At 55.2% G+C, this 57,341-nt stretch carries 56 protein-coding genes and 2 tRNA genes (2 of these 58 cut by a window edge); 24 read left to right on the plus strand and 34 right to left on the minus strand.

Annotated features, from left to right (window positions below; genetic code table 11):
* The 5 genes from ABJD00_RS02335 to ABJD00_RS02355 all read right to left on the minus strand — a co-directional run.
* Positions 1-481, minus strand: partial view of an arylsulfatase gene (locus tag ABJD00_RS02335; RefSeq protein WP_413829200.1) — the start only. The gene continues 1,097 nt to the left of window position 1, outside the view; the window shows 481 of its 1,578 coding nt (coding positions 1-481); the start codon lies at positions 479-481; its stop codon lies beyond the left edge, outside the window.
* 246 nt (positions 482-727) lie between these two features.
* Positions 728-1,378 (minus strand): DUF302 domain-containing protein, encoded by a 651-nt coding sequence (locus ABJD00_RS02340; protein ID WP_413829201.1) that lies wholly within the window; start codon positions 1,376-1,378, stop codon positions 728-730.
* A gap of 141 nt (positions 1,379-1,519) precedes the next feature.
* Entirely contained in the window at positions 1,520-3,544 is a 2,025-nt protein-coding gene (locus ABJD00_RS02345) for a mechanosensitive ion channel family protein (protein ID WP_413829202.1), read from the minus strand.
* Positions 3,545-3,789: 245 nt separating this feature from the next.
* A complete protein-coding gene (locus ABJD00_RS02350; protein WP_413829203.1) occupies positions 3,790-4,227 on the minus strand; it encodes a hypothetical protein in 438 nt (145 codons plus the stop codon).
* Between the two features lie 196 nt (positions 4,228-4,423).
* Entirely contained in the window at positions 4,424-5,968 is a 1,545-nt protein-coding gene (locus ABJD00_RS02355) for a helicase HerA-like domain-containing protein (protein WP_413829204.1), read from the minus strand.
* A 425-nt stretch (positions 5,969-6,393) separates the two neighbouring features.
* On the opposite strand from ABJD00_RS02355, the gene ABJD00_RS02360 reads away from it, so the two are divergent.
* The gene (locus ABJD00_RS02360) at positions 6,394-7,002 is read left to right on the plus strand and encodes an invasion associated locus B family protein (RefSeq protein ID WP_413829205.1); all 609 of its coding nucleotides are present in this window, start codon (positions 6,394-6,396) and stop codon (positions 7,000-7,002) included.
* A 94-nt stretch (positions 7,003-7,096) separates the two neighbouring features.
* Here ABJD00_RS02360 and ABJD00_RS02365 read toward each other — a convergent pair whose 3' ends face one another.
* From ABJD00_RS02365 to ABJD00_RS02380, 4 genes are read right to left on the minus strand one after another with little or no spacing between them, the layout of a single operon-like run.
* Positions 7,097-8,305 (minus strand): beta-ketoacyl-[acyl-carrier-protein] synthase family protein, encoded by a 1,209-nt coding sequence (locus ABJD00_RS02365; protein ID WP_413829206.1) that lies wholly within the window; start codon positions 8,303-8,305, stop codon positions 7,097-7,099.
* Positions 8,305-8,565, minus strand: coding sequence for an acyl carrier protein (locus ABJD00_RS02370; protein ID WP_413829207.1), 261 nt, complete (start codon positions 8,563-8,565; stop codon positions 8,305-8,307). Before ABJD00_RS02370 ends, ABJD00_RS02365 begins: the two co-directional genes overlap by 1 nt.
* A 32-nt stretch (positions 8,566-8,597) precedes the next feature.
* Complete coding sequence (gene lpxD / locus ABJD00_RS02375) at positions 8,598-9,689, minus strand: UDP-3-O-(3-hydroxymyristoyl)glucosamine N-acyltransferase (RefSeq protein WP_413829208.1); 1,092 nt, start codon at positions 9,687-9,689, stop codon at positions 8,598-8,600.
* Positions 9,690-9,725: 36 nt separating this feature from the next.
* The gene (locus ABJD00_RS02380; RefSeq protein ID WP_413829209.1) at positions 9,726-11,333 is read right to left on the minus strand and encodes a L,D-transpeptidase family protein; all 1,608 of its coding nucleotides are present in this window, start codon (positions 11,331-11,333) and stop codon (positions 9,726-9,728) included.
* A 316-nt stretch (positions 11,334-11,649) separates the two neighbouring features.
* Here ABJD00_RS02380 and ABJD00_RS02385 point away from each other — a divergent pair, with 316 nt between their 5' ends.
* From ABJD00_RS02385 to ABJD00_RS02410, 6 genes are all read left to right on the plus strand, one after another.
* Positions 11,650-12,219 carry a YcbK family protein gene (locus ABJD00_RS02385; RefSeq protein ID WP_413829210.1) on the plus strand — a complete coding sequence of 190 codons (570 nt, stop codon included), beginning with the start codon at positions 11,650-11,652 and terminating at the stop codon, positions 12,217-12,219.
* A 272-nt stretch (positions 12,220-12,491) separates the two neighbouring features.
* The gene (locus tag ABJD00_RS02390) at positions 12,492-13,643 is read left to right on the plus strand and encodes a tyrosine-type recombinase/integrase (protein WP_413829211.1); all 1,152 of its coding nucleotides are present in this window, start codon (positions 12,492-12,494) and stop codon (positions 13,641-13,643) included.
* On the plus strand, positions 13,636-14,010 hold the full coding sequence (locus ABJD00_RS02395; protein ID WP_413829212.1) for a hypothetical protein: 375 nt from the start codon (positions 13,636-13,638) through the stop codon (positions 14,008-14,010). The genes ABJD00_RS02390 and ABJD00_RS02395 overlap by 8 nt, the downstream gene beginning before the upstream one ends.
* Before the next feature lie 112 nt (positions 14,011-14,122).
* Positions 14,123-14,398: a hypothetical protein gene (locus ABJD00_RS02400; protein WP_348201560.1), complete on the plus strand. Its 276-nt coding sequence runs from the start codon at positions 14,123-14,125 to the stop codon at positions 14,396-14,398.
* Positions 14,395-14,688, plus strand: coding sequence for a hypothetical protein (locus ABJD00_RS02405; protein ID WP_413829213.1), 294 nt, complete (start codon positions 14,395-14,397; stop codon positions 14,686-14,688). Before ABJD00_RS02400 ends, ABJD00_RS02405 begins: the two co-directional genes overlap by 4 nt.
* A gap of 160 nt (positions 14,689-14,848) precedes the next feature.
* Positions 14,849-17,164, plus strand: a complete 2,316-nt coding sequence (locus ABJD00_RS02410) for a hypothetical protein (protein WP_413829214.1) — start codon at positions 14,849-14,851, stop codon at positions 17,162-17,164.
* A 503-nt stretch (positions 17,165-17,667) separates the two neighbouring features.
* Here the strand turns inward: ABJD00_RS02410 and ABJD00_RS02415 are convergent.
* Both ABJD00_RS02415 and ABJD00_RS02420 read right to left on the minus strand, forming a co-directional pair.
* On the minus strand, positions 17,668-18,498 hold the full coding sequence (locus tag ABJD00_RS02415) for a hypothetical protein (RefSeq protein WP_413829215.1): 831 nt from the start codon (positions 18,496-18,498) through the stop codon (positions 17,668-17,670).
* Positions 18,495-20,222, minus strand: coding sequence for a hypothetical protein (locus tag ABJD00_RS02420; RefSeq protein ID WP_413829216.1), 1,728 nt, complete (start codon positions 20,220-20,222; stop codon positions 18,495-18,497). The genes ABJD00_RS02415 and ABJD00_RS02420 overlap by 4 nt, the downstream gene beginning before the upstream one ends.
* 785 nt (positions 20,223-21,007) lie before the next feature.
* On the opposite strand from ABJD00_RS02420, the gene ABJD00_RS02425 reads away from it, so the two are divergent.
* Complete coding sequence (locus ABJD00_RS02425; protein ID WP_413829217.1) at positions 21,008-21,439, plus strand: hypothetical protein; 432 nt, start codon at positions 21,008-21,010, stop codon at positions 21,437-21,439.
* An 88-nt stretch (positions 21,440-21,527) separates the two neighbouring features.
* Here the strand turns inward: ABJD00_RS02425 and ABJD00_RS02430 are convergent, their stop codons facing one another.
* From ABJD00_RS02430 to ABJD00_RS02440, 3 genes are all read right to left on the minus strand, one after another.
* Positions 21,528-22,907 carry an HNH endonuclease gene (locus tag ABJD00_RS02430; RefSeq protein ID WP_413829218.1) on the minus strand — a complete coding sequence of 460 codons (1,380 nt, stop codon included), beginning with the start codon at positions 22,905-22,907 and terminating at the stop codon, positions 21,528-21,530.
* A gap of 64 nt (positions 22,908-22,971) precedes the next feature.
* On the minus strand, positions 22,972-23,979 hold the full coding sequence (locus tag ABJD00_RS02435; RefSeq protein WP_413829219.1) for an HNH endonuclease signature motif containing protein: 1,008 nt from the start codon (positions 23,977-23,979) through the stop codon (positions 22,972-22,974).
* A 92-nt stretch (positions 23,980-24,071) separates the two neighbouring features.
* Positions 24,072-24,503 (minus strand): hypothetical protein, encoded by a 432-nt coding sequence (locus tag ABJD00_RS02440; RefSeq protein ID WP_413829220.1) that lies wholly within the window; start codon positions 24,501-24,503, stop codon positions 24,072-24,074.
* 265 nt (positions 24,504-24,768) lie between these two features.
* On the opposite strand from ABJD00_RS02440, the gene ABJD00_RS02445 reads away from it, so the two are divergent.
* From ABJD00_RS02445 to ABJD00_RS02455, 3 genes are all read left to right on the plus strand, one after another.
* Entirely contained in the window at positions 24,769-24,972 is a 204-nt protein-coding gene (locus ABJD00_RS02445; protein WP_413829221.1) for a hypothetical protein, read from the plus strand.
* A gap of 132 nt (positions 24,973-25,104) precedes the next feature.
* Positions 25,105-25,494, plus strand: a complete 390-nt coding sequence (locus tag ABJD00_RS02450; protein WP_413829222.1) for a hypothetical protein — start codon at positions 25,105-25,107, stop codon at positions 25,492-25,494.
* A gap of 200 nt (positions 25,495-25,694) precedes the next feature.
* A tRNA-Arg gene (locus ABJD00_RS02455) sits at positions 25,695-25,771 on the plus strand.
* Between the two features lie 98 nt (positions 25,772-25,869).
* Here ABJD00_RS02455 and ABJD00_RS02460 read toward each other — a convergent pair.
* The 13 genes from ABJD00_RS02460 to ABJD00_RS02520 form a co-directional block, all read right to left on the minus strand.
* The gene (locus tag ABJD00_RS02460) at positions 25,870-27,090 is read right to left on the minus strand and encodes a cysteine desulfurase (protein WP_413829223.1); all 1,221 of its coding nucleotides are present in this window, start codon (positions 27,088-27,090) and stop codon (positions 25,870-25,872) included.
* On the minus strand, positions 27,083-27,688 hold the full coding sequence (locus tag ABJD00_RS02465) for a YIP1 family protein (protein ID WP_413829224.1): 606 nt from the start codon (positions 27,686-27,688) through the stop codon (positions 27,083-27,085). The genes ABJD00_RS02460 and ABJD00_RS02465 overlap by 8 nt, the downstream gene beginning before the upstream one ends.
* Positions 27,685-28,182: a YIP1 family protein gene (locus ABJD00_RS02470; protein ID WP_413829225.1), complete on the minus strand. Its 498-nt coding sequence runs from the start codon at positions 28,180-28,182 to the stop codon at positions 27,685-27,687. The genes ABJD00_RS02465 and ABJD00_RS02470 overlap by 4 nt, the downstream gene beginning before the upstream one ends.
* A 6-nt stretch (positions 28,183-28,188) precedes the next feature.
* A complete protein-coding gene (sufD, locus tag ABJD00_RS02475) occupies positions 28,189-29,466 on the minus strand; it encodes a Fe-S cluster assembly protein SufD (RefSeq protein WP_413829226.1) in 1,278 nt (425 codons plus the stop codon).
* A complete protein-coding gene (sufC, locus tag ABJD00_RS02480; protein WP_413829227.1) occupies positions 29,466-30,221 on the minus strand; it encodes a Fe-S cluster assembly ATPase SufC in 756 nt (251 codons plus the stop codon). Before sufC ends, sufD begins: the two co-directional genes overlap by 1 nt.
* Before the next feature lie 67 nt (positions 30,222-30,288).
* Positions 30,289-30,795: a hypothetical protein gene (locus ABJD00_RS02485; RefSeq protein ID WP_413829228.1), complete on the minus strand. Its 507-nt coding sequence runs from the start codon at positions 30,793-30,795 to the stop codon at positions 30,289-30,291.
* Between the two features lie 157 nt (positions 30,796-30,952).
* On the minus strand, positions 30,953-31,267 hold the full coding sequence (locus ABJD00_RS02490) for a heavy metal-binding domain-containing protein (protein WP_413829229.1): 315 nt from the start codon (positions 31,265-31,267) through the stop codon (positions 30,953-30,955).
* On the minus strand, positions 31,264-31,467 hold the full coding sequence (locus ABJD00_RS02495) for a hypothetical protein (RefSeq protein WP_413829230.1): 204 nt from the start codon (positions 31,465-31,467) through the stop codon (positions 31,264-31,266). Before ABJD00_RS02495 ends, ABJD00_RS02490 begins: the two co-directional genes overlap by 4 nt.
* On the minus strand, positions 31,464-31,742 hold the full coding sequence (locus ABJD00_RS02500; protein ID WP_413829231.1) for a hypothetical protein: 279 nt from the start codon (positions 31,740-31,742) through the stop codon (positions 31,464-31,466). The genes ABJD00_RS02495 and ABJD00_RS02500 overlap by 4 nt, the downstream gene beginning before the upstream one ends.
* Complete coding sequence (locus ABJD00_RS02505; protein ID WP_413829232.1) at positions 31,739-32,071, minus strand: hypothetical protein; 333 nt, start codon at positions 32,069-32,071, stop codon at positions 31,739-31,741. Before ABJD00_RS02505 ends, ABJD00_RS02500 begins: the two co-directional genes overlap by 4 nt.
* Positions 32,071-33,597 (minus strand): Fe-S cluster assembly protein SufB, encoded by a 1,527-nt coding sequence (sufB, locus tag ABJD00_RS02510; protein WP_413829233.1) that lies wholly within the window; start codon positions 33,595-33,597, stop codon positions 32,071-32,073. The genes ABJD00_RS02505 and sufB overlap by 1 nt, the downstream gene beginning before the upstream one ends.
* A 29-nt stretch (positions 33,598-33,626) precedes the next feature.
* Positions 33,627-34,799 (minus strand): cysteine desulfurase family protein, encoded by a 1,173-nt coding sequence (locus ABJD00_RS02515; RefSeq protein WP_413829234.1) that lies wholly within the window; start codon positions 34,797-34,799, stop codon positions 33,627-33,629.
* Positions 34,800-34,862: 63 nt separating this feature from the next.
* On the minus strand, positions 34,863-35,324 hold the full coding sequence (locus ABJD00_RS02520; protein WP_413829235.1) for an Rrf2 family transcriptional regulator: 462 nt from the start codon (positions 35,322-35,324) through the stop codon (positions 34,863-34,865).
* Positions 35,325-35,484: 160 nt separating this feature from the next.
* Here ABJD00_RS02520 and ABJD00_RS02525 point away from each other — a divergent pair, with 160 nt between their 5' ends.
* The 4 genes from ABJD00_RS02525 to ABJD00_RS02540 all read left to right on the plus strand — a co-directional run bounded on the left by ABJD00_RS02525 (position 35,485) and on the right by ABJD00_RS02540 (position 38,633).
* On the plus strand, positions 35,485-36,138 hold the full coding sequence (locus ABJD00_RS02525; protein ID WP_108838020.1) for an alpha/beta hydrolase: 654 nt from the start codon (positions 35,485-35,487) through the stop codon (positions 36,136-36,138).
* Entirely contained in the window at positions 36,138-36,377 is a 240-nt protein-coding gene (locus ABJD00_RS02530; RefSeq protein ID WP_413829236.1) for a hypothetical protein, read from the plus strand. The genes ABJD00_RS02525 and ABJD00_RS02530 overlap by 1 nt, the downstream gene beginning before the upstream one ends.
* Before the next feature lie 297 nt (positions 36,378-36,674).
* A complete protein-coding gene (locus ABJD00_RS02535) occupies positions 36,675-37,889 on the plus strand; it encodes an NADP-dependent isocitrate dehydrogenase (protein WP_413829237.1) in 1,215 nt (404 codons plus the stop codon).
* Between the two features lie 129 nt (positions 37,890-38,018).
* Positions 38,019-38,633, plus strand: a complete 615-nt coding sequence (locus ABJD00_RS02540; RefSeq protein ID WP_413829238.1) for a YitT family protein — start codon at positions 38,019-38,021, stop codon at positions 38,631-38,633.
* On the opposite strand, the gene ABJD00_RS02545 is transcribed toward ABJD00_RS02540, so the two are convergent.
* A complete protein-coding gene (locus ABJD00_RS02545) occupies positions 38,630-38,833 on the minus strand; it encodes a DUF6356 family protein (protein ID WP_413829239.1) in 204 nt (67 codons plus the stop codon). The genes ABJD00_RS02540 and ABJD00_RS02545 overlap by 4 nt on opposite strands.
* Positions 38,834-38,971: 138 nt before the next feature.
* On the opposite strand from ABJD00_RS02545, the gene ABJD00_RS02550 reads away from it, so the two are divergent.
* The 3 genes from ABJD00_RS02550 (at position 38,972) to typA (ending at position 41,702) form a co-directional block, all read left to right on the plus strand.
* Entirely contained in the window at positions 38,972-39,430 is a 459-nt protein-coding gene (locus tag ABJD00_RS02550) for an Lrp/AsnC family transcriptional regulator (protein WP_413829240.1), read from the plus strand.
* 12 nt (positions 39,431-39,442) lie between these two features.
* Positions 39,443-39,778 (plus strand): SMR family transporter, encoded by a 336-nt coding sequence (locus tag ABJD00_RS02555; protein ID WP_413829241.1) that lies wholly within the window; start codon positions 39,443-39,445, stop codon positions 39,776-39,778.
* A gap of 106 nt (positions 39,779-39,884) precedes the next feature.
* Positions 39,885-41,702: a translational GTPase TypA gene (gene typA, locus ABJD00_RS02560; RefSeq protein WP_413829242.1), complete on the plus strand. Its 1,818-nt coding sequence runs from the start codon at positions 39,885-39,887 to the stop codon at positions 41,700-41,702.
* 60 nt (positions 41,703-41,762) lie between these two features.
* Here typA and ABJD00_RS02565 read toward each other — a convergent pair whose 3' ends face one another.
* The 3 genes from ABJD00_RS02565 to recA all read right to left on the minus strand — a co-directional run bounded on the left by ABJD00_RS02565 (position 41,763) and on the right by recA (position 45,949).
* Entirely contained in the window at positions 41,763-42,050 is a 288-nt protein-coding gene (locus ABJD00_RS02565) for a DUF1330 domain-containing protein (RefSeq protein WP_413829243.1), read from the minus strand.
* A gap of 1 nt (position 42,051) precedes the next feature.
* Positions 42,052-44,706: an alanine--tRNA ligase gene (gene alaS / locus ABJD00_RS02570; RefSeq protein WP_413829244.1), complete on the minus strand. Its 2,655-nt coding sequence runs from the start codon at positions 44,704-44,706 to the stop codon at positions 42,052-42,054.
* 163 nt (positions 44,707-44,869) lie between these two features.
* Positions 44,870-45,949 carry a recombinase RecA gene (gene recA / locus ABJD00_RS02575; RefSeq protein WP_413829245.1) on the minus strand — a complete coding sequence of 360 codons (1,080 nt, stop codon included), beginning with the start codon at positions 45,947-45,949 and terminating at the stop codon, positions 44,870-44,872.
* A 199-nt stretch (positions 45,950-46,148) separates the two neighbouring features.
* Here recA and ABJD00_RS02580 point away from each other — a divergent pair, with 199 nt between their 5' ends.
* A complete protein-coding gene (locus ABJD00_RS02580) occupies positions 46,149-46,748 on the plus strand; it encodes a gamma-glutamyl kinase (RefSeq protein WP_413829246.1) in 600 nt (199 codons plus the stop codon).
* A gap of 15 nt (positions 46,749-46,763) precedes the next feature.
* On the opposite strand, the gene ABJD00_RS02585 is transcribed toward ABJD00_RS02580, so the two are convergent.
* From ABJD00_RS02585 to guaB, 3 genes are all read right to left on the minus strand, one after another.
* Positions 46,764-48,974, minus strand: coding sequence for an ATP-binding protein (locus ABJD00_RS02585; RefSeq protein WP_413829635.1), 2,211 nt, complete (start codon positions 48,972-48,974; stop codon positions 46,764-46,766).
* 262 nt (positions 48,975-49,236) lie between these two features.
* Entirely contained in the window at positions 49,237-50,394 is a 1,158-nt protein-coding gene (locus ABJD00_RS02590) for an RsmB/NOP family class I SAM-dependent RNA methyltransferase (RefSeq protein ID WP_413829247.1), read from the minus strand.
* Positions 50,395-50,438: 44 nt separating this feature from the next.
* Complete coding sequence (gene guaB, locus ABJD00_RS02595; protein ID WP_413829248.1) at positions 50,439-51,887, minus strand: IMP dehydrogenase; 1,449 nt, start codon at positions 51,885-51,887, stop codon at positions 50,439-50,441.
* Between the two features lie 190 nt (positions 51,888-52,077).
* Between guaB and speB the strand changes: the two genes are divergently transcribed.
* The 5 genes from speB to ABJD00_RS02620 form a co-directional block, all read left to right on the plus strand.
* A complete protein-coding gene (gene speB / locus ABJD00_RS02600) occupies positions 52,078-53,031 on the plus strand; it encodes an agmatinase (RefSeq protein ID WP_413829249.1) in 954 nt (317 codons plus the stop codon).
* Between the two features lie 172 nt (positions 53,032-53,203).
* Positions 53,204-55,240: an ASKHA domain-containing protein gene (locus tag ABJD00_RS02605; protein WP_413829250.1), complete on the plus strand. Its 2,037-nt coding sequence runs from the start codon at positions 53,204-53,206 to the stop codon at positions 55,238-55,240.
* The gene (locus tag ABJD00_RS02610) at positions 55,237-56,079 is read left to right on the plus strand and encodes a class I SAM-dependent methyltransferase (protein WP_413829251.1); all 843 of its coding nucleotides are present in this window, start codon (positions 55,237-55,239) and stop codon (positions 56,077-56,079) included. The genes ABJD00_RS02605 and ABJD00_RS02610 overlap by 4 nt, the downstream gene beginning before the upstream one ends.
* A 37-nt stretch (positions 56,080-56,116) precedes the next feature.
* Positions 56,117-56,190: transfer RNA gene (locus ABJD00_RS02615), tRNA-Gly, on the plus strand.
* A 287-nt stretch (positions 56,191-56,477) separates the two neighbouring features.
* Positions 56,478-57,341, plus strand: the 5' end (the start) of a protein-coding gene (locus tag ABJD00_RS02620) for a PhoX family protein (RefSeq protein WP_413829252.1). The gene runs 1,038 nt beyond the window's last position; the window shows 864 of its 1,902 coding nt (coding positions 1-864); it begins with the start codon at positions 56,478-56,480; its stop codon lies beyond the right edge, outside the window.

Here is a 57,341-nt window from a genome sequence, read left to right on the forward strand (position 1 = left end):
TCAGGTGATAGAGCCAGCCCCAATATTCATCGAACCCCTTTGTCGTGGGCAAGAACTGGTTTTGGTCACCAAGGTGGTTTTTGCCGAACTGGCCTGTCGTATAACCCAGCGATTTCATCATGTTTGCGAGCGTCGGGTCCTCATTGTTCAACCCCACAGGGTCACCAGGCAGACCGACCGTGTGCATGCCGACGCGGACAGGAAACTGGCCTGTAAGAAACGCGGCACGTCCGGCCGTACAGCTGGGCTCGGCGTAATAGTCGGTCAGGCGGGTGCCTTCCATCGCAAGTTGGTCAAGGTTGGGCGTTTGGATGCTCTTGACACCCTGATGATAGCTCCCAAGGCTGGCCCAGCCGACGTCGTCCGCCATGATAACCAGAATGTTCGGGCGGTCTTCTTGCGCGAAGGTCGCCGAAACGCCAGCCAAAGTGACCAGTACGGCACCGACGGCAGAGCGCTTGAGTGGCATTGAAAGTAACATATTTTCCCTCTTTCTGGTTGGTAGTGGATTTGACCAAGTCAGCTTAGATTCTGAAAATGGGCGGTCGTACCTACCATTCGCTTGATGAGTTAGGGCATTTCCGTCCGCGTGGCTTGAGTTCAGTCGATGGCGGAAGAGAACGTGGCCCCAAGCCTCTTGTTGAGCATCCTGTGTGGGTCGATAGAAGTCCCGTAGTAAAGCTCAGCCAGTGCGGCGATGTCGTTGTAGAGAACGCGCGCTTTGCCATCATCCCCAGCGTAAACCAGTAGTTTTTGGCAAAAGGCATCCAGCCCTATGGCTGGATAGTCCGCCATCGCACCCCCCCCCCGGCGCTGGACCGCCAAAGAGCAAAAGTTGCGAGGATACCAGTGGGATACCGAGTTTTGCGGCGTCTTCCTGAAAGTTGATTTCACCAAACCAGATCGTGTCGGGTTCCGATGTCACAGCCGCTTTCAATCGCGCCACCGTCTCGGGCACATCATATTGTGATTGGAGTTCAACAATGGCGAAGTTCGGGCTTACGCCAAGTGTCGGCGCCGGCGCAATGACTGCGTGTTCCAACTGACCTACTACATCACTCAAACGCGCATCGAAGGCGGCAAGCGCTGAGGCGTCTGTCAACGCATGCCTTTGCGACAAAAACTCTGATGAGGTGTAAGATACAGTAACCTTTCCGCTCTGGTCGAAAGCCAGCACCCGAAAAGGCAGATCAAGACCAGCCCGTATGTTTTCCTTCATCACGTTGGCATTGACGGCGCTATCCGCAAACAGTTGAACGCGCGACGCCGGCATCTCGACGCCTTCTGCCGCCGCAAGGCCCGCGTGGTCAATCTGAATAACCGGTGTCAAATCCGCCGCAACCACAGACGCTTCAATTGATGTGAAAACTTGGTCCACCGTCCTTTGGTCTGCGTGCGCCGGACTTGCAAGAGCTGCGGAAAGACTGATCATGACTGCAGATGTGCGATTGAAAAAACGGATCAAAGGAACCTCTTACTTCTTAGTCGGGATTGGACGGCCGATCTTTGTGCGCGGCGGTCAGGCCGGTGTTGCTGCGTCGGTTGCGACTTTTGCAGCAGCGGCTTGTACATCCTCGACGGAATCAACGACCACTCGCGGCGCCGCAATTTGAATGTTGTTTTCAGAAAATGCTTTCTGAATCGCATTCAACGCTTTGCGTCGGATAAGGAACTGCTCGCCGGGTTTGGCAGTAAACTTCACACCAATCTTGTAGTTGGAGCCAACCATAGCAACAGCACCCTGACTTTTCAGGGGAGCAAGGAACTGCCCCTCAAGTTCAGGGTCTTCCATCAATTGCGAGCCGATCTTCTTGACGAGTTTGCGGACTTTTTCCAGATCCTGTGTCGGTGCAACCTCAAACGATAGTTTGACAGTAACCCAGTCGCGGCTGTGGTTTTGAACTGTTCCGATGGAACTGAACGGAACTGTAAAGACAGCGCCCAGATGGTGGCGCAGTCTTACAGAGCGCAGCATGATTGCCTCGACAACACCTTTTCCTTCGCTTGTCTCAATGTATTCGCCTTTGCGGAAAGCGTCTTCGACCAGATAGAGAACTCCAGAGATGATATCTTCTACGATCTTCTGAGCGCCAAACCCGACAGCAAGACCAAGAATACCGGCACCTGCCAACAGCGGTGCAATCTGAACGCCCAGTGACGACAGCGCCAGCAGGACAGTTACAGTTCCGATCAGGACTGCAAGCGCGGTTCGCAAAATTGGCAAGACCGTTTCAATTCGACTGCCCCCCACGCCGCCTTCGCCTTCGGGGACACCGCCCTCATCTTCTCCGGCCATTGGCGACCCTGAATCAAGAAAACCACTGATCATACGCCATGCAGACACACCAACCACCGTTACAATGGCTGCGCTTACCAGTCCGGGAAGAATACGTTTCGCACCGACCAGATCGGTTGCGAAAGGATCGATGTTCCAAGCGTACAGGATGAAAATCGCGGCACCGACAGTTATTGCGCCTTCCAACAAGGAAAACACTCCGGCAATGCGACCGCGCTTGTCCCGTTCTACCCGGGACATCATGTCATTCCGCCAAATTCCAATACTTGCGACAAGGAAGGGCGTGAGTACAAACACGGCAAAAGAGCGTTTCAAAGCCGAAGCATCTTCGCCCAGTGTTCCACTTAGATAACCGCGCGCCTCTGCCGCAACTTGCAGCAGGAATACGAAAATATAGAACACGGGCCAGAATCTGCTCAGCAAGCGGACAAGAGGCCTTGGATTATCGGCGTCTGTCGACAGGACACGTATGATCAGGCCACCAACCGGTTTTCGAACCGAGACAAAGAAAAACGCCGTAGCAACGCCATCAAGTAGCCGGGTGGCAACAGCGAAAAGCGCACCACTTTGGCCTGCATCCACAACGCTTATGACGAATTCGCGAGCAAAAGTTGTCATTCCAAAGAAAACGATAAGGAACAAGGCTGACCGCATCACCTGAGAAGCCTCAGCATCACTCAGACTGTTTGCACGCCGGTGCGGATCTTTCGACCCCGTCAGGATTTCCATGACCAGAAACCATGTACGTGGCAACATCACGCTTGAAACAGCAACCGCCGCAAGTTCAAACGCCTCCGTGCCGCTGTCGAACAACACGTTCAAGCCGATGGCGCACATCGCGTAGAAGATCAAAAGGCCCAAAGCATGCGTGATGCCCCAACGTACCGCACTGTTGAGCGCTTGCGATACGCCAGACGCGGCAGCGGCCGCTTCCGCTTTCCGTTTCATCAGCAAGCCCACGACGATCCGCTCCACAAGGTACGCGAGTGCAAAGATAGCTATGCAGATCGCCAGTGTGGCCAAAGGTTGATACCCTTCGGATGCGCCAATCTGGGAAAACCATGCCTCAACTTTTGCAGGGAGAGACGCGCTTGCATTAATGCCGGCCGCGATCAGGTCCGCTGGCTGTGCGACAGTTTCAAGTCCTGATACTGCCACTTCGCTATTCTGAAGCTGACTGGCAAGCTTATCGATAGTTGCTTCGGCGTTTTCTCCGGTAACGACAATCTCAATTCGTGTCTCACTCATGGTCTGGCCTTTTGATTTTTGCGTCGTTGCGCCGTTCTAGCGACGCTTGTCGCTAGTTGCGTCTATCCCTTCGTTCAAAGGAGTGAACGTATAGTTAACCTATCCTTCCGGATAGGTATCGGGATGTATAACGTTTGCATGGCATTTTTTGCCAAAGCCGCCAAGCGGCAGAGAGGAGCATGAGGAGTAAGCGCACAGCCGTGCGCGGAACCTCACTATGCCAAGTGACTATGTCGCAGGCTGCGTCATTCTGTTCCTGCAGGCACACAGCCTCTCAAACGCTCCGCGCCTTCGACGGCCTTTTCTGCTGCTACCGCGACAGCATCGTCCAACAGCCGTTCTGGCGTCTGAGCCAACGTAGACATTGAAGAATTGATGTCTGAAAGATGCGATTCAATTTTTCCAATACCTGCGTCCAGCTCTTGCAGCCTAGTGAACGAAATCCCTTGGGATTGCTGCTTCAGTGCTACAACGTCAGACTTAATTTTGCTGATTTCAGAATTGATGGTCTCGATGCCTGCCTCAAGTGGCTTTATCGCGACGAGACTTTGAGCAAATGTCTCGCTCAGAGAATTTGCCTTTGTCAGGAGCAACACCAAGAGCAAAAGAATGACGGCCACAAGGATCAGTGTTGCATTCAACATAGCCAAAAAAGATCTTTCAGTGTCTTTCTCATGTGTCACTCCGCTCAATCCGTTTTACCGCGTGGGTCTTATGGACATTCTGGTCCCAGCGTCAATTGAACGCCATCACTCTTGTCCACTCATGATTGCCCTACATTCTCAATCGCGCGCGCCGTTCCAATCTCGGCCAATTACGGGAGGGTTGGCATGAACCTCTTCAAAGGGTTCAAGGTCAACACTCAACTCTTTCCTTTTATTAACGTCCCTTGAACAACCCACCCAATATGCCGCGTACCATCCGCCGACCGGTCGTGCCTGTCAGCTCTTTGACCACCATATTGGTCATCGCTTCACCAAAACTCGGGTTGACGCGCGCGGGTCTTGACGTCGAGCGGGATACGCCTTTGCCCGAATACCGTCGTGCAGCATTGAATTCCCGCAGCGCAGGCGTATCGGCCTCTTCTGCTTGCGTTTCGGCGGCTTCTGCCTCAGCGGCTGCTTTTTCCGCGCGGGCCTTCAACATCTCAAATGCAGATGTTCGATCCAATGGCGTGTCATATTTTCCGGCCATGTCGCTGGTTGTCAATACCTCTGCTCGCTCTGCCGCGCTGAGAGGCCCAAGCTGAGACGAAGGTGGGCGGATCAGGGTTTTCTCCACAATCCCGGGTATCCCTTTTTTCATCAGCATAGACGTCACCGCCTCACCGACCCCAACCTCGCGGATCGCCTCCTCGGTGGAAAAGCGCGGATTTTCTCGATAGGTTTCCGCCGCTAGTTTCAACTGTTTGCGGTCCTTGGCTGTAAAAGCGCGCAGCGCGTGCTGGATACGGTTGCCAAGCTGGCCAAGGATATCCTCTGGCACGTCCGATGGGTTTTGCGTGATGAAATACACCCCCACCCCCTTGGAACGGATCAGGCGGGCCACCTGTTCCACCTTGTCCACGAGCGCTTTGGGGGCATCATCGAACAGCAGATGCGCCTCATCAAAGAAGAAAACCAGCTTGGGTTTATCGGGGTCTCCGACTTCGGGCAGCTCTTCGAAGAGTTCGGACAGCAGCCACAACAGGAACGTCGCGTAGAGGCCCGGCGCCTGCATCAGCTTGTCCGAGGCGAGAATGTTTATGCGCCCCTTTCCGTTCGCATCGGTGCGCATAAGGTCGGCCAGTTCCAGTGCCGGTTCGCCGAACAGACCTGCACCGCCCTGATTTTCTAGAACCAAGAGGCGCCGCTGGATCGCACCGATGGACGCACTGGACACATTGCCATAGCGCAAGGACAGCGTTTTGCTGTTTTCTCCGATCCAAACCAGCAATGCCTGCAAGTCCTTTAGATCAAGCAGCGGCATCCCTTCTTCGTCCGAGAGGCGGAAGGCGATGTTCAGAATGCCCTCTTGAGCCTCCGTCAACTCAAGCAGACGCGCCAGAAGCAGCGGTCCCATCTCGGACACAGTCGTACGCACCGGGTGACCCTGATCGCCAAATAAGTCCCAGAACGTCACCGGGCATGCGTGATAGTTATAGTCCTTGAACCCGATCTTTTCGGCGCGGCTCATGAACGGCTCGTGCAACTTGTGATCCGATGTGCCGGATTTGGCGAGGCCTGACAGATCGCCTTTGACGTCCGACAGGAACACCGGGACGCCTGCATTTGAGAAACCCTCAGCCAAAATCTGCAAGGTAACTGTCTTGCCAGTACCTGTCGCACCCGCTACAAGCCCATGTCGGTTGGCGTACCCAAGGGACAGCCGCTGTGGGTCGGCGTAGTCGACACCGCCCCCGCCGATAAAAATGTCTTCGCTCATCCTCGTTAACCTTTTGTCCTTGGGCTTCTTCGGAGGGACCATACAAAGTTAATACTTGGGTGCCATAGTGTTTTTGTTCCCGCCTAATGTCCTCCTGGTGCGGAACACTTCCTCCCTGTCAGACTGGCCGCGCCTTGTGCGCGGCCTTTTTTGGTTCGCCGCGCACACTAGACACAAAAACGATTCATAAAGGCTGTTGACCAGAGCGTGACGCTTTCGTAACGTCAGCGCAATAAGTCGGCCAGTCCGACGGGGAGTTACAAAAAACGACCGGAAAAGGAGGCTTTGTGGCCTCCTTTTTTGTGTTTGGGCACAAGGGTCCGACCTGTTGAACCGGCTGTGATGAAAACTTTGCGCTTTGGCCCTGACAGCGCCGTTCCGGCATGTTAGCAACCGCGATGACGCACAACTGAACCGGAATGAACATGCGAACCTTTTTGATTGCATTTACCACGGCCCTTGTCCTACCCGCCGCCCTGTTGGCGCAAACCACGGACACAGAAACAACCCAAGCAGAAACGCCATCCCAAAGCATCGAAGACCAGCTGAGCCTTGGCGAAGATGCGAGCCAACCACAGGTGGGCGAGACCTATACGGCTGAAAAAAACGGCGATTGGGACTTGCGCTGCATCAAGGCAGAGGAAGGCACTGAAGAGCCCTGCCAAATGTATCAGCTGATGTCCGACAGCGAAGGCACGCCAGTCGCCGAAGTTTCGATCTTCCGTTTGCCCGAAGGCGGGCGCGCGGTAGCAGGTGCGACCATCGTCGTGCCACTCGAGACGTCACTTCCCCAACAGTTGACCATGCAGGTCGACGATGGCGCTGCGCGTCGCTACCCCTATTCGTTTTGCAATTCGATTGGGTGCTATTCGCGCGTCGGTCTTGTGGCCGAGGAAATTGCCGCTTTTCGCGCTGGTGGCAAGGCCACTGTAACAATCGTTCCAGCCATGGCACCTGACCAGAAAGTCGCTGTGACGATGTCGCTTAACGGCTTTACCGCAAGTTTCGAAAAGACGACCGTCCTCGAGAATTAAGTGCATCCTAAGGGCCGCACGACCTATAGACCGCGCAGTTTCAGCGCGGTCTTTTTTGTTGCGCTGATGAACGATTGTGTTTGACTGAAATGCCCTAAACGCGCGCCAGTGCGAGAACGGCGTTCATACCTCCAAAGGCGAAGGCGTTTGACAAAACCACATCGACTTTGGCCTCGCGCGCATCGTTCGGCACAACGTCCAAAGCGCATTCCGGATCCGGTTCTTCGTATCCGATTGTCGGGGCGATGACGCCATCGCGCAGCGCCATAATGCAGGCCAACAACTCAACAGCGCCCGTACCGCCGATCAGATGACCGTGCATGGACTTGGTGGAGGAAATCATGAGCTTATCTGCATGAGGCCCGAAAACATCGGCAACAGCGGCACATTCAGTCTTGTCATTCGCCGCAGTGCCAGTGCCGTGCGCATTAATATAGCCGACCTGATCCCGGTTCACTTTTGCGTCCGCCAGAGCACCCGCCATGGCCCGCGCTGCGCCATTCTTGGACGGCATCACAATGTCACTCGCGTCCGAAGACATGGCAAAGCCAATCACTTCACACAGTATATCGGCGCCACGTTTGCGCGCATGTTCGTACTCTTCGAACACGAATATGCCCGCCCCCTCGCCCTGCACCATGCCGTTGCGGTTCGCTGAAAACGGACGGCACGCGTCCTTGGACATCACACGCAGACCTTCCCACGCCTTGACCCCTCCAAAGCAGAGCATGCTTTCGGACCCACCGGTGATCATCGCCGGGGCCATGCCGGTGCGCACCATTTGAAAGGCTTGCGCCATCGCATGGTTGGACGATGCACAGGCGGTCGACACGGTAAAGGACGGTCCCTTGAGGTTGTGTTCCATACTGACATGGCTGGCAGCCGCGTTGTTCATCAGTTTCGGTACGACAAAAGGATGAACCCGGTTCTTGCCCTCTTCATAGACCGAGCGATAGTTCGCATCCCACGTGCTGACCCCACCCCCCGCCGTGCCAAGAACAACGCCTGACTTTGCGGCTTCGTCACCCGAAAATGTCAGCCCGGACTGCTCAATCGCTTCTTTTGCAGCTGCGAGGGTAAACTGGGTGAAACGGTCATAGAGGCTCATCTGTTGACGGTTGTAACGCCCTTCCGCCTCAAAGCCGCGCACCTGCCCGCCGATCTGGATCGACAGGCGTTCAACATCCTGAAAATCGAGCGCGCCGATACCGCAGCGCCCTTCGCGCATCGCCTCAAGCGTGTCGGGCACATCGTGACCAAGCGCATTCACGCTTCCAGCCCCGGTGATAACAACGCGGTGCATCAGCCTTTTTGATCCGCGATCAGCTTTTCAATACCGGTGATGATGGACTGCACATTGGTGATATCGAAATCGGATTCGGAAGGATCGTTGGCATTGAATGGCACAGAGATGTCGAACTCTTCCTCGATTGCGAAAATGCTCTCCACAAGGCCAAGAGAGTCGATGCCCAGGTCTTCGAGCGTACTGTCCAATGCGACATCGCCCGGTTCCAACACAGCCTGTTCAGCGATGATTTCAATAACCTTGTCCTGAACACTCATGGCCCGTCCTCTTCCCGATTTACGCCGTTGATTTAGTCACTGGAACCTGACTTGAAAACCGCTTTCTTGAGGGCGGCAATGTCTGCAACATAACGCGGCAGGCGACGCAGCGCCTTGTAACTGTTGATCTGGGTTTTCATCTCGGTCGCCGGGTAGCCCAACATGACTTTACCGGCCGGAACTGAAGACAGGACAGTACTTGCTCCGCCGATGACCACGCGATCTCCAATAATGATGTTGTCAGCAATACCGGACTGACCACCAAGCACGACAAAATTTCCGATCACTGATGAACCGGCCACGCCGGCCTGCGCACAGACCAGAACATCCTGACCAAGAGATGCGTTGTGTCCGATCTGTACAAGGCTGTCGATCTTGGTGCGGTCCCCGATGCGCGTGGCCCGAATGGTACCATTATCGATGGTGGTATTGGCGCCCACCTCAACATCGTCACCGATTAGAACGCCGCCAAGGCTGGCGATGCGAGCCCACGCTTGGCCTTGCGCTTCCCCCTGCTCTCCAAGGCTTTCTCGTGCGGCCTCGACACCGCTTTTTTCCGGCGTGACAAAAGAAAACCCATCCCCACCGATGCGCACGCCAGGGTGCGCAACAAATCGTTCGCCAATATCCACCCGAGCGCCAATGCTTACATGTTCGCGCAGGAATGCGCCCTCACCAAGGGACGCCTTCCAGCCGATAAAACAAAGCGGCCCAATCACAGAACCTGCGCCAATCGTCGCGTCCGGCCCAATGACGGCCCCCGCACCAATGGACACATCCGCGCCGATCTTGGCCGTCGGATCAATGATGGCGCTGGGGTGAATACCTGCACCAAACCCCTGCCCCGGGTCCATCATCGTGGTAAGGTGAGACATCGCATAGCGTGGACGTTGTGGCAGGATTGCAGCCTTCAGACCCAAGGACTGCCAGTCCGCCTCTGCCCAGAGCAGCGCGGCTTGCGCCGATCCCTTCGCCAGACTGTCAGCGTATTTGGCCGTACTCGCCATCGCGAGATCGTCTGTACCTGCCGAGCTGGGTTCGGCCAATGCATAAATCACAACCGATGTATCGCCAACAGCCTCCGCACCGATCGCATCGGCAATCTCTGCAACGGTATAGCGCATAAGGGTCCTCCGGCCGCAAAAGCTGACGGGGAAGGCTTATCCCTGAACGGCGCGCAGAGCCACCCCTGCCTTGGACAGAGCACGCCAGATTTGCGCATCCCGTCCGTATACATCGCGGCGATACTGCGTGCGCCCTTTAGGGGTCGTAAACGCGGTGCGGTAGAGGATGTGAACAGGCACTGGGTTTTTCAGGTCAACGCGGGTTTCGCGGCCTGTCGCGAGCACAGACTGGAAATACGACTCCGGGTTCGACTCTTGCTTGGCCAAGAGCGCATAGGCAAAGTCAAACGGATCCGCCAGACGTACACAGCCGTGGCTGTAGGCGCGCGATTCACGGGCAAAGAGGTTCTTGGCTGGCGTGTCATGCAGGTAGATGTTGTGTGGATTGGGGAACATGAACTTGACCAAACCCAGTGCGTTACCTTTGCTCGGCGGTTGGCGCATCGCGTAAGGAAACGTGCGTGCCGTGTACTGGGAGAAGTCCGCAGACCCGCGGTTCACCCTGCGCCCGCGACTGTCTGTAATCTCGATGTGACGCACGGCATTGGGATCACGTTGAAGCGCCGGCAGGTATTCACCCACAACAATTGAACGCGGCACGTACCAGCTTGGGTTTACAACCATGAATTCCATCACATCGGAAAACTCGACCGTGGGTCGGTCTTGCTTGTTCGCGCCAACGACAGAGCGGGTCGAAAACGTGACTTTGCCGTTGTCGACAATTTTGGCTGTGAAGTCGGGGATATTGACCAGCACATGGCGTTTGCCGCGTTCCTGATTGACCCACCGCTCGCGCTCCATCGCAACGATGATGGATTGCAGGCGTTCCTGCACGCCAGTGTTCAACTCTTTCATTGTGCCGGCACCAACGACACCGTCAGCAGCCAGGCCATGGGCCAGTTGGAATTGCTGAACAGCGGCTTGCACGCTCCCATCATAAGTCTGAGTATTCGTACGCTTGAGGAACCCCATAGCGATCAGGCGATTCCGCATGGCCACGACTGATGCTCCGGACTGGCCAGGCTTGAGGGTCTTTGCGGGCACAGCCGCGCCCCAACCGCCTTTGGCCAGCAAACGCTCCATGCGCAGCTTTTCTTTCATTAGAGCGTTGTACTCAGTCGTTTTCGGGGCCAGCGCCTTGAAGAAGCCATTGGGTGACGATTTGGAGAAATTCACGAGGTAAGACGTGCGATCCCGATATGGCACCGCCCGGACGATGGCCTTGTTCACGCGGGATGGAACCAGAACGCCAGTTTGCAGGTCGCGAGCATATTGAAGGAAGGTGCGGCTCAACTCGACCTCGACCAAACCCCGATCACGCTCGGTCTTCACGGCCTTCATCTTTGCCTGAAGCCCACCAGCGTCATAGCGCGCGGTTGGCAATCCGTGATCGCCTGCTTTTGAGAGCGCGGCAAACAGGGCTGTTCGGCGCTGGCGTTCGCGCCCCGACCGGCCCGTCCAGAGGCTTTTGTACCCGCTCGCCTTGTAAAACGCTGAGATGTCAGCATCTCGTGCCGCAGCTTCCGCCACCGCCTGCTTGAACGCAGTTACTTGCGCCGTGGCGGTATGGGGCAACGCCGATAACATCGTGCCCACAGCCAATGCCAACACAAACATCCAATGACGAGAAACAACGAAAAACATCACTCACCTCAAGAAAAACTTTTTTCCAGTTGCGAAACAGTATCCCCAATCCGCCCAGACGGTGTCCATTCACATTGATGTTGATGCGTCATTCCGGCCACGCCTGATGCGTCGATGCATCGGTCACAGCCCCGCCGAACAAAATGCGCACAAATCGCGCAAAATCCCGCCAATATATCTTGCGACCGAACTTTTGCCAGATTCAGAGCTTGGTAAACGAATCAAGCTATGTCATAAAAAGGGCGCATCTGGGGATGAGATGACACAAAGCCCGTGTAACATCATGGGCGGCAGGCGTACGGGACGGCGCAGTAAAATGGCAAAAACTGACTCTACGGGCATATCCCGCCGGGCACTTCTAGGTGCATTTGCGGCGACCACCATCACAGCAGCTCCAACATTCTCCAAAGCCGCAGGCTTTTTGCGTGGATCCGGCGATATCCGACGTCTGCGTATGTATTCAGGCCGCACCGGAGAACGGATCGACATGATCTACTGGATCGAAGGCGATTACATCAAAGACGCCGTTAAGGAAGTGAACCACTTCATGCGTGACTGGCGCACTGGCCAATCAATGAAGATGGACTTGCGCAATGTCGACATCATGGCCGCTGCGCACAACCTACTCGACGTGAACGAACCCTACATGCTGTTGTCAGGCTATCGCAGCCCTCAAACCAACGCGATGTTGCGTTCCCGCAGCCGGGGTGTAGCCAAAAACTCCTTGCATATGAAAGGTCAGGCCGCAGATTTGCGCCTGTCCACGCGCTCTGTCAGCCAAATGGCGCGCGCCGCAGCAGCCTGCCGCGGCGGTGGGGTCGGAAAATACTCTGGCTCGAACTTCGTGCATATGGATTGCGGCGTGGTCCGCACCTGGGGCGGCTGAACTCCTTAGCGGACGTCTTTTAGCAATTGCGGTACAATTGACCGCTGGCTATACGACCGTCAGTGGATCCTTAGCTCAGCTGGATAGAGCGCTGCCCTCCGAAGGCGGTGGTGCCCCTTAACAACAAGCCTCCCAATTTCGCAAAACCCATGAAAATAAGGAGTTTTGCACTGGTTACCACCGGACGCCATTTACTTAACAACGGCTCTTAAGTTAAGTAGTTCTTAAGCGGCGCTTCCCGTTGCCGTTCGTTTGTAATTGGGTTTGATCCAGTGGCCCGTACCCTAAAAGACGCTCCCATCACCAGCCCCACAGCCCGCAAGCGGTTGAAGGTTTCACAGAACGCATACTTTCGGCGGCTGACCCAAAACATCCACATCGGCTATCGTCGCACTGAGCGCGGCGCAGGCCTGTGGACGGTTCGCACAGTGACCCAAGATGGCAAGTACAAGCAGACCCGAATTCCTGGGGTGGCGGACGATCTTGAAAAACCCAACGACGCTGACGTCCTGTCTTTTGATCAGGCTTGTGCTCGGGCGCGGGATATCGTCGCCCCTGCCCCGTCTGCTATCACCGTTGAGCGTGCGCTGGACAAATGGGCGGAAGACAAACGCAAGATGGGCCTGAGCGACAAGGCCGAACGTGACCTCGCTTCGTATGTGAAACGAACTGTCGCAGCGTTCCCAAATACCAAGCTGGTAGACGTTACCCGCCAAGACGTGGAGCGTTTCAGAGACGCCTTCTTGGACGGGTACGAGGGCGACCGCCTACGGGCGCGTAGAGCGACCGCGAACCGGGCGCTGGCAAGCCTCAAGGGTGTGTTGAACTACGCAGCCGACCGTCACCTGCCCGACGCAGCCCGACCTTGGGCGCTGGTGAAGAAGTTCTCCAAGTCCGACAGTTTTGGGAAGCGAGTGATTGTGTTCACCGATGACGAAGAAACAGAACTGTATGAGGCTTGTGAAACCCCGGCGTTCCGCAATCTGGTCCGCGCTCACTTTCTGACGGGCTGCCGGTTTGGGGAAATTCAGTCTGCCCGCGTCAAGGATCTTGCCCACCGACGACTGACCGTGAACGGCAAGACGGGCGAGCGAACAATGGTGCTAAGCACGACCGCTGACACTTTCTTCACGGAACTGGCGCAGGGGTGTGACGACCCAGACCGATGGCTGTTGCTCGACCACGATGGTGAGCAATGGGACGGTGACGCAGCGAACTGGCGATTCAAACAGGCTTGTAAGATCGCTGGACTGCCGCCAGAGGCTTCGTTGTACACAGCCCGGCACAGCTATATCACGCGCCACTTGGTCAAGGCGGTTCCTGTCATGGCGATTGCGCAACAATGTGGTACTTCATTGAGTATGATCGAAGCGACTTATGCCAACTTCATTTCCGATCAGCGGGAGGCGTGGTTCGATGGGTAAGGACGACGAATTCTGGGAAAACGAGTGGAAGACTTTTGAGGTACAGCGGTATGGTCTGCTGACCACCCTGCCCCCAGAAGCATCCCCCGAACACCACAAGGTCGTCGAAAGCCACTTCGACGCAAAGGAAAAGGAACGGCAGCGCCGGAAGGACAGCGGCACCCGGAAGACTGAGTGGACCGTGGCGGAGAAGAAGCGGATTGTGGCTAAAGTTATCGCCGACAACATCAGTGGTATTCGTCTGAACAAATCAGGTTTGATCAGGGTTCACGGGGCCAAGATGCGCGCAGCCTTGAACGCTCGCGAAAGCGAATTGGGTATCAAACAGCGCGCCTACCACCCTCGCACTTTGTCTGGTCTTTTGTAGTCCCTGACCCGTTTAATCTTTTTTAGTCCGAGCCCTATTTAGGCGGGCGATCAGGTACGTATCGCCCTAAAATGGCCGCTATCCAGTCCGGGTATCAACGACGGAGGCCCGGATGGCGAACAAAATTGAAGTTGAAGACCTGACCATTGCGAACGAGATCATCAATGCTCAACGCAATTCGATATTCAATCTTTCGGCGAACCACTTTGGCGCAGTCAGCGAAGATGATCTTTGCGCCCAACTCGGTTTACCCCGAACGACCTACACACAACTGAAGGCCGAGGGCAAAGGACCAGAGGTCTTTAAGCTCGGTCGCCGCAACTATGTTCACGTCGAACACGTTCGTGAATGGCTGCGCCGCATGGCCGGAATTCAGGTGGCCGCATGAGCAGGCCCATGCTGATGTACGAAGGTGAGAAGATCACGCCGGACAATGGTCTCTGGCCACACGAGCTAGATCCCGATCCACGGCTCCGCCCGACCTGTAAACGAATGTCCCTCTTGGTCGTAACGATGGGTCGGCTCGCCAGCGAGAAATCGTGGCTGGTCGACTACATGCTGGAAAACGATCTCCACCCAATGCTGGTGGATAGGTACAAAGAACTCTCGGACCAAACAGCGGCAGTACTGGAACAAATGTCCAAGACCGGAGATCGACTTATGGAGTTGCGAAAATGACCAACGAACACAGGACTACAGCCCCGAAAAGGAAAGGAGCCGGAGTAACCACTCTCCAGCCCCAGATGCAACCACAGGGGTGCGAACCTCCGCTTAACACTACATATGGTTGTGTAGAGGCTGTCGGCAAACCCCTTACCCAAAAAACGAGGGACGTAGAATGTCGCCAGACCATACAACTACCAGAGAAAGAGAAAACGGAAGTTGGATAGCAGTTGTTCCTCCGTGGAATAGCGAGGAGCCACCCAAGTCCGACATCCGCGTGGACGAATTCGACTACACTCTCGCACTCGAATACACATATCGCGGGCTGGACAACCAAAAGCTGTTCTATCGCTATCGGTACAACAACCCAGAGGCACCCAAGCCGAAGACCTATGCAACATGGTATGCGTCCGACGAAGGGCCGGGTCGCCCCGGTGGCTGGCGTCGGTCCCAGTTGGACGAAACGCTGTTGCCCAGGCTGCCCAACGGCAAGTGGCCTCTCTACGGTCTGCCCGCTCTGGCCCAGAATCCACGTGCCGATGTCTGGTGGGTCGAAGGCGAAAAGGTCGTGGACTATGTTAACAACGTCCTGCGCCCGACCAATGTTGTTGCGGTTTCCACCTGTGTGTACGGCGCAATCCACCATCCAGAAAACTTCGAGGCATACGACTTGGAACCTCTCCGTGGACGCAAGGTTCTGGTCTGGCCAGACAACGACGAAAACGGATGGACTGCGGCTCGGGTCGTCTGTGCCTGCGGCGACGAACTTGGCATTGCCACCTTCCTGCTCGTGGACGTACCGACCTCTCTGCCCCGCACGTGGGACCTTGCAGACATAGAAGAACACCCGGTCGATTGGGAAGCTATGTGTGCAACTGCCGCACCCTACAAAGGCATCGTTGAAATGTTCTCACGGAGCCACCCAGACCAATCAAAGCTGCCGAAGACAGGACACGTTACCCAAGACCGAAGAACCATCGTTCACTGGGACCCCCAACGACCAGAAATCGGCATCGACAACTCTCTGCCATACCTGAGCTCAGACCAACGACTGTTCTCTATGTCCGGTCGTGTCGTTCGGGTCGGTCGCCGCTCGCTTGCTGGCGCCCATCGGCTGGGAGACAAGAACGTGCCTGCGCCTTCTCAACTTCTGGTTTACGAACCCAACAATGTCGTTGTGCGGGAGGAAGTGAACCGGAGCATCGAGTTTGGCAAAGTGGGACAAGCTCGATCTGGAGATTATGTCTGGACACCCCAAAACACTCCAAACGATGTTGCCACTTCTCTTATTGGTCGCAAGGGGGAAGGCCTCACACAGCTAGAAGGCGTCGTGGACTATCCTGCGCTAGCACCGGACGGGTCGATCCTCAAAGGCTATGGCTACAACCAAGACACACGACTGTTTATCGCCACACCCAAGCTGGCAATAAAGACGGGCAACGATCCAGCTGCCGCATACAAGGCCATCGTGGACAATGCACTGCCAGACGTTCTGTTCGCGGACGAAGAAAGCAAAGCAATGGCTGTCTGTGCCATGCTCACAATGCTCGTAAAACGCACCCACGGGATAACCACTCCTGGCTTCCTCGTAACTGCCACCAGCCAACAGACGGGCAAGACCGAACTGTGCAACATTATCTCGACGATTGTCCTCGGTGTGAAAGCTCCCGCCAAGGCATGGGCCGACAGTGCCGACGAACGACGCAAAAACATCCTCTCTGTGGGGATGCAGAACCCAGCCTTGGTCGTATTCGACAACATCCCAGACTATGCGCTTGTGGACTGCCCACACCTGTCCGCGACGATAACGATGGAGACATTCGAAGATCGACTGCTGGGAAAGAACGAAAACCAGCTAATTGTGTGCAGCTTTGTCCTGTTCCTAAACGGGAACAACCTCTCGAAAAGTACGGACATGCACTCGCGGCTTGGTGTTATTGCACTCGATGCCCAGAGCGAAAATCCAATGGATCGAAAATTCGTCCACAAAGATGCCTGTGCGTTCGCAATGGACAATCGGGCCGAACTCCTTGGACACCTGTTTACGATCCTACAATCGAAGACCGACCAACAGGGGACACACAGTCGGTTTAACGAATGGGCGCATATGGTGCGGGACAAGGTTCTTGCTGCGTCTGGTATCGACTGTTGGAAGATCGAGAACGCCGACGGTGTGCAATCGGAAGAACTGCGGGCCATCGGCGCGTTCCTAAACCTTCTGGAAGACAAACAGCGGACGACTGCTAGAATTGCAGGGTACACGGCCCAAGAACTTCTCGACGACACAGAACTGCGGGAGACATTGTACGAACTACGGGATGCCCTTGGGGTAAGCAGAGCGAAAGAACTCGCTCCAAGAACTGTCGGCATCCTACTGCGCAAGATAAAAGGTCGCGTCGTCGGTGATCGAAGGCTCGGCGTGGAAGAGGAGCGCTACACTCGGTTCCTTGTTTTGGATCCGAAGAAAAAGCCAGTGGACTTCGGCATGTAGACGCTTGGGTAAACCCCTTCGCCAGTTTTCCGGTCGAGAAACCGATTTTCGGGAAAAGCGGGAAGAGCGGGAAGGCTACACTAGAAAAAAGTTGACGGTTGAAGGAATAATTTAGACCACTTGGTAAATGGGGGTGTCTCGATCCCGTTTTCCCCGTTTTTCCCGCGTTCCTGTGGTTGTCCGGTTTTGGTATTTTTGAGCAAGTAAAGCCCACCAGTACCGAGCTGGCTTTGTCCGCGAAGCGGTCATTCAGGCCGATCGACGCTGACGACCGCTTCGAGCCCATACTTCCAAAATGCTGCGGGGTGTACGGATGGCGGCTTTGCGCAGAAAGCAGACTTTGCGAAGTTCCAGACCATAGACCGCGTTCATGCGCTGGCGGCCCAAAGCTGCCGTTGTTCTGCCAATCGGGATGCTGCGGCGCGATCCATCATTCCAGTCGTTCGCTGCGCTCGCACAATCTGCAAATGGGCAAGCCTGAATCACAGCGGCATTCAGAAACATCAAAGATTATAGGTGTCCCGTATCTGAGAAAGGCAATGGCTACGCGACAATCTAGATCGTCCAACCCTGGTTCTATTCAATTCTTTACAAACGAATACATCCCAGAGTTTCTTGAAAGTTTTGTCCTCAGTCGAAACATCCCAGTCTTCTCTTTGTCGCCAGTCAACGGCCCAGCGTTTGCACATCTCTCCAAAAAGTTCCCGGTTGAACGTAAGCACTAATGTATCCACTGCTTCGACCGTCCGCTGTAGCAATGCAAAGTCCACGGCTATCCTTACTGGGTTGCTGTAACTTTTGGCCTGTATCCGAACAGCGTTTCTTCCGGGCAAAACTCCGCCATTGTGGACGATCCCATGACGTAAATGGCAGGCTATGTCATACTGCATTAGCGGAGCTTCAAAGACGGACGTCTTAAGTTCAAATCTAAGGTAACCCTTTGTTGCTTTGACAAGTTCTTCCTTGGAGCTGAAAGAAAGGTGCTCAAATGCGCTTCTCCGAAACTCTGCATGTCCGTGCCAGAGAACGCCTCCAAGATTGATCTGCTTCTCTGCAGCGACTTCTCGACAAATAGGACATGCTTCCAGTGTTGATGAGAGTACGGAACGAAAATACGCCTCCGCCGCAGAAACCGAGCCCAATAACAGTAATCCCCCTAGATGCGGATTATTGGATAACCTGTCAGGCGTCCCATACGAGAGCAAACTGCGGGAGTGTTCAATGTAGGTATCAATAGGGTTCGGAAACCGAATTTCCTTGAGGAACGCGTCTACTGAACCGATGCTGCTCGAAGAAGGCGAAGCATTCACGTAATCCAAGATAGAAAAACTCACGAAACATGCTCTTCAGCGTGCCCAACGATCCGTTGAGCCCTGATTTTTCCTACATAAGGAATGCCAAGAAGCGTCTCTTTGTTTGCATCAATTAAGATGTCACGCACTTTTCTTATGTTGGAATTCTGCTTGATTCTGGTTTCCATCCGCTTGGAAATAGGAAGGGCCGATATGTTCTGCTGTACGAGTGCTTCATAAGTGGAAGACGGTTTGAGCTGTTCGCCACAGTTGGCGCAAAACCTTGCTTCAGGATTACTTCTTGGAGTAGAGCAAACATGACACAACGGTAGCGACAGCACAAAATCCTTACTTTCGATTCCAGCGTTTTCAAATATTGAAGCTGTTGTGAGTCGAGGCCAAGCTTGATGTTTCGCGGCGCGTATTACTGTTAGAAATGAAGCTATCGACTTCGTTCTACTACCTACGATCACATTCTCAGTCGTGATATCACCTGTATGTACTTGATAGTGCTGAAATGAACCTTTCTCGCCCTTCAAAATTGATCCTGACGGCATAATCAGCCCAGAGTATTGCAGGAAACCAAATACTTTCTCGAGATCGGAGTCGACAGGCATTTTGATGGCGAATTGGAATCCCTGTTTTTCAAGTGACTTACCCTTATTGTACTCCTTGATTTGAGACAAAATTGTCTGATAGATTTTTGATCCGTTCTGAACGTAACTTTCATATGATGGGAGCTTTGAAGTCAGAGAGTCAAAGACTGCGTGTGACATGTCTCGGCCTGTACGGGACAGTCGCAAAACCTTGTTCTTGTTCAAAGAACCATCCGAAGTTGTGTAGGCTTCAGGGGAATTATAGATAGCCCTAAGCATACCTAGAAAGCCTCTTGGAATACCAAAAGATGTATAGGCTAGAAACCTAATATCTTCTTCATTATTTGCTACGAAATCAAGTCCCGTCCCGGAAAAGCGTTTCTCGGCAAGCGAGACCATAAAGTCTTCATATTCGTTTCCTGAAGGCTTCACCCAAGCATCGATCTGTTCGGCGTCATGTCCAACATGAAAGCTTGCTGAATGGGACGTGATGCCCGGGTAGACTGCTGCCTTTGGGGAAATGAGTCGGGACTTTATCGCTCGGAAAAAATCGAAAAAATCTTCCTGTTGCTTTTCTGAGAAGGAGTGTGCTGCATCATCGATTAAGATGACAACACGCTTCAGCTCGTTTTCAAGTGCTATGTCATCCACTAGGTCAGAAAGGAAGCGGACGGAAAACTGTTCCACTAAGTCTCCGTCTGCACGGCTCGATTCAAGAGCATCTATCAATTTAAAAATTTTGGCCTTCGATGGAAAATTAATAGGCAGAATTAAGCTATCCAATTGTTCTTGAGTATCCCAAATCCCGGCGACCACCTTCAGCACCAACCAAGCCCTAAACCAATATGAGGCATTTGGACCGTTCACATAGAATGGCTCTAGTTTCAGCGCTAACTTGAAGTTGACGTAAACAGGAAGGGCCGTGTCGAGATCCTTTTCAAGGATCTGATAGAACGCTTTCCTCATCAGAGTGCTCTTACCGCACCCCCTCGGCCCAATAAGTAATTTTGCTCCACCACCCGTGAGCTTCTTTAGGATGCTCGCTTCATATGGATGCTCTGCGGCAAGCTCAAGAAACCGCTCCCTATCGATGTACTCTGCTTGCTCGATAAAATTCTCTTCGAATGGCAGGGCTTCGTTCGGTTCATCGTTGATGCCGATTGATGTCATTCTCTGGCTTTCTACTTTGACCCGGATTTCGGTTCTGGAACTGACTTATCATCTTAGTAATCGATACTGCAGCCTATTTTAACCCTCAGCAATGCGCTGGTGATGTATCCGCGTTCTATTTCTAGCGCCCAATACAAGTAGTTTGCCCAAGACTCCTGCAAATCTCAATATAACTGGCCCCTTTGACTGTCCGCTTAGGTAGGTGAGGTGAGGAACTTCAGCACCCGCAGCGAAGGTCAGCTTTCCGCCCAGCCTGCTGGACCCATTGGTCGCAGAATGACGTGGGATCGTGTCCGCTTCGGGCTGGCCACAGTCATTCGAAGGCAGACGACTCCGACCTCTTAGTCCGCAACTCGGCAACTTAACTCGCGTACCGCGAAGGTCCGCTTTTGGTCTTCGTCGCTTTGAGGTGTTGTTGGTGCTGAACCAAGATTGTGGTGGTTCCGCACCTCCTGCCATCGGCCACAGGGCGAACAGATCGGGGCGGGAGGTAGCCTAGCTTCGGCCAAAATCAAGATGGCGAGCCCCTAAGGTAACTTTTAGTTTTTGGACCGTAAATCAGCGTTTTCTGTGTGTATGCACGCGCCCCAAGGGCCGAAAACGTGTAATCGGCTTAATCCCAGCCCTCTCTCGGGGTCTTTCGTGTTTGTCCGTGTACCCTGGCCCCCAGACGTTGGAAAAACGCCTCCTCGGGCTGTTTTCGCGTAAAGCCCCGAACACTTTACCGATCAGGCGCGAAAAGGTTACCTTTCGGATTAATTATGCATCAAAAACATGGAGTTGCAATGACCATGGCCAATATCCTCCCCAACAATAAACGTCCGCAAAAGAGGATGGATCCCCCAGAGGATTTCACAGACGAGCAGCGTGATATCTGGTTAAAAATCGTCAATTCTGTGCCTGATTGGCACCTCACTTCCCAACATTTTTATCTGGTTAGGCGTATCTGTATTGTGATTGAGCAGCTGGTCAGATTTGAAGGTTGGTGTACCCAGACAATTATCGAGGATGGGATCGATGCGCTTGTCACCGACGACTTGGGGGTCGCCATGAATAAGAGGACAATTTCTTTGGCCTCAGAAATGCGCGCACTGTACAGTTCCTTGAAACTCGAGCCGCAGAAAGTCGTCGGCCAACAAGATTTGCAGAAACGGTCTGAGCAAGAAATCTACGAAGATGGCGATGGCCTATTGTATCGCTCGGAACGTCCCAACTGATGGCCCCTCATACATATCCCACCAATCCAAAGGCCCCAGCGATCAGTTCTTTGCTTTCCACCATGCGACCAAAGCACAGCACGCACGACTAATTCGCGTTGAGCCTGGCCCTCAGCAGGTCTGTCAGACGCCCTTTTTCATGAGAAGAATGCAATGCCCTATGGCAGTTTGGGCAGACAGCGGCGCAGTTCTCGATCGTGTCAGGTCCGCCCTCGGCAAGCGGTAAGACATGGTGCGTTTCTAGGTATGGTGTTCCGTATGGTTTGCGAAATGGGGCTTCTTCCTCACATAGATCGCAGACGCCCCTTGCCCTTTGCTGCGTGTACGCGACCACTCTAGGGTCACGCATATAGGTTGTCCCAACCGAAAGCTCTTTCTTCGGTGCTGGGTTACCTGCAGGAACTTCTAAAAGAATATCGGGACGCGATAGAATGCTATCAACTTTGTCACTCAACGCGTCTCTGTCATCGGTGGGCATCACCAATTTAAAATCTGCCAACCGATCTTTCGCAATTTTTACAACATCGTCGGGAAACTGGTCTGCATGATCAACGACTATTTTTTCGTATGACTGGCCGGAAGACGAGACTTCATCAAAGCCACTAGCTCTGGACCGCACGCGTTTCTCAACGACGTTTCGTGCTCCATCCTGCCTTATCTTGCCGGGATCACGGCCAAGGCCGGCATACTTGCCGGTCGAACGCTTGGTCTCCTGCCAATCAACAAGCACTTCTCCGAGCTGCTTTTCAATAGGGTCATTGCTTGCCAGAAGCTCTCTAAGAACTTCCGATTTAGGCAGTAGTCTCTCAACGTTAGGAACTTGTCCGCCACCTTCAAGGAAAGCTTGGACGCGTGTTCTAATGTCACGCGCGGCGAGCAACAGCTGTGTCTCTGGCAGCGTGAACACTTCCAATTCGATATCGCGAACGCGCTCATGGCCTAGGCCTACGCCCTTGTAGCTGTCGTCGTACTTTCGCAGCTCCATCAGCTTCATGTAAACGCCATTGGCGTTTCGAAATGTCTGATTGCCAACAAGACCTTGCATGGTGGCAGCTGCTCGAATGTCGTCAGCTAGAGCTGCTAGTGTTCTTGTGGTTTTTCCGGGGATCGAAGGTGCATGCCGAAAATAAAACTCTGTGGCAAGGATCAGTTCGTCACGTGACCAATCTGGATTTCGTATTGGAGGTGGGTTCTCGACGACGTTAAAGCCCAGTCTTTCCAAAACTTGTACTGCATGTTGTTGGCCGCCGGAAAAGTCGGTGTTGTTGAGCGGTTCATAACCTTGGCCCAAATAGCCGTGAGCTGCTCCCACTATGGCTTTGGAGTCGTAGTAGTTTCCGCGAAGAAACAGGTGATAGACCTTAGATATGCCGAAGCCATACTTTTTGAGAAAATTGGTCTTCCCGATCTCGTCGTATTCTTCACACGCAGCGTTTATAGCTGCGGCAGTAATGTCTGATAAACCCATACAGCAGTTTTGCCTCAAACTAACTGCGAAACAAGTTTGATCTGCCGAAATCTCCTTCGTTTATCTATTTTGAAATCCCACCTAGAGCCAAGTGGCGACCCAAATCCGGTTCGTATCTCTCAGGGTAGAAACCCTCCCTAGTGCCTGCCGCATAAATCTCCATTGCCTCAACCAATGTGAGGTAAGTGTTTTTGTTCTCATGGATAAACTGGCCTTCATGCATATAAACAGACGTGATGCCCCAATCATTGATTGGGTTATTCTCTATGCGGGAGACCACTATCAAACAGTCGCTTCGGTGATCTAAACACCCGTCCACGAAAAATGACTTTCCATGCTCATTTTCTGCAAACACCGCTCCGAAGGAAAGCGCCCGATAGTAGTCTATCAAATCCTGATCTTTCAACTGGTCCGGGCAGTACGGGAACTGAGACGGTGTTCGCCAGTTTATTTGCGCGGCACCTTCGGTCAAAGACGGGATAATCTCGGGCAGCTCGGGTTGTTCAACTTGGGTACGATTCTGAAACAGCCATTCCCCTAGACCAGAGCCTGACGGCGACTTGGAGCTGGCAGCCCATTTCTCTAGCTTGCGTCTACTCTCGGCGGCTTCCGACGCACCGACTGTCCGCATCCAATCGAATTGGTTTGGTAGCGGTTTGTGCTTAGGTTTTTGGGGGTCGGAAAAGAAATCCTCTACGGAGCCGTATGCCTCAATTACCCTCTTAAGGGTGATCGGATTTAACAGGATGTTTTCAAGTTTCGTAACCCAGCGCAGGTTCTCCGGTCGATTATTCATCCGGTTGGTATCAATATGATCGACAATGTGCTGCTTACTTGGTGGAGCTCCATGGAAGGCAGTCGCAACGATACGGTGAACTCTGCAGCTTCCGAAGTTTGCATACCCTGTGTTTGCGTCTTTGGTTCCAAAACTCCAATGGTCGTCGAGTTTGCGGTATCTTCCGTTGGGTCGTTTTCGACGCAGTATCGCACCGTTGTCCCTAACGTCGTAAACGTCGTCTTTGAACGTGCACGTCTGGGTTTCATTGAAAATGTTTACGGATTGGCTTGTCATTTTTCACCTTTGATTTTGGCAGCCGGGATCGGAGCGCGGACATGGTTTGCGCTGGCCTTGGATTGGTTTTTGTCGGGGTTGTCCGATCAGTCTTATCGAGGGGTCTCGGCAAATATCAGACTGATGGGAGTTGGAGATCGTCCGTGCCCAATTTCCCCTGCCCATTGATAGACTTCGAAGGCGGCGCTCCTATAAGGACCAACAAATCCACCATCGGCCTTGCCGACAGCTGGCCAAATGTGACCAACTGGCGATGCTCGAAGCTGTTCGTTGGTGCGGTAGATATAAAAAACCCTCTCCCCAGCACGCACCTCTGCTTTCAGTGCTTCGATGATCGTTTTGTAGTCTTTGAACAGCTTGAATAATGCGACCTTAATGTCTTGAGGAAAAGACTTGCGGCCGGCGAGAATGTCCCGCGCAAACCGGTCAGTAAAGCCACCGATTTCCGCTACATCTCTTGCTGAAAGGCCAAGATAAGAGCACATGGTCGCATAGGCCGCGTCATGGCGATGTTGTCCATCCATTGTTTCTCTCCTGAGTGGCGCGGCCAAGTGCCGTCTGCCATTTGATGAATGTGGTTCCGGATTCGGAACAAATATTTTGTAGTTCCGAATCCGGAACCTGTCAAATCGTTTCTGAAAACAAATTTTTAGTCGAAACAATGCCGATCGTTCAGTCTCGGCGCTCTTAGCCGCTCAGTGGCCGAAATTCCAAAACGATTGGCTGCTGTTCTAACGCAACGAGCGGTCGCCGACCCTAAGTTTCAATCAAACAGGAGAGACAATCATCATGGCCACAATTATCTTACTCGTCATCATCCACGGAGTTATCTTTGGTGGTATGTGCCACTACCTCGCAGCGCAGAAAAATCTTGATCAGGGTGGTTGGGGACTTGCGGGCTTCTTTCTTGGAATAATCGCACTCGTGCTTTTACTCGCCACTCCTGCTCGTACGCGCGCTCACCGCCCCTTTAGTGAGCGCAACGATAGTTGAACCTCAGAACTGACGCAGCCGCCCACGGTGGGCGGTTTTTCTTTGTCCGTATGTCGAAAGTTGGGTGTTCAGGTACGTATCAACCGACGAGGTGTGGTGTTCTGAACTCCTAAATCCAACCAAGGAGAAAACATGACCGAACAAAATACCATCTGCGAAGATGATCCCAGCTTCAGCGCCGAAGTCACAGTGACCTACAACCGTCACGAAAATCACAGCGACCCGTGGGTCGAACTCTCTCAAAGTACTTGGGTTCGTGAAAACGACATGGACCACTGTGGGTGTTCAGAAGAACTGAGGGACACTGTTGAGGAACTGATCGACCGTGAATACGCCGTGAAGCGAACATCCGACATTGACGCCATGGTTACCGAACTCACCAACCTGATCCGCAAGAATTGGTCGGTAGGTCAAGTGCTGACGTTTCGCCGGACCGTACCGTACCTCATGATCCAAGTTGAAGCCTACTTTGACGACCAGCCGTCGTTTGGTCGACATGCTGAACGGATAGCAGCGGAATAGCCAGAACCATCGACAAACAAAGGAGAGCCGCCCCATCGTGGGCGGTTTTTCGTTTCCACTGAATAAGGCTTGTCGCCTGAGAGACCATAAGGTAGGGAAGCCGAAATAGCGGTTTTCCGCCTATTCTTAAGCAGTTCGTAAGTAAACCCTCTTGCAAAACACTTAAGAAGGCTGGAAAAATCGTTATAAAACAACGGCATGGACCCTTAGCTCAGCTGGATAGAGCGCTGCCCTCCGAAGGCAGAGGCCACAGGTTCGAATCCTGTAGGGTCCACCAAAAAATTCTAAATTCACTGAACTTTTGCCCAGTAACCCACTGGCAAATACCTTTTAATTGTAAGTCTTGCCGTTTCTCAAAGCGCTCATGCGCCGTTGTCAGGCAAACAGATCGTGTGCCAACTCCAACGCCTCGACCAAGACATCGACCTCAGCCGTCGTGTTGTACATCCCAAAGGATGCGCGGCACGTCGCACTTAATCCCATATGTTCCATCAAAGGGCCAACGCAGTGTTGGCCCGCACGCACTGCAACGCCCTTTTTATCCAGAATGGTCGAGATGTCGTGGGCGTGCCCTGCCCCATCCAGCGTAAACGAAAAGATGGCGCCTTTGTCCGGGGTGGTGCCTTGCACTTGCAGCCAGTTCAAACCCGACAACCGCTCGACAGTGTAATCCCGCAAGGTGTCTTCGTGAGCGGCGATCGCCTCCATCCCGTGTCCGAGCATGTAGTCGATGGCGACGCCGAGGCCGATCATCTGAACTATGCCGGGTGTCCCGGCTTCGAACTTCATCGGCCCGTCATTGTAGACGATACCGTCCTTGGTGACTTCCTTGATCATGTCACCCCCCCCAATAAAGGGGCGCATTTCAGCCATCCGCTCGGATTTGACATAAATCGCGCCTGACCCCGATGGACCATAAAGCTTGTGGCCCGTAATCGCATAGAAGTCAGCGCCAAGGTCCTGCACGTCGACAGGCATGTGCACCGCCGCCTGTGACCCATCCACAAGGACTGGCACGCCTTTGGCATGAGCGCCCTCACAGATGGTTTTGATGTCGACTTTGGTCCCAAGCACGTTGGACATGTGCGTGACGGCCACCAGTTTGGTCTTGGAGCCAATTGCGTTAATCACCGCTTGGGGGTCCAGCGCACCTGTGCTGTCTACATCGACCCACTTCAACACGACGCCCATCCGCTCGCGCAGGAAATGCCAGGGTACAATATTGGCGTGGTGTTCCATCACCGACAGGACAATCTCGTCGCCAGCCTCCATGCGTGGCATCGCCCAGCCATAAGCCACCATGTTGATGCCTTCGGTGGTGCCTGAGTTGAAGATGATCTCATCCTCGCTTCCCGCATTCAGGAACCCGGCGATCTTGGCACGCACGGATTCGTAGTTGTCTGTCGCAAGGTTTGACAGGAAATGCAGCCCACGGTGCACGTTAGCGTATTCCTCGGAATAAGCCTTCGTGATCGCATCGATCACCACCTGTGGTTTTTGAGCAGACGCGCCGTTATCAAGATAGACCAGCGGTTTACCGTTCACTTGGCGCGACAGGATGGGAAAGTCCGCGCGTACGGCTTCTACATCATACATTGCCCAATCCTCCTGCGGAAAAGCCTGTCAGGGTCAACAAAAGCATCATCCCCAAAAACAGCGCCGTTGCGACTGCCACGAGCAAGCCAAATGCTCGCAACAGAGAGTTAAATCGCATGGCCGCGCTGATGAAATGCAAGAACAGCCAGAAGGCCACAATCTGCAACCCCAATGCCACAAGACTGGCCAGCACCGGTGCGATAAACCCGACCGTCAATATTCCAACTTGAGCCAAAGCGCGCAGTGCTTGCAGCCAGATGATCAAAGACATCATCTCTGTCATTTCCCCAGTGCCGCCCATGGCCCGTCCGGCCCAGAACAGGGCCTGGATCATGACAACCAGCGTTCCGGCCACAATGACAAAGAACATGATCGGGCGTTCCAGCAGAGCGAGGATAGGCAGCGCCGCGCGCGCCGAAGCATCAATTCCACCCTGGCTCAGCACGACAGGTGCAGATGCGAGAAGCGCGTTGACAGCTGCCACCGCAAAAAGCGCCATATACAGCGTCGCACGATCAAGGTTCCAACCCATGATTTGCACGGCCGTATCCTTGGGGTCGCGCAGGGTGTCCACTGCCAGTTGCGGCCAGAAGTTCATGTGATCGGCCTTTCGCTGTGGCGGGCGGCAAGTGTGCCTGCAACCCAGAACCACAAAAACACACCACACCACAAGAGCGCGACGGCTTGCAATGCAGCCCCTGGCCCGACCAACCCCGCAGTCAGCCCCAAAAGCAACACAACGGGTGTCGAAGCCAACAGCGCCCAGAACAGCGCAACACGGATTTCGTAACCCGATGGTGCGCGCGGCATGACCCGGCTGACCAGCCAAACCAAACCCGCCAGCGCGTACATCAGCAGTGGAAAGATAAAGATCCACAAAAATGCGGACCAGTAGAGGCGCGCTTGAAACGGCACAGTGTCATCCAGGTGCGCTTCGCGAGACTGGTAAGGGGCTTGAGCAATAAAAATTACCACGCATGCCGTGATCAGGAAATACAGCACACGATCTTCGCGCACCTGATCGGCGAGGATGCGTGCCACAACACGGCCCGGACCACGGTACGTTGCGGTGATATTGCGTGTGATCGCCATGTTGCCTTACGACCTATGCCGCTCCAACCAGCCTTCCAGCCGATCGACAACCACTTCGCGTAAGGCCTCGTCTTCGATCTCTTCCACCGCTTCAGCCAAAAACGCCAGTGTCAGCAGATCGGTGGCGATGCCCTCCGGCACTCCGCGCGAGCGCAGGTAGAACAGGGCCTCATCATCAATCGCCCCCGATGTGGAACCGTGAGAGCACACCACGTCATCGGCATAGATTTCGAGTTCGGGTTTGGCGAGGAACTGCGCATCTTCGTCCAACAGTAAGGATTGGCTGATCTGATACCCGTCAGTCTTTTGCGCGCCTTCCTTGACCAGAATTTTTCCCTGAAACACACCAACAGCGCCGTTGCGCAGAACTTTCTTGAACACCTGACGGCTTTCACAGCGTTCGGCGTCATGGGTGACGAACACCGTGTCGTCGTGGTGAAAATCACCGTCTCCAACGCAGGCTCCCGCGACATGCGCAACCGCATCATCCCCTGTCAGCTCGATCACGCAATCATTGCGCGTCATGCGTCCATTTACTGTGAGAGTAAAGGATTTGAACGTCGATTCCGCGCCAAGACGCGCAAAGATGTGGGTAGCGGCCAGTCGCTCGTGATCCCGCCCCTGAGCACGGACATGATGGAAGAACGCACCGTCCGCTACATCGACTTCCATCACCTTGTTGAAGCGGGCCGCGGCTGGCCCGTTTTCAAGGATTGTCAGGTCGGCGCCCTCATCCAATTTAATCACATGATGGAGGATCGCGTCGGACGTTTCCACGCGATGATTGTAGATAAAGCTGATCGGCCGCGGAGCCTTGCCCGTCACGTGGATCAGCACGCCATCACTGGCAAAGGCCGTGTTCAGGGCCGCCAAGGGACGCGCTACAGGTGTCTGACCCGCTGTTTCCAGAACGCCGTAGACGCCCTTGGCCCAGTGAATGTCCACATCGGTATCGGCCAGTCGCTCGATGCTCACGTGCTCCATTGCAAGGGCATCCGACGCCTCGGCGTTAAATAAACCATCGTCAAAGACAATGCGAAGCGCATCCATCGCACCAAAAATCGGAGCCTCGGAATGTTCAAATACTGCAGCCTGAGCGCCAACTTGTGTCAACAGGTCAGGACGGGTGAACTTCCAGTATTCATCACGTCGCTGCGGCAGACCGGTGCGCCGTAACCGCGCCAGCGCGTCTGCGCGCGCCGCTTCGGACCACCCGCCTTTGGGCACTGTCAGATCTGCAATCCGCGCCTCTGTCAGGTCCATTTCAGTTGCAGGAGCCGCCATTACGCCACCTCTGCCAGAATATCTGCGTAGCCGTTGTTTTCGACCTCGAGTGCCAGTTCCGGCCCACCAGTTTTTACAATGCGACCATCAGCCATGATATGCACAACGTCGGGTTTGATGTGATCAAGCAAACGCTGGTAGTGGGTGATGACGAGGAAACCGCGCCCCGCATCCCGCAATGCGTTCACGCCCGTCGCCACCAGTTTCATCGCATCCACATCCAGACCGGAATCTGTTTCATCCAGAATACACATCTTGGGCTCGAGCATCGCCATTTGCAGAATTTCGTTGCGCTTTTTCTCACCACCGGAGAAGCCGACATTGACCGGGCGCTTGAGCATATCCGCGTCGATCTGCAACTCTTTGGCACGCGCGCGCACGACCTTGAGGAATTCAGCGGCACTCATTTCTTCTTCGCCACGTGCTTTGCGCTGGGCATTCACGGCGGTACGCAGGAAAGTCATGTTGCCCACACCGGGAATTTCAACCGGATACTGAAAGGCAAGGAAAAGGCCAGCTGCAGCGCGTTCTTCTGGTTCCATCTCAAGCAGATCCACATCACCCAGATGTGCCATGCCGTCGGTCACTTCATACCCATCACGGCCAGACAACACGTAAGACAGCGTGGATTTACCCGACCCGTTCGGCCCCATGATCGCGTGCACCTTGCCCGCCTCTACAGTCAGGTCGACGCCCTTGAGGATCTGTTTGTCTTCTTCTTCCAGTTTCACGTGCAGGTTTTTGATCGTCAGCATGAACAGCTCCTTTGGCACAGCACATTTGCTGCGTCCTGATAATGTTGAAAGAGGGATGAAAGTGGTGTCAGACCGCCATGAACGGAATGGAAACCACCCATAAAAACACTGTGCCCGGTTCGGTCACATTTTCGACCGCGACCACGTAGTCGCGGGAAAAAATCGCAGCAAACAGGCGCGGCCACATCCAAACCAGATTGTGCATGCATGTCAGCATCAGGACAAATCCGAGCCCCAGTGCCACGTCGTATTTGCGTTCTTTGACGAACAGAGCGACGCGGATCATGAACAGGGCTGCGATCCCGATCAGCGCCTCTATCGTGATGGCCTGATACTCCAGCTGATCGCCGGCATGTAGAAAATGCGCAAGACGTCCCAGAAACATGGCGCCAGCACCAAGCAACAGGCACAACATCAGCATGGGCGGGGTCATCAAGTCGTCGATCAGCGCCGCACGCCGTTCCGCACGCGCCGCTTCTTTCATCGCCTCCGCCTGATCGGACAGTTCGCCACGGGTTGCGGCGATCGCGTCCAGACGGGACTGAAACTCTGAAGTGTGCGGTGCGGTATCCATCACGAACCCCGAAAAACTCGTTCAACACGGTACGAGTTATCCTAAAATTTCGCGTAAATGTCGGCTGATTTATGGCCAAGACAGGGCAAATACCTGAAAATTCTTGGTACATCATGCTGGTTTGGACCGTTTGGGGGGCAAAATTGGTACGCATGATTCAGGCAACCAGCACCGCGGTGCCCGACACAGACACCATCAGCATGCTGTCGCCCACAACCTCGTAATCCAGATCAATGCCAACGACGGCGTTTGCGCCCAAAGCCGAGGCGCGCTCTTCCAACTCATGCATCGCCTCGTCGCGTGCATCTTTTAGCTTTGTCTCATAAGCACCAGAACGGCCACCGACGATGTCGGTCACAGAGGCAAAGAAATCGCGCACGATGTTGGCGCCCATGATCGCCTCGCCCACAACGATACCTTTGTAGTCGGTGATCTTGTAGCTTTCGATCGAATGGGTTGTGGTGAGGATCATGGCGTGCTTCCGATGAAATAGTTGACGGCGATCGCGACCACCCACGCAATCAATGCCGCCACAACAGCGGTCAGCAAGAGTGAGCCGCCCAACAGACCGTCCGTTTTGCCCGACCGGCGACGCATGCCAAGGCCAAGCAGGATGCCAGTGAACGTCCCCGCAGGAATGCCAATGGATTGAAGCGCAAGGGTCGCGATCATGTGTCATCCTCCCCGTCTTCTTCGAACCCGTAAAAATGTGCGATACTCTTTCGCACCCCCACAGCGACTCCGGCGCACATGACCAGTAAAAAGAACCACACCCAGAACGAGGTGATCGCGGCCGGGTGCACAACCGTTGCTGTAATGAAGCCAACAATGAACACGATCACAAACACGAGGCCACCTTCACGCGTGCCATCGGCGTCAGAGACGATGGGCCTCTTGATCTTGCGCCGTTCGCTTGGATCATTGTCTTGGAACAAGGCGTGGGTCACTTTTTGTTCGCCTCGATGTCGGAAAGGGCTTGGCGGACCTCAGCTTCGCTGCGAACGTTGTCCTGAGGCTCGCCCTCTTCCGTCTTCAACAGGAAAAGCACAACTGCACCCGCGCCAAAGGCCATGGCTCCACCTATGACAAACGGGAACGCAAAATGGGCGCCAACAATGAAACTCACCAAGTATCCAAGGAATGCGCCCACCACTACGGCCAGCATCATGGTGCCTGCCACGCCGGATTGGGTAGGTTTAGGCTTCTGCGCCAAAACCGCTTTCGGATGCGGATGCACCTGCCCCACGTCAGCGTTGTCGAAGCGAGGAAGCTTCATTACCCCACCGACCCCTCAAGCGAAATCGCCACAAGCTGTTGGGCTTCCATGGCAAATTCCATCGGCAAGGCCTGCAACACGTCCTTGCAGAATCCATTCACAACCAGCGCAACGGCCTCTTCCTCATCCATGCCACGACTGCGGCAGTAGAACATCTGATCGTCATCGACCTTGGATGTTGTCGCCTCGTGTTCAACGCGGGACGAGTTGTTCTTGACCTCGATGTACGGCACCGTGTGGGCCCCGCATTTATCGCCAATCAGAAGGCTGTCACACTGCGTGTAGTTGCGCGAATTCTTCGCCTTTGGGTGCATCGAAACAAGGCCACGATAGGTGTTCTGAGCCTTGCCGGCGCTGATCCCTTTGGACACAATCCGTGACTTCGAATTCTTGCCCAGATGGATCATCTTGGTCCCGGTATCGGCCTGCTGCATGTTGTTGGCGATCGCAATCGAGTAAAACTCGCCCTGAGTATCGTCGCCGCGCAGGATGCAAGACGGATATTTCCACGTCACCGCTGACCCGGTTTCCACCTGCGTCCACATCACCTTGGCCCGGTCGCCCCGGCAATCGGCGCGTTTGGTGACAAAGTTGTAGATGCCACCCTTGCCATTTTCATCGCCGGGATACCAGTTCTGAACGGTGGAATACTTCACCTCTGCATCTTCTTCGATGATGATTTCGACCACGGCAGCATGCAGTTGTGCGATGTCACGCTGAGGCGCTGTGCACCCTTCAAGGTAGCTGACGTAGCTGCCTTTGTCGGCGATGATCAATGTGCGTTCGAACTGGCCTGTGTTTTCCGCGTTGATGCGGAAATAAGTCGACAGCTCCATCGGGCAGCGCACACCCGGCGGCACATAGACGAAAGACCCATCGGAAAAGACTGCCGAGTTCAGTGTCGCGTAATAGTTGTCTGAGACAGGTACGACCGACCCGAGATACTTCTTCACCAGTTCAGGGTGATCCTTGATCGCCTCGGAAATGGAGCAGAAAATGACGCCCGCCTTTTTCAATTCCGCCTGAAAGGTCGTACCGACTGATACGGAGTCGAAAACTGCATCCACGGCTACTTTCCGTGGCGCATCCGTCAGGTCTTCGGCTCCCTCGACACCGGCAAGGATCATCTGTTCCTTAAGCGGAATGCCAAGTTTTGCGTATGTTTCCAATAGCTTGGGATCAACCTCGTCCAGCGACTTGGGCTTCACTTCCATCGACTTGGGACGGGCATAGTAATACTGATCCTGAAAATCGATTTCAGGATAGTCGACCATAGCCCACGTGGGCTCTTCCTTTTGCAGCCAGCGCTCATAGGCCGCCAGACGCCATTCCAGCATCCATTCGGGTTCTTCATTCTTTTCGGAAATCAGTTTGACGATATCAGGGGAAAGGCCTTTGGGGGCGTATTCCATCTCGATGTCTGTGGCCCAGCCATATTTGTAAGCGCCGCCCACTTCGCGGACTGCATCGACCGTCTCCTGGTCGACGCCTTCCTTGACCACGACATCTTCTACAACATTGCCCATATCAGACATTTCCTTTCGCAAAACAGCCCTTAAGCCGCCCGTGCCTCGTGTTTCTTCAACTTTTGCGCCCAAGCCTCGGCAAAGCGCATCACGTCTTCTTCTGTTGTCTCAAGCCCAAGGGAGACGCGCACCGCTTCACCAGCCACATCGCCCAAACCCATCGCCGTCAGTACCCGGCTGGCTTTGACCTTGCCCGAAGAACAGGCCGACCCAGCCGAAATCGCAAAGCCAGCAAGGTCCATCTGCATCACCTGTGTCTCGCCTTTCCAACCGGGCGTGGCGAAACAGGATGTGTTCGGCAAACGGCGCGCATCTTTCCCGATAAAAATAGTCGTATTTGAGGAAGCCTCAAGAGCACTTTCTAGAATATTTCTAAGTTTCTCGACGCGATCCCATTTTCCTGCCCCAACGTCAACTCGCGCAGCCTCTGCTGCGGCCCCAAAACCTGCAATGCCGATGACGTTCTCTGTACCCGAACGGCGGCCCATTTCTTGCCCGCCGCCGCGCAACATCGCCTCTGGATCTTCCCGGGTAAAGTTGATCAATGCGCCTACGCCCTTTGGCCCGCCTAACTTGTGCGCCGACAGGATCATGTAGGCCGGACGTTTGTCGCCGTCATAGTCGATGGGCATCTTTCCAGCCACTTGTGTGATGTCACACACAACCGAATAGGGCACTGTCCCAGCAATGAGTGCATTGATACCGCTATTAGCCGGCAACGTGTTGGGCATGACGCCTGTTTCGCTGTTGGCAGCCGATATAGCGACCAGCCCAACAGGCGTCCGATCATCGCGCCACTCACGGTCCGACAAGGATGCCACAAAGTTCGAAAACGCTGACAGACCTTCCGGTGCCAAGGCACCGCTTTTGCCGTAGATCGAGGGCAGACCACACTCGTCCCAGACCTGCAGGCAATCGTGTTCAGTCGGCAATGCCGCAAACACACCGCCATGCCGGTCCTTTTGAGCCACTGCAAGCGCGGCGGCTTCTGTCGCGGATCCGGTAAACACCACTTGAGTTACCAAACACCCTACCAGGGCAGCAACTTGCGCGCGCGCGCGCTCCACCATCATTTTCGCCGCGCGACCCTCAGCGTGTACGGACGAAGGATTGCCCACCACGTCCATCGCCGCCAGCATCGCGTCGCGCGCCGCCGCCCGCAAAGGGGTTGTGGCGTTATGGTCCAGATAGATCCGGTTCACCCTATCCACCCTCTATAACGCCACGGAAATTCCAAGGGTGTGGGGGCTGGCCTCCATCGGGCATCAGTTCTCATCGACCACGGCCATCAAATTGGGCACTGCTGGACAAGGCGCAAGTTCGTTTTCAATCACGTCAGACAGTCGGGTCTGGTGCAGGAACACATAGACATGGGCCGACAGCCCCTCCCACAAACGATTGGTGAGGGATTGCGCCTTCGATCCGGATGCCGCACCTGAAGCCCCTGCCCCTTTGTGCATAGCGTCGACCTTTTCATCGACGGCCGCCAAAATGTCGGCAACCCGGATGTCGGACGCAGAACGTGTCAGACGGTATCCTCCACCCGGACCACGTACGGACGCCACCAGATCAGCGCGGCGCAATTTGACAAACAACTGCTCAAGATAGGGCAGCGAAATGTCCTGGCGGGCAGAGATATCGCCAAGGCTAACCAGCTGATCGCTGGGCTGCATGGCAATGTCACTCAGCGCCACCATCGCATAGCGCCCTTTGGTCGACAGTTTCATTAGGCAAACGCCCCCAATTGACGTCTCGGCCCGGAGGCCATACATGCTTTTCCACCGCAGGATCGTGATCCTGCCCATGAAATTAGAACCGTTCTAAGGTGCCCGATTAAATTCGTCAAGAATTCGGATCACCAAAAGACGCACGAGGACAGACACAGTTATGCCCGAGGTCATTTTTCCCGGACCCGAAGGCCGCCTCGAAGGCCGCTATCACCCCCAAAAAGAACGTGACGCACCGATTGCTATTGTGTTGCATCCGCATCCGCAGTTTGGCGGCACGATGAACCACAAGGTGGTGCACGCGCTGCATTACGCATTCTTCAACATGGGGTTCACTGTGTTGCGGTTTAATTTTCGTGGCGTGGGCCGCAGCCAAGGTGAGTATGATCAGGGGATCGGTGAACTGTCCGACGCCGCATCTGCGCTGGATTACCTCCAATCCATGAACAACAACTCCAAGCACTGCTGGGTTGCCGGTTTCAGCTTTGGTGCTTGGATCGGAATGCAATTGTTGATGCGCCGCCCTGAGATCACCGGGTTCATCAGTGTCTCACCGCCCGCCAACATGTACGATTTCTCGTTCCTTGCGCCCTGCCCGTCTTCTGGCCTGATCATCAACGGCACAGCCGATCGTGTGGCCCCTCCGGCAGACACTGTAGGACTGGTCAACAAGCTGCATGAGCAAAAAGGGATCACCATCACCCACACAGAAGTTGAGGGCGCGGGTCACTTCTTTGAGCAGCCACACATGGATACGCTGATCGGCCATACTACCGACTATGTGAAACGGCGTCTGACGGAAACCACCCGCTAATGGCCGATCCGGTTGTCATCGAAATGGCAAACAAACTTGCCGAGGAATGCTTGGCCGTCCAAAGCGAAGTCGGCGATGACCGGCTGTTCATGGCGGTTGGCGATGTCCTCGGCGCGTCCTCACAAACACTGGAAGAGGCGTTTTTGACCGCGGTTCGCACGCGCATGGCAAATGATGCAGGCCGCAAGTTCCTTGCTCAAAAGCTCAAGACGCACGAGGCGGCCAAAGCCAGCGAGTAGCGGCCAAGCAATTGCAAGCCCACCGCGCGTCTGTTCGATATGGCAAGACCTCAATTGGTCTATGTCGAGTGTGTGCAGAAAAAAATCTCCACTTCCTATCACCGACCAACTCGTTGGCTTTCAGCGGAGCGGAGCAGCCAGCATTCCTTCGATATGACCAGACGTGGTGCCGCGATTTGCATCAAAGCGGTTTCAGCAGAATCTCCAAAACCCCGCATTCCCTCGCATACAGCTTTTCAAAAGCACGCGGACCCGCTAGTCGAAATACCAAACCCCAGCCCCAAAAAGGACAGCCCGATGACCAAGATCAAAGTCGAGAACCCCATCGTCGAGATGGATGGAGACGAGATGACCCGGATCATGTGGGACTTTATCAAGCAAAAACTGATCCTGCCCTATCTGGACATCGACCTGCTTTATTATGACCTGGGCATGCAAGCGCGCGACGATACCGATGATCAGACCACAATTGACGCCGCTGAAAAGACCAAAGAGGTCGGCGTGGCCGTCAAATGCGCCACGATCACCCCGGACGAGGCGCGGGTTGAGGAATTCGGCCTCAAAAAGATGTGGCGCTCTCCCAATGGCACGATCCGCAATATCCTTGGTGGGGTCGTGTTTCGCCAGCCCATCATCTGCAAGAACGTGCCCCGCCTTGTACCCGGCTGGACAAAACCAATCGTAATTGGCCGCCACGCCTTTGGGGATCAGTACAAAGCCACAGACATGAAATTTCCCGGACCGGGCAAGCTGACAATGAAATTTGTCGGCGAAGACGGCACTGTGGATGAGCGCGAAGTATTTGATGCACCGTCCTCGGGTGTGTTCATGGGAATGTACAACCTTGATGCCTCGATCCGCGACTTTGCGCGTGCCTCATTCAATTATGGTCTCAACATCGGCTGGCCTGTTTACCTGTCCACCAAAAATACCATTCTGAAACAATATGATGGGCGCTTCCTTGAGCTGTTCCAAGAGGTGTTCGACGCCGAGTTCAAAGAGGCCTTTGACGCCAAAGGGATCGAATACCAGCACCGTCTGATCGACGACATGGTCGCCTGCGCGATGAAATGGAATGGCGGCTTTGTCTGGGCCTGCAAAAACTATGACGGCGACGTACAGTCCGATACCGTGGCGCAAGGGTTCGGCTCGCTTGGCATGATGGCCAGCCAGCTGATGACACCCGATGGCAAAATCGTGGAGGCCGAGGCCGCGCATGGCACGGTTACCCGCCACTACCGACAGCACCAAGCGGGTGAGCAGACCTCAACCAACTCAATTGCCTCTATTTATGCATGGACCGGCGGGCTGAAACACCGCGCCAAACTGGACGACAACGCTCCGCTGATGAATTTTGCCGACACCTTGGAAAAGGTCATCGTCCAGACTGTTGAGGACGGCGACATGACCAAAGACCTCGCACTTTTGGTCGGCCCTGATCAGAGGTGGCTGACAACCATGGGTTTCCTTGAAAAGATTGACGAAAATCTGAACAAGGCTCTTGCTGGTTGATCCGTTCTTACTTTTGAACTGACCAAGGCGCGGGCAACTGCGCCCATTATCTGTGCACGTACGCAAATCTGCGGCAATTGGGTCGCGTGCGTGCTGGTACGGCTCGAGTACCCATCATACCAGCCGCATATGATCAACGCTGACGAAACCAAAATCTCGCACTCAAGGCTGGATGATGTTCAGGGTCTGGGGTTGGGCGTGTTCTTGTGCGCTTTGGGGATGCATGTGCTGACCCAAGTGGGGCTGATCACGGGGCAGACGGCGGGGATCGCGGTTATTATCAGCTATCTGTCGGGCTGGTCTTTTGGCGCTGTGTTTTTTGTTGTGAACCTGCCGTTTTATGCACTGGCTTACCGGCGGCTCGGCTTGGAGTTCATGATCAAATCGCTGATCTCCGTTACACTTTTGTCGGTGATCACTGATATCTTGCCACTGGGCATTACCATTCAAACACTCAACCCGGCACTGGGCGCCGTGATCTTTGGCACAACGGTCGGGTTCGGATTGCTTGCGATGTTCCGCCACAACGGGTCGTTGGGCGGACTGGGCGTCGTGGCGCTGTTGATCCAGGACCGCTACGGGTTCAAGGCCGGGTATGTACAATTGATCTCCGACGCGGTCATATTTGCGGTGGCGGCCTTTTTGTTCCCGCTCAGCATTGTGGGGTGGTCACTGCTGGGTGCGGTGGTGCTGAACCTGGTAATTACGTTCAATCACCGCCGCGATCGCTACATCGCGACTTAGCCCCGATTGGAGGTACGCGCATACATGTCCGCGATCATCCGGCTAGCTGTCTTCTCGAACAGGCAGGGTATGATGGCGTGGACCAAGGCGGCACCGCCCGCCAGAAACAACCGAAATGCAAAGCCTGAGGCAAACACGGCATGTTCAGCATAGGTTTCGTCGACCTGACGAGGATGGTTGAGAAAGACGCGTTCGATCATTTTGAGTAGCTCCGTGAGTGGTAGTGAAGGGTCGCGAGTGGTGTTGCTTCAAAATCACCTGCATCAGAGTGGAACGGTTCCCAAATTTAGAGAAAGTTCCAGCTTGATTGGGGAATTTTTCCCACCTATCTTTCGTATATGGAGAAATTTGACCAAACAGACGCGCGAATCCTGAAGGAATTGCAACAGGATGCGACTCAATCATTGGAGGCCCTGGGCGACTCGATTGGCCTTAGTCGTAACGCTTGCTGGCGGCGCATCAGAGCGCTCGAAGAGGCTGGAGTCATTACGGGGCGCGTCGCGCTTGTCGATCCAGAGGCCGCAGATCTTGGGCTTATGGTTTTCATGCAAGTGCGCACTCACAGTCATGATCCTGACTGGCAGACGGATTTCAGAAAGGCGACGCGCGCCATCCCCAATATTCTCAGCGTCTATCGCATGACGGGTGATCTCGATTACCTGATCCGCGCGCGGGTCCGGGACATGGCGGGCTATGACGCCCTATACCAGCAACTTATTCACCTTGTGCCAGTCGCAGATGTCGCGGCAAGCTTTGTCATGGAAGAGATTAAAGACGGCACCGCTCTCCCCCTTTGAAAGGACGCACTGATGCCATTGACCTACATTTACCTGTTCATTGCGGTCGCCGCCGAAACCATCGGCACCACTGCGTTGCAGGCCAGTAACCAGTTTACCAAGTTCTGGCCGTCGGTCCTTGTGGTGATTGCGTATGCTGTCGCGTTTTATTTCTTGGGCGTTGTTTTGAAATACATTCCGGTCGGCATTGCCTACGCGATATGGTCCGGCTTGGGCATCGTGTTGATTTCCCTGATTGGACTGGTCGTATTTGGGCAAGGGTTGGATCTGGCTGCCATCCTTGGGCTGGGGATGATCATCGGCGGTATCGTGGTGATCCAGCTGTTCTCGGGCAGTGCGACGCACTAGCGACGTCACGGGCACGCATAACAGACCTTTCTTTCTGCAACGCGGCACTATATGGCGCCCTCAACAGCCCCGCATCCGGGGCTTTTCCGCTTGAAAGAGGCCCGAAATGGATCTGCGCAACATCGCCATCATCGCCCACGTTGACCACGGCAAAACCACGCTGGTGGACGAACTGCTGAAGCAATCTGGCACCTATCGTGAGAACCAAGCCACAACCGAACGGGCCATGGACAGCAACGATCTGGAACGCGAACGCGGGATAACTATTCTGGCCAAGGCAACATCCGTGGAATGGCAAGGCCACCGCATCAATATTGTGGACACACCCGGCCACGCGGATTTCGGCGGCGAAGTCGAGCGGATCCTGTCCATGGTTGACGGTGTTGTGCTCCTCGTGGATGCAGCAGAAGGTCCAATGCCACAGACGAAATTCGTGACCTCGAAGGCATTGGCGCTGGGGCTGCGCCCGATCGTGGTACTGAACAAGGTGGACAAGCCAGACGCCGAGCCCGACCGCGCGTTGGACGAATGCTTTGACCTCTTTGCCAATCTCGGGGCCAATGACGAACAGCTCGACTTTCCGCATATGTATGCCTCTGGCCGCAGTGGCTGGGCGGATTTGGAGCTGGACGGGCCACGCAAAGACCTGTCCGCGCTGTTTGACCTCGTGGTCAGCCACGTCCCTGCCCCCGCCCAAATCGAGGCGCGGGATGAACCGTTCCGTATGCTGGCAACAACACTGGGTTCGGACCCTTTCATCGGACGCATCCTTACAGGCCGCGTTGAATCTGGAACATTGAAGGCAGGCGAAACCGTCAAGGCGCTGGCGCGCGATGGTTCGCTGATCGAGAATTTCCGCTGCACAAAAATCCTCGCTTTCCGCGGTCTGGGCCAACAGCCAATCGACATGGCCGAAGCGGGCGACATCGTGTCACTGGCAGGCATGTCGAAAGCGACAGTGGCCGACTCGATTGTCGCCACCTCAGTATCCGAGGCCCTGCCCTCGCAGCCCATTGATCCACCCACTATCACGGTAACCTTCGGCATCAACGACTCGCCCCTTGCAGGCCGGGACGGTAAAAAAGTGCAGTCCCGCGTGATCCGTGAGCGGTTGATGAAAGAGGCGGAATCAAACGTCGCCATCAAAATCTCGGACACCCCCGGTGGAGACGCCTTTGAAGTGGCCGGTCGCGGCGAACTTCAGATGGGTGTATTGATCGAAAACATGCGTCGTGAGGGTTTTGAGCTGTCCATCTCGCGCCCTCAGGTTCTGTTTCAAGAGATCGACGGTGTGCGCCACGAGCCCATCGAAGAGGCGACCATCGACGTAGATGACGAATACTCTGGCGCAGTGATCGAAAAATTGACCGGCGTACGGCGCGGCAACCTGGTCGAGATGAAGCCAGCGGGCGCTGGCAAGACACGCATCATAGCCCATGTGCCATCGCGTGGGCTGATCGGGTATCACGGTGAATTCCTGACGGACACGCGTGGCACGGGTGTGCTGAACCGCGTGTTTCACGAATGGGCGCCGCACAAAGGTCCGATCCCCGGGCGGCGCGCAGGTGTTCTGATCTCAATGGAAAACGGCCAGTCGGTCGCCTTTGCCCTTTGGAACCTCGAAGAGCGCGGGCGCATGTTTATCGGTGCGCAAGCTGACGTCTACACAGGCATGATCATTGGTGAACACAGCCGGGAGAATGATCTTGAGGTGAACCCGCTGAAGGGCAAAAAGCTCACAAACGTGCGCGCTTCTGGTACCGACGAAGCGGTGCGTCTGACAACGCCGATTACCATGTCTCTGGAAGAGGCGATTGCCTACATTGACGATGACGAATTGGTTGAAGTCACGCCAAATGCGATCCGGCTGCGCAAGCGGTTTCTGGACCCGCACGAACGCAAGCGCATGGCACGAGCGGGCTAGACACAGGACTGGGGCTCTGCCCCAGACCCTGCAATACTCTTGGCCAAAGGGGTTGGTCGCTTACTCAGACGTTTCGACGATCAGAAGTTCGCGTTCAGATGCGCCGCGCGCAAAGGCGAGCGCCGCCTGATAAGCGTCTGAATGATAGCATTTTTCTGCCGTTTCCACATCTGGAAACTTGGCGACTACATTGCGTGGCCGATCCTTGCCTTCCAGCTGCACGTAACGCCCACCGCGCGCAATGAAAGTCCCACCATGTTCGGCGATGGCAACACCGGCGCCGGCCGCGTATTTTTTGTAGGCTTCTTCGTCAGTGACCGTGACGTGTGCAATCCAAAGTGCTGGCATGTTACCCTCCCAAAACAGATTTGGCGGCGGCGATCGCGCCATCCGCATTGTTGATATCCTTGGCACCACCCTGCGCCATGTCCGGGCGGCCACCGCCGCCTTTACCACCCAGCTCGGCAACGGCAGCCTTCACCAGATCAACCGCGCTCACAGTGGCGGTTTTGTCGTCCGTCACGCCCGCAGCCACTGCCACTTTGCCGTCGCTTTCTGCAATCAACAGGATGGCGCCGCTGCCAACGCGTGATTTGTGTTCATCAATCAGTGCGGGCAGGTCCTTGCCTGTCACGCCGTTCAATACCTGTGCAAGGAAAGCTGTCCCGTTCACATCCTCGGCCTCGGGTGTGGCCTGACCGCCGCCTGACATGGCCAATTCACGGCGCAACTGCGCGACTTCCCCGGCCAGTGCCTTTCGTTCGTCCAACAAGCCCTTGATCCGGGCAGGCACGTCCTGCGCCTGCGCCTTAAGTTCCAGTGCCGCTTGGGCCAACAGCTTGTCCTGATTGCGTCGGTAATCCATCGCTGCCTGTCCGGTCAGCGCTTCTATCCGCCGCACACCTGCGCTTGAGGCGCTATCACCAAGCGTAACGAACGCCCCGATTTCGCCGGTTTGACGCACATGCGTGCCGCCACACAGTTCGAGCGAATAAGTGTCTCCGCCCGTTCCCTTACCGGAACCGCCTTGACGTCCCATCGACACGACACGCACCTCATCACCGTATTTCTCGCCAAAGAGCGCCTGCGCCCCAAGCGCACGTGCGTCATCCGGCGTCATGATCCGCGTATCGACCGCAGCATTTTGGCGGATGTAACCGTTCACTTCAGCTTCAACCCGGGCAAGCTCATCCAGATCCATAGCTTTGCCATGCGAAAAATCGAACCTTAGCCGGTCAGGTGCATTGAGAGAGCCGCGCTGTGCCACATGATCCCCAAGGGCTCCACGCAAGGCTTCATGCAACAGATGTGTGGCTGAGTGGTTGGCCCGGATGGCCGTACGTCGCGCATGATCGACTTCAAGAACAGCCGCTTCACCACTGGAAACGTTCCCTTTTGTGACCTTTCCGATGTGGATAAACACATCAGCAGACTTTCGGGTGTCTGTAATCTCAACGGTGCCGCTGTCAGTGCGCAATACGCCCGTGTCGCCCACTTGCCCACCGCTTTCCGCATAAAATGGGGTTTGGTTAAGTGCGATTTGGACTTCATTTCCTTCGCCGGCCGTTTGCACCTCGGAACCGGCCATCACGAGGGCTACAATCTGAGCTTCCGCCGTTTCAGTGTCGTATCCAAGGAATTCAGTCGCGCCATGGGCTTCTGCCACATCGAACCAGACGGTCGCATCCGCCGCCTCACCCGACCCGGACCACGCCGCGCGCGCCTTGGCTTTCTGTTTGGCCATGGCGGCATCAAAGCCATCCGTATCGACACCGCGCCCCTGTTCGCGCAAGGCATCCTGCGTCAAATCCAGCGGGAACCCAAACGTATCATACAACTTGAACGCAGCGGTGCCCGGCAGATCGGCACCCTCGTCCAATCCATTCACCTCGTCCTCAAGCAGCTTAAGACCGCGCTCCAGCGTTTGTTTGAAACGGACTTCTTCAGCCTGCAACGTCTCAGTGATCAAAGGCTGCGCCTGACCCAACTCGGGGTAAGCGGCGCCCATCTGCTGAACCAGCGCGGGCACCAGACGGTACATCACTGGGTCCTTCGCTCCCAACAAATGTTCATGGCGCATGGCGCGGCGCATGATCCGGCGCAGCACATAACCGCGCCCATCATTTGAGGGCATAACGCCATCCGCAATCAAGAACGAGGTCGAGCGCAAGTGATCCGCGATCACCCGGTGATGCACGTTTTGATCCCCATATGGATCAACGCCCGTCACATCCGCCGACGCTTCAATCAGGGACTTGAACAGGTCAGTGTCATAGTTGTCATGGCTACCCTGTAGCAGTGCACCGATACGCTCTAGCCCCATGCCTGTGTCGATGGACTGCATGTCCAAATCGATCATCGAACCATCTTCGAACTGCTCGTTTTGCATGAAAACGATGTTCCAGATTTCGATGAACCGGTCGCCATCTTCCTCAGGAGAGCCCGGAGGGCCGCCCCAGATGTGGTCGCCGTGATCATAGAAGATTTCGGTGCACGGCCCACAGGGACCCGTTGGGCCCATCTGCCAGAAATTGTCCGAGGTTGCGATGCGGATGATCCGCTCATCCGGAACGCCGAGTTTTTTCCAGATGTCATAGGCCTCGTCATCCGTATGATAAACGGTAACGGACAAACGATCCTTTGGGATACCAAATTCTTTGGTGATCAGGTTCCAAGCAAAGGGGATTGCTTCAGCCTTGAAATAGTCGCCAAAACTGAAGTTACCCAGCATCTCAAAAAAGGTGTGGTGGCGCGCAGTGTAACCGACGTTGTCGAGGTCATTATGCTTGCCGCCGGCGCGCACACATTTTTGAGAACTGGTCGCGCGCTGGTAATCGCGCTTTTCGACACCGGTAAACAGATTTTTGAACTGGACCATGCCCGAATTCACAAACATCAGGGTCGGGTCATTGCGCGGCACCAGTGGACTGGAAGGCACCACCGCATGTCCCTGTTTTTCAAAGTAATTCAGAAATGTTGAGCGGATTTCGTTAAGCGATGGCATTGCGTGCACCTTGGGCGTCTGGAGGATCGCCCTCACATATCCTTGCACGCACGCTCTGTCCATAAACGAAACGGGATGGTGCAGTTGCACCACCCCGTCATAGGAAGTTTCATGTCACGCTTAACGAGCCGGGGGAGTTTTAGCTGCCCTCAAGCCCAAATGGTCACGCTTCGAGGATGTCGTCGTCTTCGACTTTTTCGTTCTCAGCCATGTCGAAATCAAGCCCGTGCGCGGCGCGGATTTTGTCCTCAATTTCGATCGCGATACGATCGTTTTCCTTTAGGAAGGACTTGGCGTTCTCACGTCCCTGCCCAATCCGTTCGTCGCCATAGCTGAACCAGGATCCCGATTTCTCAACAACGCCCGCCTTCACACCAAGGTCAAGCAGTTCGCCCATCTTTGAAATGCCTTCGCCATACATGATGTCGAATTCGACCTGTTTGAAGGGTGGCGCCACTTTGTTTTTGACAACTTTGACGCGGGTGGCATTGCCGACCACTTCGTCTCGATCCTTCAGCGCGCCGATACGGCGGATGTCGAGACGGACGGACGAATAGAATTTAAGCGCGTTCCCACCAGTGGTGGTTTCGGGGGAGCCGAACATCACACCAATTTTCATCCGAATCTGGTTAATGAAGATCACCATGCAATTGGATCGGCTGATCGATCCTGTCAGTTTACGCATGGCCTGGCTCATCAGGCGGGCTTGAACGCCAACGCTGCTGTCGCCCATGTCGCCTTCAAGTTCCGATTTTGGCGTGAGTGCAGCGACCGAATCGACAACCACCATATTAACGGCCCCCGAGCGGACGAGCGTGTCGGTGATTTCCAACGCCTGCTCGCCTGTGTCGGGTTGAGAGATGAGCAATTCATCAAGGTTCACTCCCAGCTTTTTGGCGTATTGCGGGTCAAGCGCATGCTCGGCATCCACGAACGCACAAACACCGCCGGACTTTTGCTGTTCTGCAACGCAATGCAGCGTCAACGTGGTTTTACCCGAAGACTCAGGGCCATAGATCTCCACGATCCGTCCCATCGGCAGCCCGCCGATCCCAAGTGCGATGTCCAACCCCAGCGATCCTGTCGAACTGGCCGTGATATCCATCACCGCACCCTTGTCGCCCAGCTTCATGATCGAGCCTTTGCCGAACTGGCGCTCGATTTGGGAAAGCGCACTGTCCAGCGCCTTTTGTTTGTCTGCCGATTTTTTGTCTGTCATTGTCAAAAGGTCTGCCGTTGCCATGTTGTTTTATCCTTTGTGTCATACCCGCTCGGGGGCGGCAATCACTGCCGCGGCCGCTTCGATGTTCCCCTTGCGTTCCTTATGGGACCAAAAGTGGAACATTTCAATAAAATTCTCTGTTCCTACCTTTTGCCGCCAGTGGTTAAAGAGTAGTTTACGTCTAAGGTCAGATTGACGAAAAACGGATAGGACACAGAAATTGCTGGTATTTTACAAGGCCAAACTGGCGTTCTTATCTGTGCCGAAGACTGGAACAACCGCCTACGAGGCGGCGCTTCGGGATCACGCAGATTTGGTGATTTCGGAACCGCCGATGCTGAAACATGCGCCCGTCTATCGCTACAACCGCTTTGTACGCCCAATGTTTGCAAAAGTATGCGATGTTGACTTGGAGGTTATGGCGGTGATGCGGGAACCCATCAGCTGGCTTGGAAGCTGGTGGCGGTTTCGCCAACGACCCTTCATGCAGGGAAGGGCCAATGCGACGCATGGGATCAGCTTTGATGACTTCGTTCTGGCATACATGAAAGGCAAAAAACCTGGCTATGCGGACGTTGGCAGCCAATTCAAGTTTTTGGAAGGTCAGCCAAACGGCACTCACGTTTCACATCTCTTCCGATACGAAGATCAACCGCGGTTGCAAAGCTTCCTCCTGAGCCGACTAGGCGTCGACTTTGAACTTGAACGCAGAAACGTCTCACCCGGCATACCTGTGTCACTGAGTGACGAAGTCGCGCAGCGATACAGGCGGAAGTTCCCCGAAGAATTCGCGCTGTATGACAGCATTCCGAATGATTGATCCGATCAAGCGGGATCAGTGCAATTGATTGTGCACGGTCTCAGCAAGATCATTCAATGAAAACGGTTTGGGCAAGAAGACAGAGTTTGGAATGCTGTCTTCTTGGTTGTTCAAACGATCTTCGGCATAACCTGAGACAAAGACCACGCGCACTTCAGGACGCTCTTTCAGGGCCTCCCTAACCCAGCTTGGGCCGTCTTTGCCGGGCATGACAACGTCCGTAACAAACAAGTCAACACTCAGGCTTTCATCTTCGAGCGTCTTAAGAGCTGCTTCAGCAGATTCCGCCTCAAGAACAGTGTAGCCGCGCAAACGCAATGCCCGACTCGCAAAGGCCCGCACAGGTGCTTCATCTTCAACCAGCAAAATAACACCATCCCCATGTTTAGGTTCCACTTTGACATTGATTTTGCTCGATTTCGCAGGCGCGGGTGTCGCTTGTTCGATCACGGGGAACATGATTGAGAAACACGTCCCCTGTGTCAGATTGCTATCCACAAAGATGAATCCGCCAGTCTGCTTGACGATACCGTACGCCGTCGACAGCCCCAGACCTGTCCCCTCACCTGTCCGCTTGGTTGTATAAAAAGGTTCAAAAACCTTCTGTAGCTTATCCGCAGGTATGCCCATCCCTGAGTCGATCACGCGCAGACACACGTAATCGCCAACAGGCACGCTGACCCGGTCTCTCTCAAGCGGTTCGTTCAAAGTGATGCATTCGGTCTCAATCTGGATCTCGCCACCGTCGGGCATCGCGTCACGTGCATTGACAACAAGGTTCATCAGCACCTGTTCCAGTTGACGCTTATCAGCACGAATGGGTTTTAGAACTGGGTCATGGGAAAGAGACAGCCGCACCCGCTCACCAACCAACCGGTTCAACAGGTGGGTGAGATCAGACATCGTGTCGCGCAAATCCAATTCTTCAGGGCGTAGAGTTTGCTTGCGTGAAAAGGCCAGAAGCTGACCCACCAGTGCAGCGGCCCTGTTGGCATTCTGATTGATTTGAACCAGATCGCTGTAATCCGGATCACCCTGATCGTGGCGAAGAAGCAAGAGGTCGCAATGCCCGGAAATCGCGGTCAGCAGGTTGTTGAAGTCATGCGCAACACCGCCTGCCAACTGACCAATCGCCTGCATCTTTTGACTTTGAACAAATTGGGCTTCCAGCGTTTTGAGTTCTGTTGCGTCGGCAAGTACGGCAACGATTGATGTCTCGCCCTCATCAGTCATGCGGTTCAGCGCGACTTGCACAAACATCTCTTTGTCTGTGCGTTTCAAACGCAAGAACTCGGACTGCTGCACTGCACGCCCTGACACTGTTTCGTTCAGCCAATCGGTAATCGGGCGGCCCAATCCCTCCATCAATTTAGAGATGTGAACACCGTCGAAGAGATCGACACCTATAAGATCGGCGGCTTTGCGATTGAACTTGCACACTTCGCCTTCGGGCGAGAACCGCACCAATGGCACAGGAAGATCTTCAAAAGAGGACCAGGATGTCGAAGCACTCTCGGTCACTTCTTCGCCCGGCGGCAACAGGTAAATTGCTTTCCGGCCGGCACCCGCGTCCACCTTTGTCGCAAGCACATTCATTTGCCCCTCAGACGTCGTGATCTGGTTCACTCTGCCGAAGCGGACAGGCATTGAATCAAAAATGGCGTCCAGTGATTTGGATCGCCCGCCGATCAAACTGCGTGCACCCTCGTTCATGTACAGCACGGCGCCGGTTCGACCCGTCATCAGCATCGGCAGGCTGGGCCCGTCAGCACCACGCCCCTGCCCGGCTTCTGCAACCGCCTCAAGGCGCCAAAGCAATTGATCAGAATCCATCGCGTGGACCGCAAGTCGCATGTGCCCTTTCCGCGTCACAATATCTTCGCGCGCCGCACCATTTTCGGCCTGCGCCGCCGATTTCAGCCTGAAGATGATACCGCCAGGGTTGGCAAATGTATTGCGAAGCGTTCCCGCGAGCGTTTCACCACGCCGGGTCGAAAACATCTGACGCGCCGCGGCGTTGGCCCGCATCACCTCGCCATCAGGCGTACAAACGAAGCTCGGAGAGCCGTCTTTCTCGATAAAATTGGCAATGGCGGCGATTGCCATGTTGGTGCGCATACGCGTGCTTCTTGCAGACAGGGTGATGGCACCAGCAAGGCCCATCAACGCAGCCGCTGCCGCCGCCAACCCCAATTGAACAAGCGGTTCAGGTGCGAAATACGCCATGACGCCAAACAAGACAGAGCCCCCAAACACGGCGAGTATGCGATGTGATCCGTCCCGCGCAACCTGCGAAAGCCTGCTCTGAGAAAGCGCGCTGTCAGTCACCGAACACCTCATGCTTGTCGATTCGTTCCCAACGTTTTGCAGCGAAAACGGTTAACTAGCTCTTAAACCACGCGTAAATTCAACGTGGTCCAACACTATCTGTAGCACAACTTTAAGAAATGTAGCTATACTTTAGGTTGAGCACCTGAGGTGAATCGGCTTAGTGCCGCACCAGATGCGCCACAAAGAATCCATCGCCCCAGTCATCAACGTCCCATCGCTGCAAGTGCGTCACCTGCCACTGCGGGAATCGTCCAAGAAAAGCGTCAACTTGACCTTCGTTCTCTTCGTTCAGAACGGAGCAGGTCGCATAGATCAGTTGCCCATCCGGAGCGACATGATCCTGCGCCGCATCCAAAACCTGTGCCTGCATCCCCATTAGGTCTTGCAACTTCTCCGGAGTGAGCGCCCATTTGGCCTCTGGCGCACGCCGCCATGTCCCCGAGCCCGAACACGGTGCGTCGCAAAAAACGAGATCAAACGTGCGGGCATGATCAATGTCCTCCGGTGCGCATAATGCAATCTCGTGATTGCCTCTTAACGCTCGGGCCGGGAGATCGCGCATTCGGTTTGCATCGATGTCGTGAGCAGTGACACGCCAACCAGATGCTGCGAGCGCCAAAGCTTTGCCGCCGCCGCCGGCGCAATAATCAAGCGCCGTTCCCGCGCCCTTTACCCCCGCTACCGCCGCCTGGCTGGAACCGTCCTGCAATTCGACCAAGCCGTTGAGATAGCTGGACGAATTGCGCAAGCGACGTGGGCCTCTTGTGATGGTCAAGGCTGTTTCAGCACGCGGGTTTTCCGTCGTCTCGATGCCCTCGTCCTGCAATCGGGCCAGTGCCTCCGAGAGGTTTGTTTTGTTGGTGTTCACACGAAGGGTAACGGGTGCGCGCAAAGTAAGCGCCTGGGCCGTTGCTTGGGCCCGTTCACCAAGACTTTGAGTGAATGCGTCCGCTAGCCAACCCGGCAAGTTCCAGATATCTTCTCGCGCTTGCGGAGATTCACCAGCTGACAGTTCTGTTGGACTCAGCGGCTCAGGCGCGTGACCAACACCGTTAAACAGCTCAGAGATGTCTGCGCCTTCGGCTCGCAAACGCCCGATCAACAGGGAACGCCCCGTATCACCGCCCCCGAGACAGGCATCGCTGCGCGTGTTTCGCAGGACATCATAGACATGGTCGCGAATGGCGGCGCGGTCTCCAGAGCCTGCAAAGCGGCTGCTGCGGGCCCATCGGGTCAGCGCGAGTTCGGCCGGTTGACCACTTTGGATGCTGTCAAGAATTTCAATCGCTGCAGCGATGCGAGCGCCGGGTGTCATAGCGCGAAAGTCACATCAATTAAAATGTTCAACATATTGATTTATCACATGATGCGATAGTTTGGGGATTCCCGTGTGATCTGCACATCATGCACGTGGCTTTCCTTGAGGCCTGCCCCGGTGATCTTCACAAAATCGCAGTTCTTGCGCATTTCATCGACAGTTGCACAGCCAGTGTACCCCATAGCTGCGCGCAATCCGCCAACAAGCTGGTGAATGACCGTCCCGGCAGACCCCTTATAGGGCACCTGACCCTCGATCCCTTCTGGCACCAGTTTGTCGCTGGCCGCATCTTTCTGGAAATACCGATCCGCCGAACCACGCGCCATAGCACCAAGGCTGCCCATTCCACGATAGGATTTGAAGCTGCGGCCTTGATACAGGATCACCTCGCCCGGAGATTCATCGGTGCCTGCAATCATGGAACCGACCATCGCGCACGATGCGCCCGCTGCAATTGCCTTTGCAAAGTCGCCAGAGAACTTGATGCCACCATCTGCAATCACTGGCACATCACCAGCGGCGGCAGCACAGTCCATGATCGCCGTCAACTGCGGCACACCCACGCCTGCGACCATGCGGGTGGTGCAAATGGAGCCCGGACCGATACCGACCTTGATCGCATCCGCGCCAGCATCAATCAGCGCGCGGGTTGCCGCACCTGTGGCCACATTCCCGGCTACAATCTGAACTTCATTGGACAGTGATTTAGCGCGGCGTACGGCCGCAGCAACTCCTTCGGAGTGCCCGTGTGCTGTGTCGATAACAATCATATCTACACCGGCATCGACAAGCGCCTCAGCCCGCTCAAACCCAGCATCTCCAACCGTCGAGGCCGCCGCTACGCGCAAACGTCCTAGCGAGTCCTTGCAAGCCGTCGGGTTCAGGACGGCCTGTTCGGTGTCCTTCAGCGTCAAAAGGCCTGTCAGTTTGCCAGTCCCATCGGTGACCAAGAGTTTTTCAATCCGCCGGGACTTCATCAGGCTGATGGCCTCTTCGCGGTCGGCGGGTTCATGCAAGATTGCCAGATTGTCCGAAGACATCATGACAGAAACAGGTGTCGCATCATCACTGGCAAACCGCATATCGCGGTTGGTCACGATGCCCAGCACACGTCCCTTTTCATCAACGACCGGAAAGCCGGTGACGCGGTAACGTTCCTGCAGCGCCTTGGCATCTGCCAACGTCTGATCAGGCGTCAGTGTAATTGGGTTGTAAACAATTCCGCTTTCGAAACGTTTGACGCGGCGGACTTCGCGGGATTGCGCCTCTACATCAAGGTTGCGGTGCACAACGCCCATGCCACCGGCCTGCGCCATGGCAATGGCCATCCGCCCCTCGGTCACCGTGTCCATCGCTGAACTGAGAAGTGGGATGTTCAGCCCAATGGCCCGGGTCACCTGCGTACGGGTGTCCGCAGTCGCTGGCAGCACGCTGGAAGCGGCCGGCACAAGCAGAACATCATCAAAGGTAAGTGCCTCGCGAATCTCCATGGCGGTCTCCTTGGGGAGGGTTCGTTTGACGATTTCGTATGTCACGGCCCTTTGGGAATGGAAAGGGCTGCAGCGCTGTTTTCCTGTGCGCATGCTGTGGATTGGCAAGGAACGGCATTAAGATGTCTTTCCTTGCCCGGGCACCTGCGTCAAACATGGACCAACTGCACAGAGCGAGGAGCGCGACCCAATGACCAACAGCTATGACACGGGCCGCTTGAACCTGCCGTTTGTGGGCATTTCGACCTTTGGAAAGCGGCCCTATGTCGAAGACTGGGATAAGCTCGATGCAGATGTGGCCATTCTGGGTGCGCCTTTCGATGCCGGAACACAGTGGCGATCAGGAGCGCGGTTTGGGCCGCGCGCGGTGCGCGAAGCTTCAACCTTGTTCAGTTTTGGCCATGGTGGCGCCTATGATCACGAGGATGACGCCACCTATCTGCCCAACACCGTCGGGATCGTGGATATGGGGGATGCCGATATCATCCACACAGACACCGTTGGCTCACATCGCAACATCGAAACGGGCGTACGGGCTGCACTGGCTGCGGGGGCCTTGCCCGTGACTATCGGTGGCGACCATTCGATCAACATCCCCTGCATCAGGGCCTTTGATGGTCAGGGCGACATACACGTTCTTCAAATTGACGCGCATCTGGATTTCGTGGACGAACGCCACGGTGTGCGCCACGGACATGGCAACCCAATGCGGCGCGCGGCAGAACAGGACTATGTGACCGGGTTGACCCAAGTGGGCATCCGCAATGTCAGTTCCACAGCGCGTGAGGGTTATGAGGACGCGCGCGCGATGGGGTCTGACATCTTGTCCGTTCGCCAGGCACGCGCCATGGGTCCCCGTGCGGTGATCGAACACATCCCTGAAGGTGCGCGGGTGTATATCACGATCGACATCGACGCATTCTGTCCCTCGATCGCGCCAGGCACAGGCACGCCCAGCCACGGCGGTTTTCTGTATTACGACGTACTAGAGATGCTCCAGCAGGTGGCACGCCGAAATGACATTGTCGGTATAGATCTGGTTGAAGTAGCACCCGACTATGACCCAACAGGCAGCACAGCCATTCTGGCGGCGCAGGTTTTGATGAACCTTTTGGGCTTCATCTTTCATGCCCGGGGAATGTGACGGCGGGTCAGTATGCAGCGTCGAAAGAGCTCAGCCCCTGCCCCTCAGAGGATCGGTCGACCACAGCCAACACCTGAATAATGACGCGGTCACGCGTGTGCAGGTCGCATCACGGCTTTTCCTTTCTGCGCACGTGCTTATGCTCAGCGCAATGAACCAAACAGAGGCTTCTATGAGCACCGATCCCCTTGTTGTTTTCACCCCCTCGGGAAAGCGCGGTCATTTTGCGGTCGGCACACCAATCCTGACGGCAGCGCGCCAGCTTGGGGTCGACCTGGACTCGGTCTGCGGCGGTCGGGGCATTTGCTCAAAGTGCCAGATCACGCCGGGCGTGGGCGAATTTGCCAAGCACGGGGTGACCGTATCGGCCGATGCGCTGTCGGAATGGAACGCAGTCGAGGAACGCTACAAATCAAAGCGCGGCCTCATCGAAGGGCGCCGGTTGGGATGTCAGGCCACAGTGCAGCATGATGTTGTCATCGACGTCCCACCCGAAAGTCAGGTGCACAAACAAGTCGTGCGCAAACGCGCCGAGGCCCGTGACATCACCATCAACCCCTCCACCAAGCTGTTTTATGTTGAAGTGGAACAGCCAGACATGCACGAACCTTCGGGCGACCTGGAACGGCTCGTCCGCGCCCTTGAGGCGGAATGGGGCATTGAAAACATTCACGCTGATCTTCACATCCTGCACGTCCTGCAACCCGTACTGCGCAAGGGAGATTGGAAAGTCACCGTCGCCATCCACCTCGGGGACGAAGAGAACGCACCGCGCATCATGCATATCTGGCCCGGCTACTATGACGGAACTGTCTATGGGCTCGCTGTTGATCTTGGATCGACTACAATTGCGGGCCACCTGTGCGATTTGCTGTCAGGCGAGGTCGTGGCTTCAAGCGGCATAATGAACCCGCAAATTCGCTTCGGCGAAGATCTGATGAGCCGCGTGAGCTACGGGATGATGAACGCAGGCGGTGCGCAGGAAATGACAGCCGCGGTGCGCGAAGGAATGACTGCGCTGATCACGCAAATCGCTACCGAAGGCAGCATAGACAAACAACTGATCGTAGATGCCGTGTTTGTTTGTAACCCGGTCATGCATCACTTGCTGCTGGGCATTGATCCGTTTGAGTTGGGTCAGGCACCATTTGCTCTGGCCACATCAGGATCGATGCGGTTGCGGGCCGATGATCTCGACCTCAATATTCACCCGTCTGCCCGTGTTTACCTGTTGCCCTGCATTGCAGGCCACGTGGGCGCAGATGCTGCTGCCGTGGCGCTCAGCGAGGCGCCGGACAAGTCCGAAGATCTTGTTTTGGTGGTCGATGTGGGCACCAATGCCGAAATTCTGCTGGGTAATAAAGACAAAGTGCTGGCCTGTTCGTCTCCGACAGGCCCGGCCTTTGAAGGCGCGCAAATTACCGCAGGCCAGCGCGCCGCCCCCGGCGCGATTGAGCGGGTCGAGATTGACCCGGCCACCAAAGAACCCCGCTTCAGGATCATTGGCGTGGACGCGTGGTCGGACGAAGACGGCTTTGCCGAGGCTGCTGCTGCATCTGGCATCACCGGGATTTGCGGGTCTGGTATTATCGAAGCAATTGCGGAAATGCGTCTTGCCGGATTGCTCGATGCCTCAGGCCTGATTGGCAGCGCCGAACAAACCGGCAGCCCACGTTCGATCAAGGACGGGCGCACGCATGCTTACGTGCTGCATGACGGCACCGCCAACGGCGGACCGCTGATTTCAGTCACCAACCCCGACATCCGCGCAATCCAGATGGCCAAAGCGGCCCTCTACTCAGGTGCACGGCTGCTGATGGACAAATTTGGCGTGGACAGCGTGGATCGCGTGGTGCTGGCTGGCGCTTTTGGTGCGCATATTTCGCCCAAGCACGCCATGGTTCTCGGCATGATCCCCGACGCTCCTTTGGAAAAGGTCACCTCGGCGGGCAATGCCGCAGGCACTGGCGCGCGCATTGCGCTTCTAAATCGCGATGCACGGGGCGAAATCGAACAGACCGTTCACCGCATCCACAAGATCGAAACCGCAATCGAACCCCGCTTTCAGGAGCATTTCGTAAACGCTTCTGCCATCCCCAACTCGGTAGAACCCTTCCCGATCCTCAACTCAATCGTTGCTTTGCCAGACGTTAGCTTCAACACTGGCGGCGACGAAACAGGCGGGCGGAGAAGGCGCAGACGGGCATGAACAACACAGATCAGGAAGAGTTCTGGAGCAAATCCGCAGGCCCGGCCTGGGTCACGTTGCAGAGCGAACTTGACTGTCTGATGCAGCCCGTTCTTGACTTGGTACTGACCCACGCTCGGCTTCAGGCTGGCCAGCGGGTACTCGATATCGGCTGTGGCACCGGGGCCAGCGTGGCGCAAGCCGCGGACATCGTTGGGGACACCGGTCACGTCACCGGTCTGGATATTGCAGACACGATGCTGGATTTGGCCAAGACCCGACTCACCGGCCACGCCAACACAAGCCTGATGCTTTCGGATGCACAAACCGAGCCCTTTGAACCAGGCAGCTTCGATGCCCTGATCTCGCGGTTTGGGGTTATGTTTTTTGAAGACAGCTCAGCGGCATTTGCAAACATGAGTGCTGCCCTTGTTCCCGGCAGCGCGCTGACCTTTGCCGCGTGGGGGCCCGCCCCGCGAAACCCATTCTTTATGGAGCCGGCGCGCGCGGCGACAGAACTTTTGGGTGAGATGCCGAAAGTGGACCGTACACAACCTGGACCCTTCGCATTCGAGGACACTGACCGTGTCACCTCAATCCTGGAAACTGCGGGATTAGTTAGCATTGAGGTATCCACAGTCGATCTTCATCTGACGCCAGTTGGCGATTTGAGGGACGTTGGCGATCTATGCTGTAGCATCGGCCCTGCCGACAGTGCACTGCGGTATCACGAAGGCACCAGTGAAAATCGCAAAGCTTTGTCCGATGCTATTGCACTACGTTTCGCCCCTTTTGAAACCCACGATGGCGTGCGTATCCCGGCCGTCATCAATCTGTTTCAAGCCCGCACTGCTGCTTGACGGCGCAGGCGCTGGCGTCTATGCCCGCAGCCCAGCGGCGGGTATGGTGAAAAGGTATCACGGCAGCTTCCCAAGCTTTAGTTACGAGTTCGATTCTCGTTACCCGCTCCATCTCTCTTGCAGTAATTCGGCCGTCATCCTCAGCCGTTATGACTATTGTGAGGACAGTGACATTTTGCCTGACGGCATCGGTCTGAAACGTTTAGCCCCAAGAAATCCAATATCGCTGCAGGGTCGCCCTCGGCGCATAAGCGCTTAAATCGCTATGGTTGAATCTTTATTCTGTGCATAAACCGCGATCTGTCACATTTTCTTTGAATTAACCCGTTAGCCCATTGCCAAACGCGCTTTTGCGCGTCTGCCGCACCCAGATACAAAATCAAGGAATGGAGCCGATCATGAAAGATATCGACCAGCATGAAATGTCGCCCGACGATTGGGATGAGATGAACTTTCCCCGCCCGGACGTACAGGGGTTTGATGACATTGTAGAGGCGGCCATCTCGCGACGTGGTTTTATGGGCGGCGTGCTCGCCTTCGGGTCCGGGGCTGCTGTAATGGGCACGGCCATGCTCAAAGGGACGACGGCGATGGCGGGTCAGTCAGACCGCTTTGCCTTCGAACAGTTGCCGATCCAGACAGACGGCACCGTACATGTGCCCGAAGGCTACACTTGGGATGTTCTGGTGCGCTGGGGTGATCCACTGTTCTCCGACGCCCCTGCCTTTGATGCGGCCACCGGCATCCCGACAGAAGGGTCAGACCGTGTGTTTGGCGAAAACACCGATGGGATGGAATTGTTCAAGGTCGGCAATCACGAACTGCTAGCTGTGAACTCAGAATATGTGAACTCCCACTACAACCTCGCACACACCGAGGACGGCATGCCCACATCTGCCGACGACGTCCGTCGCCTGCAAAACTTCCAGGGCGTGAGCGTCATGGAAGTGACCGAAGGCGAAAACGGCTGGGAGGTTGTCGTGGACAGCCCGTTCAACCGCCGCATCCACCACAACACGCCCATGGTCATTGACGGCCCTGCCGCAGGTCACGATCTACTCAAGACAGATGCCGACCCGACAGGAACCGCCTCGCTTGGCACGTTCAACAACTGTGGCGCTGGCCGCACTCCTTGGGGGACATATCTTACCTGCGAAGAAAACTTTAACGGCTATTTCGGCACCACCGAAGCACCAGAGCTGGACGACGTGCACGTTGCCGGGTTCTCGCGCTATGGCGTAAAAACTGAAGTGGATGCAAAC

Origin of the sequence: Tateyamaria sp., assembly GCF_039945315.1 — a bacterium.
Taxonomy (GTDB): domain Bacteria; phylum Pseudomonadota; class Alphaproteobacteria; order Rhodobacterales; family Rhodobacteraceae; genus Tateyamaria.

Bases quoted from the DNA above. Each gene is read 5' to 3' on its own strand.
- ABJD00_RS02345 (WP_413829202.1), bottom strand. From the start codon at position 3,544: ATGAGTGAGACACGAATTGAGATTGTCGTTACCGGAGAAAACGCCGAA.
- ABJD00_RS02355 (WP_413829204.1), bottom strand. From the start codon at position 5,968: ATGAGCGAAGACATTTTTATCGGCGGGGGCGGTGTCGACTACGCCGAC.
- ABJD00_RS02360 (WP_413829205.1), top strand. From the start codon at position 6,394: ATGCGAACCTTTTTGATTGCATTTACCACGGCCCTTGTCCTACCCGCC.
- ABJD00_RS02365 (WP_413829206.1), bottom strand. From the start codon at position 8,305: ATGCACCGCGTTGTTATCACCGGGGCTGGAAGCGTGAATGCGCTTGGT.
- ABJD00_RS02370 (WP_413829207.1), bottom strand. From the start codon at position 8,565: ATGAGTGTTCAGGACAAGGTTATTGAAATCATCGCTGAACAGGCTGTG.
- lpxD (WP_413829208.1), bottom strand. From the start codon at position 9,689: ATGCGCTATACCGTTGCAGAGATTGCCGATGCGATCGGTGCGGAGGCT.
- ABJD00_RS02380 (WP_413829209.1), bottom strand. From the start codon at position 11,333: ATGTTTTTCGTTGTTTCTCGTCATTGGATGTTTGTGTTGGCATTGGCT.
- ABJD00_RS02385 (WP_413829210.1), top strand. From the start codon at position 11,650: ATGGCAAAAACTGACTCTACGGGCATATCCCGCCGGGCACTTCTAGGT.
- ABJD00_RS02395 (WP_413829212.1), top strand. From the start codon at position 13,636: ATGGGTAAGGACGACGAATTCTGGGAAAACGAGTGGAAGACTTTTGAG.
- ABJD00_RS02400 (WP_348201560.1), top strand. From the start codon at position 14,123: ATGGCGAACAAAATTGAAGTTGAAGACCTGACCATTGCGAACGAGATC.
- ABJD00_RS02405 (WP_413829213.1), top strand. From the start codon at position 14,395: ATGAGCAGGCCCATGCTGATGTACGAAGGTGAGAAGATCACGCCGGAC.
- ABJD00_RS02410 (WP_413829214.1), top strand. From the start codon at position 14,849: ATGTCGCCAGACCATACAACTACCAGAGAAAGAGAAAACGGAAGTTGG.
- ABJD00_RS02420 (WP_413829216.1), bottom strand. From the start codon at position 20,222: ATGACATCAATCGGCATCAACGATGAACCGAACGAAGCCCTGCCATTC.
- ABJD00_RS02425 (WP_413829217.1), top strand. From the start codon at position 21,008: ATGACCATGGCCAATATCCTCCCCAACAATAAACGTCCGCAAAAGAGG.
- ABJD00_RS02430 (WP_413829218.1), bottom strand. From the start codon at position 22,907: ATGGGTTTATCAGACATTACTGCCGCAGCTATAAACGCTGCGTGTGAA.
- ABJD00_RS02435 (WP_413829219.1), bottom strand. From the start codon at position 23,979: ATGACAAGCCAATCCGTAAACATTTTCAATGAAACCCAGACGTGCACG.
- ABJD00_RS02440 (WP_413829220.1), bottom strand. From the start codon at position 24,503: ATGGATGGACAACATCGCCATGACGCGGCCTATGCGACCATGTGCTCT.
- ABJD00_RS02445 (WP_413829221.1), top strand. From the start codon at position 24,769: ATGGCCACAATTATCTTACTCGTCATCATCCACGGAGTTATCTTTGGT.
- ABJD00_RS02450 (WP_413829222.1), top strand. From the start codon at position 25,105: ATGACCGAACAAAATACCATCTGCGAAGATGATCCCAGCTTCAGCGCC.
- ABJD00_RS02460 (WP_413829223.1), bottom strand. From the start codon at position 27,090: ATGTATGATGTAGAAGCCGTACGCGCGGACTTTCCCATCCTGTCGCGC.
- ABJD00_RS02465 (WP_413829224.1), bottom strand. From the start codon at position 27,688: ATGAACTTCTGGCCGCAACTGGCAGTGGACACCCTGCGCGACCCCAAG.
- ABJD00_RS02470 (WP_413829225.1), bottom strand. From the start codon at position 28,182: ATGGCGATCACACGCAATATCACCGCAACGTACCGTGGTCCGGGCCGT.
- sufD (WP_413829226.1), bottom strand. From the start codon at position 29,466: ATGGCGGCTCCTGCAACTGAAATGGACCTGACAGAGGCGCGGATTGCA.
- sufC (WP_413829227.1), bottom strand. From the start codon at position 30,221: ATGCTGACGATCAAAAACCTGCACGTGAAACTGGAAGAAGAAGACAAA.
- ABJD00_RS02485 (WP_413829228.1), bottom strand. From the start codon at position 30,795: ATGGATACCGCACCGCACACTTCAGAGTTTCAGTCCCGTCTGGACGCG.
- ABJD00_RS02490 (WP_413829229.1), bottom strand. From the start codon at position 31,267: ATGATCCTCACCACAACCCATTCGATCGAAAGCTACAAGATCACCGAC.
- ABJD00_RS02495 (WP_413829230.1), bottom strand. From the start codon at position 31,467: ATGATCGCGACCCTTGCGCTTCAATCCATTGGCATTCCTGCGGGGACG.
- ABJD00_RS02505 (WP_413829232.1), bottom strand. From the start codon at position 32,071: ATGAAGCTTCCTCGCTTCGACAACGCTGACGTGGGGCAGGTGCATCCG.
- sufB (WP_413829233.1), bottom strand. From the start codon at position 33,597: ATGGGCAATGTTGTAGAAGATGTCGTGGTCAAGGAAGGCGTCGACCAG.
- ABJD00_RS02520 (WP_413829235.1), bottom strand. From the start codon at position 35,324: ATGAAACTGTCGACCAAAGGGCGCTATGCGATGGTGGCGCTGAGTGAC.
- ABJD00_RS02525 (WP_108838020.1), top strand. From the start codon at position 35,485: ATGCCCGAGGTCATTTTTCCCGGACCCGAAGGCCGCCTCGAAGGCCGC.
- ABJD00_RS02530 (WP_413829236.1), top strand. From the start codon at position 36,138: ATGGCCGATCCGGTTGTCATCGAAATGGCAAACAAACTTGCCGAGGAA.
- ABJD00_RS02535 (WP_413829237.1), top strand. From the start codon at position 36,675: ATGACCAAGATCAAAGTCGAGAACCCCATCGTCGAGATGGATGGAGAC.
- ABJD00_RS02540 (WP_413829238.1), top strand. From the start codon at position 38,019: ATGATCAACGCTGACGAAACCAAAATCTCGCACTCAAGGCTGGATGAT.
- ABJD00_RS02545 (WP_413829239.1), bottom strand. From the start codon at position 38,833: ATGATCGAACGCGTCTTTCTCAACCATCCTCGTCAGGTCGACGAAACC.
- ABJD00_RS02550 (WP_413829240.1), top strand. From the start codon at position 38,972: ATGGAGAAATTTGACCAAACAGACGCGCGAATCCTGAAGGAATTGCAA.
- ABJD00_RS02555 (WP_413829241.1), top strand. From the start codon at position 39,443: ATGCCATTGACCTACATTTACCTGTTCATTGCGGTCGCCGCCGAAACC.
- typA (WP_413829242.1), top strand. From the start codon at position 39,885: ATGGATCTGCGCAACATCGCCATCATCGCCCACGTTGACCACGGCAAA.
- ABJD00_RS02565 (WP_413829243.1), bottom strand. From the start codon at position 42,050: ATGCCAGCACTTTGGATTGCACACGTCACGGTCACTGACGAAGAAGCC.
- alaS (WP_413829244.1), bottom strand. From the start codon at position 44,706: ATGCCATCGCTTAACGAAATCCGCTCAACATTTCTGAATTACTTTGAA.
- recA (WP_413829245.1), bottom strand. From the start codon at position 45,949: ATGGCAACGGCAGACCTTTTGACAATGACAGACAAAAAATCGGCAGAC.
- ABJD00_RS02585 (WP_413829635.1), bottom strand. From the start codon at position 48,974: ATGGCGTATTTCGCACCTGAACCGCTTGTTCAATTGGGGTTGGCGGCG.
- ABJD00_RS02590 (WP_413829247.1), bottom strand. From the start codon at position 50,394: ATGACACCCGGCGCTCGCATCGCTGCAGCGATTGAAATTCTTGACAGC.
- guaB (WP_413829248.1), bottom strand. From the start codon at position 51,887: ATGGAGATTCGCGAGGCACTTACCTTTGATGATGTTCTGCTTGTGCCG.
- speB (WP_413829249.1), top strand. From the start codon at position 52,078: ATGACCAACAGCTATGACACGGGCCGCTTGAACCTGCCGTTTGTGGGC.
- ABJD00_RS02605 (WP_413829250.1), top strand. From the start codon at position 53,204: ATGAGCACCGATCCCCTTGTTGTTTTCACCCCCTCGGGAAAGCGCGGT.
- ABJD00_RS02610 (WP_413829251.1), top strand. From the start codon at position 55,237: ATGAACAACACAGATCAGGAAGAGTTCTGGAGCAAATCCGCAGGCCCG.